Here is a 56,112-nt window from a genome sequence, read left to right on the forward strand (position 1 = left end):
ACAGCCCGGCAGCGAAAAAAGTATCAGAGAATGAAGGCCTACTTCGACTGGAGTGTCGCTAACGATTACGGTGTAAACCGCTGGGCCGCGCAGAAACAGCTTCGGGAGCTGAGTTCGGAAATGGAGCAGCTTCAAACACAGCGATCCGATATAGAGCAGTTGATGGCAGGCGACAGCGAACATGAGGAACTGGCGAGTCGGCTTGCCAATAACGCCGCCGAGGTCCAGTCGCTTACAGTACAAGTAGATGAAGCCTTGGCTCAGGCGCGGAACATTCTCATTAGCCGGTTGGATAATGCGCTGGAACAACAGAGCAATGAACTGCGGCGTTACCGGGTGGCATCTCGCCATGCACAGGCGCGGCTGGCGGACCAGTTGTTCAGGGAAGGCAAGAGCACGGAGGCCGCAAATGATTAAACGGCCCCGCAACACGAACGGTGATGGGTTGGACACTTTCGCGGGTGTGACTCGTGCGCTGGTGCCAGTACTGCTTACCCTGTTGGTTAGTGGCTGCCAATCGCTGGGGTGGGGGCAGGGTGGTGGAGAAATGCCCGCAGCCCGGCCAGGTACTCTTGCGTCTTTGAGCCCTGTTAGCCGGGAACGTGAAGCCGATCTCCCAGAGATTGAAGCTGGTGCTGAGGCCGTTTCTCTCGAATCTGTGATGCACAGCTACCGTGAGTTACTGCCATTGGTGGATGACCCCATCAAACAGGTCACCATTCGGCACCGCCTGGCAGATCTCGAGTTCGCCCGGGCCGAGCGCTTGATGACAGATACCGCAGAGGATGACCTTTCCGGCGCTATCGATGCATATACCGGTTTGCTGGCAGAGTACCCGGAGCGTGCGGGCAATGACCAGATTTACTACCAGTTAGCCCGAGCCTGGGAAATGCGGGGCATGACGGATGAACAGTTAGCAGCCCTGGATACCCTGGTAACACAGTATCCCGGCTCAGCTTACTGGGTAGAAGCCCAATTCCGGCGGGCAGATATTCTGTTTATCAATGGCCGCTACCCGGAAGCGGAACAGGCATTTCATGAGGTTACTCTTGCGGCCATGGAGCGCAACGCCGATCCGTCCTTCTTGATGAACGCTCAATACATGAAGGGGTGGAGCCAATTCAAGCAGGGGGACTACCAACAGGCGCTATTCAGTTACATTGAAGTGCTGGATCTGATCATGCCGGTTGAACAGGCCGCAGAGGTGCCAGAGCAGCGCTATCAAACACATACGGAAGACTTGTTCCGGGTTATGGGGCTTTCACTGTCCTATCTGGATGGCGCTCAAACCCTTCAAGCGCTTTTCAGGGAAACCGGAAGCCGGCCCTATGAAATTCTGGTTTACGATCGCTACAGCACTTTATTGATTGGCCGTGAGCGCTACAGCGACGCTGTTGCTGTGTTTGATGCCTATATCGAAGACCACCCGGATAGCCCCTGGGCGCCCAGTTACCACATGCGAGCCATTGATACCCTGGAACTTGCCGGATTCGACAAGGCTATTCCGGATCGAAAAGCCGCATTCATAGAAAATTATGGCATCTATAGCCGCTACTGGCCGGAGACGAATCTAGAAACCCTGGCCTACATTGAAGTTCAGCTTGAAATCCTCCTGCCCGAATTGGCTGATCGCCATTATCTGTTGGCCGGGGAGGCGCGGAGGGACCCACAAAGCCTGAATGCGGACCAACACTACCGCCAGGCAGCCGCCTATTATTCCGAGTTTGCGGCGACTTTCCCGAATCACCCCCGCACACCTGAGCGCTTGTTCCTGCTGGGGGAAACCTATGTGGAACTTCAGCAATGGCCAGATGCTATCGATGCATTTGAGCGTGTTGCCTATGATTTCCCGGCAGCTGGAACAGTACCGGAGAGGGCGTCTGAAGCAGGATATGCCTCAGTGCTGGCATTCCGCGAGTACGCAGGTACCTGGATGAATGAAACCACTGAAGATCTCTTCGCGCTGCAGGAAATGCAGCAACTGAACCGACTAAGGTTTGCGAACGCATACCCCGAAGACCCGCGTGCGCCAGATGTCTACTACATTGCACTGCAGCGGGAATATGACCAGCAGAATCTTGAAGAAGTGATTCCTATGGCCAGCCGCCTGGTTACCTGGCAGCCAGCGGCAGACCCTGCCCTGGTCACCGAAGCCTTGTTGCTTGCGGGCCACAGTCTGTTTGAGCTTGCACGCTATGGCGAGGCCGAACAGTTCTACCGCGACGCCCTTTCCATGATGCCCCCCGAAGACCAACGGCGGCCCGGCGTACAGGAAAACATGGCGGCCTCGGTATTCCGCCAGGCAGAGCAGTTTGCGCAAGCAGGCGATACAGATACCGCCGTTAGCGAGTACCTGCGGGTAGGTTTTGTCGCGCCTGCCTCCGCACTGAACGCCAATGCCCAATACGATGCGGCATCGCTGCTGGTAAGCTCCGCACGATGGGGCGAGGCGATTAGTGTGTTGACAGGTTTCCGGGCAGATTTCCCCGAGCATGAGCTAGCCGATACGGTGCCCGCAAAACTGGCGTTCGCCTATCGGGAAACAGAACAGTGGGAGAAAGCCGGCGATGAGCTTAATCTCATGGTGGCCATGGCGACCACGCCAGAGGAGCGCCGGCAAAACCTGCAGATTGCGGCAGAATTATATGATCAGGCAGGCAACGACACCAAGGCAATTGATACTTGGCGCCAGTACGCAAACCGCCATCCTGAACCGGCTGACGTCTATATGGAAGCAGCCAACCGCTTGAGCGAGCTATACGCAGCCCAGGGCGACATCGAGCGACGTAATTACTGGCTGAATCGGCAGATGGATAAAGTGGATGACAACCCCGGGGCTGCCGATGACCGCATGCGCTATCTGGCGGCGTCTGCCTCCGCAATCCTGGCGCGGGATGCACTGGCCCGCTACGACAGTATCCGCCTGACCTTGCCCCTGAATAAAAGCATGGTGGCCAAAACCAATGCCCTTGAGACAGCCGTGCGCGCTTATCAGAAAACCGCCAGCTATGGGATTTCATCGTTTGCCACGGAGGCGGGCTATCAGATCGCCCATATATACAGTCGTCTGGGCGCAGACTTGATGGATTCGGAACGCCCGCAAGGGCTCAGCCAGCTGGAACTTTCTCAATACGAATTATTGCTGGAAGAGCAGGCCTACCCATTCGAAGACAATGCCATTGATATCCATGAACAAAATATCCGCAGAGCCCGTGAAGGCATCTTTGATGAGTGGGTGAAACGCAGCTATGAATCCTTACGTCGCCTGCTCCCGGGCCGCTACAACAAACCCGAAGTCACTGCCGGAGTTGTCCATGATCTGGGTTAAAAAGCTGAACCCGGCGCTTATGTTGCTTCTGCTGCTCACGGGCTGTGCGGTAGGGCCGGAGCGCACAACTGCATTGGATGATGCCGCCGTTACAGCTGAATCGGAGGCACGTCTTCAGGAGGCTTTTTCGGAAGCGGTTGTGTTAATGGAAAACGGCGACCTTGAAGAGGCCAGATCCCGCTTTGAGAAAATGACAGCGGAGCATCCGGAACGAAGTGGCCCCATTGCCAACCTGGGGCTGTTGGCGATGCAGTCCGGTGATATGGAGCTTGCCCGCGTGCGGTTTGAGCAGGTTCTCGCTCTGAACCCCAAGCACCCGGTGGCGAACAACCACCTTGGCGTTATCGCCCGTAACGCTGGTGATTTCTCCTTGGCTGAAAAGCGTTACCGCGAGGCTCTGGCTGCCAACCCCGAGTATTTGCCCGCACTCCTTAATCTGGCGTTTTTACTGGACATATACCTGGGCCAGCCAGCCCAGGCGTTGCCGCTGTACGAACAGTACAAAGAGCGTGCAGAAGAGCCGGATCCGAGAGTGAAAGACTGGATATTCGATGCAAAAAACAGAATCTGACGCGAGGCGAAACGCATGAAAACTATTTTCAGAATCCTTCTGCTGGCAGCCTCGCCAATGCTCTGCATGCAGCCTGCTCAGGCGCAGGACTCAGGGATAGTAACCATTGAGGGCACCCGAATTCGGGGTGATCAGGAGGTGCCGACAGTGATGTACCTGGTGCCCTGGCAGCCCCCGGAAGTGGACGAACTCAGAGCGCCCGATGAGCAACTGTTGGTGGAGCAGGCCTTTACCCCTATGGATCGATACGAATTTCAACGGCTTGTCCGTTACCATGATGCCTTCAAGGCTGAGCAGCATGCCTTGGAAAATGCAGTGACAACACCTTGAAGGCACAGTGAAAATCGCCTGGCAGTGAGATGTGCGTCACAGTATTTCTGTGTTCGAGTGCAAACTACAACAAACCGCAACACAGACCCCCGAAAACTTAACCCCTTTGAAGTAGCCTAGCGCTTAGACTGTTCCCAAACTGAACCATGGAGTGCCTAAAAAATGATCGATACCGCCGTTCGCTTTTTTCAGGAAGGTGGCTTTTTTATGTTTCCGATCGCCATTGTGCTGATCATCGGACTCATAGTAGCCATTGAGCGATACGTATACCTGTCTGCGCAAAAGATCACTAATCGCAGGGATTTCAATCGTCTGCACCAGATGATTGCGAAAAAAGATTTCAAGGGCGCGCTTAATTACGCTCAGGAGTCCGGTACGGGCATGTCCACCATGATCGGTTACGGCCTTCAGCGGCTGGCACGTCGACAGGGCCGTGAAGACATCGAGTACGCTATGGAAGAAGGGTTGCTGGATGTAATGCCGCGCCTTGAAAAGCGCACCCAGTACCTTGCAACGCTTGCCAATATCGCAACACTGCTTGGTCTGTTGGGAACCATCATCGGCCTGATCGCAGCCTTTACTGCTGTTGCCGCTGCAGACCCCGCGCAAAAAGCCAGCCTGCTTTCACAGAGTATTTCTGTGGCCATGAACACCACCGCATTTGGTCTTATGTCAGCTATTCCCATGCTGTTGGTTCATTCCGTTCTGCAGACCAAGACCAACGAAATTGTAGACAGCTTTGAAATGGCCGGTATCAAAGTACTTAACCTGCTCAGCGATGGTTCAGGATCTCGCCCTGGTGCTCAGTCCCAGGCGCAATCCGTGTCATCTTCTGCTCCGGCAGCAGCGTCGGCCTGATAATCAGCTAAAGGATCTCGGGCTATGAGACGGAAACATCGTCGATTACAGAGCGAACCGGATCTCGATATCACGCCATTCATGAACCTCATGATTGTGCTGGTGCCGGTGCTGCTTTTGAACATGGTGTTTGCACACACCAGCGTGCTTGAACTCAACTTTCCCACTGGCGAAAGTCTTGCGTCAGAGCAGGTTGAAGAGCTGCAAATACAGGTGGTTATCCACGCGGATAGCCTGGTTGTTGCAGACAATCAGGGCGGCGTTATCAAAAGTATCGACCAGAAAGGAGGCGAGCACGATTTCGCTGTTCTTAAAGATGTCATGAAAGAACTTAAAAACCGTATTCCCGAGAAAAAGGACGTGATTATCATGCCTTCCCGGGAAACGTCGTATCAGGTGTTGGTCAGTGTTATGGATACGGTGCGGTCCTACGATGCGGTTGTTGCAGGCAACCTGGTAGAGGCGGAGCTGTTTCCTGAGATTTCTTTGGGCGATGCCCCTGTAGAGAGCACTGAAGACGCAGAAAGGGCAGGGGGGCAGTCATGAAAGAATCAGCAAAAGCCCGCCGCCAGAAGCGCCATCACAGGCGTAACAATAACCAGAGCAAGATGGATCTGGTGTCGTTGATGGACATCTTCACGATTCTGGTGTTCTTCCTGATGGTTAACTCTTCGTCTGATGTGCAGGTACTAAACCAGAGCAGCACCATCAAACTGCCGGATTCCTCTGCCTCGCAACCACCGGGAGATGTGCTCGCGCTTACCGTAACCGACCAGGATATCCTGGTAAACGGGCGTTTGGTCATCAAGCGGGAGGCATTGCAGGCACTTGAAGGGCAGATTGAGCCGGGTTTGAAGCAGGAACTGGACTATCAGGCCAGCCGATCAGGCCAGCCAGCCCCGGAAGCCGGGCGAGCGATTACTATTCTGGCTGATCGGGAACTGCCCTACGATTTGCTCAAAAAGATCATGTCTACCTGTGTGGATGCGGGATACGCCAGCATATCTCTGGCGGTTAACCAGCAGACAAAAGAGGGAGCCGGAGCATGACCCAGCGTTCGACTCAGAGCATGTCAGAAGATCGGTACGGGTTGCCGTGGAGTGGTGAGCGCGGGGAGCGCAGGCGACTGCTATCCATTGCACTGGTTGTAGCGCCCCTGTTTGTGATCTTTGCAGGTTATGTGAGCTGGATCGAGTTGCCAGAAAAGGATCGGCAGGAGCGTGAAGCCCTGCCGCCCCAGTTGGCCAAGCTGGTTATCGAGAAAAAGGAACCACCCAAGCCGATTGTGCCCGAGCCAAAGCCGGAGCCAGAACCAAAAGCTGAAATAAAGCCGGAAGAAAAGCCGGTTGAAGTGGCCAAGCCGGAACCCAAACCTGAGCCCAAGCCCCAGCTGCTGCCCGAGCCTGAAGTAAAGGAAACTCCAAAGCCTGAAGCCGTCGCCAAGGCCCGCGAAAAAGCAAAGAATACGGGCATTCTGGCTATGGGCAACGAGCTTGCAAAGCTCAACACACTGGCCAGTTCCATCAAGCTTGATGCACCGGTGACCCGGACAGCTGAACCCATTGCGCGGAAAACAGAGGACACCCTGGCCGCGAGAGCCACGGCCAATGCACGCAGTGCTGGTGTGAGCGATGCCGTGCTTGAGCGGGAAAGTCGTCAGGTTGCATTGGTGGAGCGTGAGAGGGCAGAAGTGGCAGACGCGACCCGCGTCGCTGAAGCCAAAGAAGTTGTGCGGCGTGAAAAGCAGGAAACTGCTTCCCGGACACGCAGCAAAGAAGAGCTCAGGCGCACCATGGATGCAAATAAATCCGCCATCTATAGCATCTACAATCGTGAACTTCGCCGTAAGCCTTCGTTGCAGGGCAGTATTACGCCCGAGTTAGTGATTGAGTCCAGTGGCGCTGTGTCTCGCTGTTCAGTGGTTGAATCGACACTGGGTGAGCCAGGTTTGGAGAACAAAATCTGTAATCGCCTGTTGCTGGTAGATTTTGGATCCAGGCCGGGGGTAGACAGAACAACGATTCGCTATCCGATTGAGCTGCTGTCCAGCTGAGGGCTTTTCGTTAAGCCCCCTGCTCTGGAGCAGCAGCTTTTTTCAATATGCGCCTGATGTCCCCGTTACCCAGAGGCTTCTGCCGCTTTCACCCGGACATAACTTCCCGGTGCATCTTCAAGTATGGCGAGCTTGCCATCTCCCGGCACTCGAGCGGCAACCGGCTCGCCAGCATACTGTTGTAGCCAATCCAGCCAATGGGGCCACCAGGATCCCGGGTGTTGTTTGGCACTTTCAAGCCACTCATCGGGACTCTTGCTCATCGTATCGTTGGTCCAGTAGCCATACTTTTCTTTGTATGGCGGGTTGATGACCCCGGCAATGTGGCCTGAACCAGACAATACGAACCGAACATCACCACCATGAACCAGCGCACCTTTATAGGTCGTTTTCCACTTGGCGATGTGATCCTGTCGTGCTGAAAGAAAGAACGACGGCACATCGATTTCGCCCAGGTTGATCGTTTCCCCCGCGAAGGTAAGCGCATCGGGCTCTACAAGCCGATTGTTGAGGTACATTTCCCGCAGATAGAAACTGTGCATTTTCGCGGGCAGGTTGGTGCCATCTGTATTCCAGTACAGCAGGTCAAAGGCAGCAGGTTTTTTTCCTTTGAGATAATTGTTTGTCCAGAACGACCAGAATAGCTCGTTTTCCCGTAGCAGATTGAAAGTAAATGCCATGGCGCGGCCGTCGAGATAACCTTTGCGTTCCAGCATGCGCTCAATACCACGGATCGAATGCTCGTTAATGAACACGCCAATGCCACCCGGGTCAGAGAAATCCAGCAGGCTGGTCAGGTAGGTCGCACTGACTACAGGATCCCTCCCTTTTTTCTTTAGCCAGGCAAGGGTTGATGCCAGAAGCGTTCCACCAATGCAGTAACCTATGAGGTTCATCTTCTCTTCGCCGGTGGCTGCAGTTACGGCATCCATGGCGGCCAGCGGGCCTTCAAGCATATAGTCGTCCCAGCCTTTGTCTCTCATCTCCGGCCCCGGGTTGCGCCATGAGATAACGAAAACTGTCTGGCCCTGGTTAACCAGCCACTGTATAAACGAGTTTCTGGCCGTCAGGTCCAGAATGTAAAACTTGTTAATCCATGGCGGTACAATGAGCAGAGGCCGCTTGCTAACGCTTTCTGTAGTCGCGTTGTATTGAATAAGCTGAATCAGGTCGTTCTGAAATACCACTTTGCCGGGTGTTGTCGCCAGATTGCCGCCCACCTCGAACGCTGAACGATCCGTCATGCCGACATTGAACAGGGACGGGTTTTGGCGAAAATCCTCAACAAGCTGCTTTGCGCCGTCGACCAGGTTCATTCCCTTTCGCTCCCAGGTTATTTTCAGAACCTCCGGGTTTGTTGCCACAAAATTTGAAGGAGAAAGAGCACTGGTGAGCTGGCGGGCATAGAACAGCATCTGATCTCGGGCTGCAGGAGGCAAGCCTTCCATACTTTCTACCCAGCTCAGAAAAGCCCGGGAGTTAATCAGATAGGATTGGTGCAGGACATCAAATGGCAGGTGTTTGTGCCATTCCTCTGCGTTGAAACGCCGGTCGTCCGGATCTGCCTGAGCAACCTGCTCTTTTTCACGCCCGGTCAGCCGGGCCAGTGTGTAGCCTCCGAGGGCTGCATGTTTGCGAGCAAGATCCAGTTCCGCGCCCACAAAACGCAGCGGGTGCAGAAGCAGGTCTTCTGCCATGGCCCTGTAGGCATCTGACATCTCTGCCAGAGTGGAGAGTTTGGCAGCATCCATAACACCAGAATCCCCAAGCAGCTTTTCAAGTTGCTGCTGGCCTTCGCGAACCTTTGTCTCAAAGGTGTTGACAAGCCTAGAGGTTGTTTTTCCAAGCAGATCCAGACCCAGCATGATGCTCTCCTACTTTTGGGTTTCAGGCGTTTCTTCCGGCTCGCCAGATATGGCCTTCTGCATCGCTTCGCGAGCTTCCGTCAGGTAGCTCTGCCAATCCTTCAGGTCTTGGGTTGCCTGTTCGCTGATGGACTTCAGGGTTTCCGCCTGGTCACTTGTTACCGTTTTAAGGTCTTCTATACTGCGAACTTCCGATACCTTTTTCGCCTGTTCCATGGTTACATCGGCGTACCTGCGGAACGCGTTCATCTGCATTTCTGCAGCTTTGCTGAACTGTTCAAAAAGGGCCTGGTTAAGGCGCGTGGCTTTATCAAACATGTCGTTATTCATATACAGCTCCTTTGCATTTGTATTGGGTTCACTCCTATTGTGCTCTGACCAGCATGTCACAATCATGACGGACATCAATCCAGCGTTAGGCTTATAATTCAGAATGGCATTTAAATAATGAACCGCAAGCCTGAATGTCCGGATTGCCTGCCGGACAGTCGCTGTGCGGAATTTCATACCCTTATAAAAACCAATTTTGAGACGGAGTGGCGTCACATGGGGTGTTTGTATGCTTGACCAACAATCGACAACAGAGAACTTGCAGGGCTACCCCATAAGCCAGCTGGTTGGTCTGCTAGTCGGTGCCGGATTTCTCCTGATGACAGTGGCTTTGCCGCCGCCAGAGTCCATGACAGTGGAAGCCTGGTCGGCATTAGGGCTCATGTTGCTTATGGCAACCTGGTGGTCAACGGAAGCTATCCCGATACCGGCCACTGCTCTGCTGCCGATTGTATTGGTGCCAGGATTGGGGTTGGGGAGTATTTCGCAGGCGACATCGCCTTACGCACATCCGATCATTTTTCTGTTCCTTGGTGGCTTTACCCTGGGCCTTGCAATGCAGCGCTGGGAGCTCCATCGCCGCATTGCGCTGATGACGCTGAGAGCGGTTGGCAACGAGCCGAAGCGGCAGGTCGCAGGTTTCATGTTGGCAACAGCGTTTCTGAGTATGTGGGTCAGCAATACAGCAACGGCCATAATGATGCTCCCCATCGGTCTGTCGGTCATTAGCATGATGGGCAACGGTCAGCCGGAGAATGTTCAGCGCTATGCTACGGCGCTACTGCTCGCTATTGCCTATTCCGCCAGTGTCGGTGGTATTGCCACACTTATAGGAACGCCGCCTAATGCGCTGCTGGCGGCCTATTTGAGCGAGACTCAGGGAGTGTCAGTCGGGTTTGCTCAATGGATGCTCCTTGGTGTCCCGGTTGCGACGGTTATGTTAGCTCTGATCTGGTGGTGGCTCACGCGGCACGATTTTGGCCTGGTCGCGCAAGAAGGAGCGGGTGAGGCCATACGCGATGAGCTTGCGGCACTTGGCAAGATGAGCCGTGGTGAAAAGCTGGTGGCTGTAGTGTTTGTTCTCACAGCAAGTGCATGGATATTCAGGCCGCTTCTTTCGGCTAGCATCATGCCCTGGTTGACCGATACGGGCATTGCCATATCAGCCGCCATTGCCATGTTCATTATTCCGGTTTCTGTGCGGCAGCAGACGTTTGTACTCGATTGGGATGCAGCCAAAGGGATACCATGGGGCGTTCTTCTGCTGTTTGGTGGCGGCCTTGCCATGGCTGGCGTTATCAGCAGTTCCGGTCTGGCCAGCTGGATTGCTGAATCTATGGGGGTCGCAAGTGCCTTGCCCTTGATTGTTATGATCACGCTGGTCGTCGCAGTAATCATTTTTCTTACGGAAGTAACAAGCAACACGGCAACGACTGCTGCCTTCCTGCCACTTTTGGGGGCACTGGCGCTTTCCCAGGAGATATCGCCGTTGTTGCTGACCATTCCAGCAGCGATTGCCGCCAGTTGCGCCTTCATGATGCCTGTGGCCACACCGCCCAATGCAATTGTATTCTCAAGTGGGGACATGAAAATAGGGGATATGATCCGTGCCGGGTTTGCACTGAACATCATCGGAATTGTGGTTGTTACCCTGCTGTGTTACCTGCTTATGGATTTTGTTTTCACCATCTGACCAACGTGCGGGTGCAGCTTGTCTTGCGCCCGCACTCCTGCATACCTGGCCCCGTAACGGGAGCAGCTTCTCTGTTTTGCCAATAGCCTTGCGATAGCGCGCCGTTGCAGCGCCAGATTTGAGGCACAGTTATCTTTAAACTCTCCGCTATTTCGGTATCTTGCCGTAACAATATGTAATCCAATAAATATCATGGATAACAAAAACAGGGATTTCGTCTGACATGCTGCTTGTGCTCGCTGGATCCATTCTTACATTCGCCATAGTGCAGGAAGCAACTGTGGTTGAGCCCTATGAAAAGGGTGCGGTTGTTATCGAGCAAAAGGTCGATTCCAGCCCGGTGGAGCTGCTCACGGAGTTTCGGGTTGAGCCGCTGGTCGAGCAGAAATTCCGCAATATTGTGCGTCAGGCATATGACTACAGTTGTGGCAGTGCCGCCTTGACCACCATTTTAAACTTCTATCTTGGGCGCAATCTTTCGGAGCGCCAAGTGATGGAGGGGCTGCTGCACTATGGCGAAAGTGATCGCATCGTTGCACGCCGGGCCTTCTCCATGCTTGACATGAAGCGTTTGGTGACAGCCCTGGGTTATCCATCTGGTGGTTTCCGTGCCACGATCGACGATCTGATTGACCTCGACCACCCGGCTATCGTTCCTATCCATCATGCGGGTTTCAAGCATTTTGTTGTGCTCAGAACCATTCGTGATGGCCGTGTGTATATGGCTGATCCAGCAGTAGGCAACCTGTCATTCACGCTCGCACAATTCGAAGAGAAATGGGACGACAATGTGCTTTTTATCGTTTTCCCGGGTAGTGACAAACCACTGGATAACCTTGAGCTCAAAGAAGAGGATCTGCGTTTTGTAGATGATCAAACCATGACATTGCTGGCACTTGAGCGCATGCCTGAGTTTTATGAGGCTACAGCCAGACGTATTCAGAACATGCTTGAACGGCAGAAAAACAATCCGGACGGCAGTGTAGAAAACACAAGAAAACAGTTGCACTACCGTCGCAATTAACATTTGTCGGGCACGGTGCCCGGCTCAGGACTACTACCAATAAAAATTAAGGGAGTCAGGATGAATCGTTGGTTTGTGCGAGGTCTTATCCTTGTTTCCGCGGCGGGTTTGCTTCCGGGCACAGCCCTGGCGCAGGACGACAATGTAGGCCAGGCGAGGGATGCGCTCGCAAAGCAGGAGGGCGATGAGGATTCGTCGCGGCAGCTTGAAGAAGTGTTTCAGGCCGCTGAGAAAAACTACTCCTTGCAGAAAAAAGGCAGTCATTCCCTTAACTATTCGTTTGACTATTCCTATACGGCTGATCAGCGTCTGGATCTTGCGATTACAAACGGATCGGTACGTAACCTCGATGTGGTCCCTTCGGCAACCCACAACTTCACCAACTCGTTTTCCTATGATTACGGGCTGTTGGACAACTTCACGGTGGGCACACGGATTCCTCTGGTCGTAAAATACGACACCCAGGATGAACTGAACACCTACGATTTTGGTGATATTTCCTTTACTGGTCGCTGGCAGCCTTTTGCCTATGTACCGGGCAAGATGTCGACCACCCTGTTTGGTACCTTCAGTACTAAAACGGGCGTTAGCCCTTATGAAATCGATATAAACGAACAGCTTTCAACCGGCAGCGGCTATTACTCTATTGGTGGTGGCGCAAGCTTGTCGAAAGTACTTGATCCGGTTGTTGTGTTCGGGTCCGTCAGTGTTACCTACAACCTGCCTGAAGATGATCTGCAGCAGGTTCGTGGTGCGCGACTGCTTCAGGAAGTTGAGCCAGGCTTCAGTCTTTCCGGTTCCGCCGGATTTGCTTATTCGCTTTCTTATGACATTTCTCTAAGCATCTCTGCTCAGATGAGCTATAGCGATGAGACCATCCTTACTTTCTCCAATGGTGACCAGGCAATGGCGCAGGACCAGATGAGCGGTTTCCTGAGTATGTCGCTGGGAACCCGTGTCAGCGATACCACAATAGTGAACACCAGCGTTGGTATTGGTCTGACTGAGGATGCCCCGGATTTCTCCCTGGGCGTGTCCCTACCCATTAACTTCTCCGGCCTCAAAGAGTGATTGGTGCCGCTGACGATTTAAAGGGAAGGGAAGGATTTCATGGGACATAACAGCTACAAGCGCCAACTTCTCGCGGCCATGGTAGCCACGACAATCTCGTGTGGTGCTCAGGCGCAGTTGGCACAGAACCTGACGATTCACCCGAAAGCACTGGCTCTGGGTAATGCCGTTACAGCTGATCCCCCGGGAATCATGGCTGTTCACTTTAACCCGGCCGGCCTGACCAAGCTGGAAGGTCGCCAATTTGAAATCAACCTGCTGGGTGTTTACCTGGATGTTGACGCTGATTTTACGGCCCCGGAAGGGTATGAAATATTTGGCATTGATGGCACAGAAATAGACCCGAATACCGGCCAACAACGGGACCCTGTTGCAAACACCCACAGCCACACGAACAACGTCTCATTGTATATTCCCGGCTTTGGAATACTACGCACGCCTCCCGGGCCCGCAGTAGCCCCTTCTGCGGGATTCAGTATCACGCCTCCCGGATCGAAACTGACCTTTGCCAATGCGTTTTATCTACCTATGGCAGCAGGTTTCTACCGTGACAAAGATGATCCTGGCCGCTATCAGCCTCAGGCGGCTGCCTTGCAGCGCACGACTTATCTTGCGCCAAGCGTAGGTTATAAAATTAATGAAGAATGGTCCGTGGGCGCTGGCATTCACTTGTCCCATATGGGTATTGCTGCTGATCAGTACATGCGGGCCCCTAACATGTTGTTGGGTGTTGCAGAAATTCTTCAGGATGCGTTCAATTGCGAAAGTGGCGATGAGCCACTACAGCCTTGGCTCGCTCTTTGTGGTGGTAACGTCGGCCCTTGGGATGACATAGGTGCCATGTCCCTTAATGTTCAGGATTCACTTTCCCCTACCTACACACTTGGGGTTATGTGGGAGCCGGTAGATTGGTTTTCCTGGGGGGCAAGCTATACCTCCGAAGCTGAAATGAACATGAAGGGCACCTTCGAGATCCAGTACACCGATGACTGGTCCGGATTCTGGCAGAGTGTCAACGGGTCGGTTCTCGGCGCCATTACCTCAGCGATTCTCAGTCTGCCATCTGGTGCGCCGCGAGAGGCGGGCAACGTAAGTATGGATCTGGTCTATCCACAGCACTTTCAAACCGGTATTAGCGTGGATGTACACCCGAAGCTCACTTTGAACGCCGACATAGGCTGGACTGACTATGCACAGTGGGATGCATTCCTGTTCCGTTTCGATCGGAATCTGGAATTCCTTAACGCTGCGCGGATTTTGTCTCCGGACAATGCCACACCGAACACCCTCAAATTGCCATTGGGCTTTACCAGCCAGTGGAATTGGGCTTTCGGCGCGGAATTTCATGCGTCCTCACGGCTTGATTTGAGGGCGGGTGTTGAGATTAGGGATTCGGTAATTCCGGATGACCAGCGTTCGGTTATGGCGCCTTTTGGCGGCGCTAACCTGTACAGTGTTGGAATGGGTTACAAATGGGACAAAAATACAGAAATTGATATGAATCTCAGTTATCTGCACTCGATCGAAACGATTCCGGCAAACACCAGTTGCAACATTAACTGCGATAACATTACCAACATTATCTACAACCCGTATGCAGGGCTGGACGTAAAAACATCTCTCCGTGTTGTTATGGCGGGTATCAGTTTCCGGAAAAAATTCTGACAGCACGCTGTATCGAGCTTAAAAGGGCGTATCAGTGAACAGACATAGATTCATGACTGCGGCTGTTTGTCTGATTCTTGGTGCGATGTTGTCTGGCTGTCAGATTGGTGGCTCAACAGTATCAAACAAGGAAGGCTATTTTTCCTGGGTAGATGAGCAGGGACGCGTGCGCTATTCACCCATCGTCGAGAAGCCTGCCGAAGGGCCGCCGGTCAGCGAGCCTGCCAGCGGTGACGAGTTTACAGCTGCCAATTATCCGGATGCGGAAGAGTTGCGGCGCAAGGGCTATGTGCGAGAAGGGGACGAACAGCCATACTATACCTGGCGTGATGCCGATGGCACCGTTCGAAATACCTATTACCAGCCAGACACCCGAACAGATGAGGAAAAAGGGCTTATCGCTCCTCCGCCAGGGGCGACCCCGGCAACAGTGTATCGCGCCGGTGACACCCTTATTGAAACTGATCCTGTGGCCGGGCACGATCCCGAAGCCTTTGCTATTCTAGGCATTGCCGAGGTTGACAACGACTTCCTGAGCCGATTTTCCGAAACCTGCTGTGAGACGCTGGACACCCAGGATCATGAACGCTGGCAGGAAAACCGTGAGTTTGGCGTATACCTGAAGAAAAGTTCTCCCACGCACAGCTTCCTCACAGGTGAGAGTCCCTATCAACTGATTTCACTACCACAAGGTGGACAAGCAGAAGGGCAGATGTTTCGCTTGCGCTCATACGCCAGTGAAGGGGTTGTTGTACCTTCGGTCTTGTTTCTTGATGATACTTTGAGCCCTGTGCGCCTTGTAACAGACCTGGTGTCGGATTTCGTGCCGGAGAATTGGCACCGCCGGGGGTACCTGGAAGCTCGTATCCCGGTAGCCAGCACTGGGGCGGAGCGTTGGATGCTTGTTTTTACCCGAAACGAGGATCTTGAGGGCCAAACGGTTATCGAAACCCGCCGTGGCCCCCGCAAGATACCCCACGTCAGCACCGGTGAAATGGGGCTGAACATGGTAGATGCTCTATAACCGGATCAGTCTTCCGGTTTACTCAAATCCAGCCATTGCTGGGACAGCCAGTAAAAGCCGCCAGCTTTAGCCGGGTGGGTGCAGTTATAGCGGAATCGTCGGCTGTTGAAGGGTTTGGGTGCCTTAATCAGAATGTTATTGCCAGTCACCTTGAAATCAATCCGCCCCATGCCCGAAGCAAAGCAGGTCAGCCTGGCGGGCTGAATATCATCTACCAAAGGCAGAGACAGGGTTGGTGGGTTGGCACTCACGATTCCGTCAGGCAGTTGGTTGGTGTCTAAGGGGAAGGCTTTGCTGTTTAACTTGTCTTTCAGGCCGTTCAGCTGACCGTAGGTGTTGGCCATGGGAAACCGGGGCAAACGGGTTTTGCCTGTAAGGGGCCCAATTGCACCAGATTGCTGCCCGAACCCATACCAGCCTCGTTCTGAGACCTTCGCTTCAAGGGCTTCATCGAACTCGCCATAAGGATAGGCAAATACAGGCAGGTCTGTTCCCAGTTTTCGTTTTAGTTCAGCTTGCGCGGTATCCAGGCTGCGGTTTGTCCGCTTTATCCAGTCGGCTTCCGCTTCGCCCGGCTTTCGCGCCAGATGGCCGTGTCCCGCCGTGTGGTTGGCAATGCTTACACCCTCCCGTCCTGAGAGCTCTTTCAGTTGACCCCAGGTCATGTAGCCGTGTTTTCCGATAGCGGCCGTGTCGACAAAAATGGTGTAAGGCAAACCCCGTTCCTGGAGGATGTCTGCGCCTGTGCTATATACCGACTCATAGGCATCATCAAAGGTAATCGCGATGCGCTGGCCGGTTGACGGGTTGTTGGAAAATAAATCCTTTGTGGCTTCGTACAAATCAACAACCTCAAGGCCCAGTTCGGTGATCATGTCCAACTGTGCATTGAACAGCGATACAGAGGTACTGGTTGATGGCGGTGTAGACTCGCTTATGTGGTGATATTGAAGTACGACGAGATCGGCTTTTGCGCCAAAACTTGCGAGAAAAAGTGACAGCAGGACAGCTGATATCCAGGGTTTTCGTGCGTTCATATGTGCTCCAAAATCTGACTGAAATGTGCCTTCAGAACGGCAAACGCTTCGTTTAGTGACTGTATTGCTTCTGTTTCTCCACCACGGTCGGGGTGGGCTTGCATCACAGCCCTTCGAAATGCCTGTTTTGCCGTTTGAAAATTGTCGGGAACAGAATCGAACCCGAGAACTCGGGCGGCTTGCAGAATCTCCGGGCTGCTGGGTTTGGAGTCGCCGCGGCCCTCCCAGAAATCATCCATCATTTGCTGAACCGATTCTTCCGGTAACTCATATTGCGAAAGGTCCAGATAGAAACTACGAAGGCTGTCTACTGTACCGGGCAGCCCTTTACCGCCGATGATATCCTGATGCTCAATGCCGATGCGCAAAGGGGAGATATACAGGTTCTCGCCGGCTTCTGCGAGGGTATCCCTTAGGCGGTACAGCACATGGAACAGGAGAAAATGCACCGGGTAGAGCGCTTGAATATCGTGAAACGCCAGTGCGCCAATCAGATTCCACGGCGGGCCCTGAAGCTTTTTGATCAGGCTGAGCTCGTCTATGCCTGCTGGCGCGCTGCGAAGCTCATGCTCAACAGCCACCAGCATATGCTGAACCTGTTGCTCCAGCAATGTATCAGAGCCTTTTGCCGATGGCCTTTGTGAGCACTTCATGGATGCGGGTATATTCTTCATGGCCACAATGTTAGGCCAGCAGCCGTATTCAGGGAAGGGTAGTGAGCCCGGGCAGCCCGCCTTTGAACAATGCCGTAGCAAGGTTCGTCGCCCGGTCTACCTCACTGTCTGCTTGTTCCGGGTGCAGGTGCACGCGCCTCGCGACAGTCAGGCTGGTCTCATAGGCCACGCCAAAGAACGCAGCACAAAGATATTCCTGATCGACGCTTGGCAATATGCCCCGCGTAACAGCTGCTCTAACATCATCCTCAAGGGACATCATGATGAGCTCAAGTATGCCTGAGCCAAATAGATCCCTTATAGCGCGATCGTTACGATGAGCCAGCTCGTAAACGAGAGGGTCCTTTGCGGTGGCGCTGTATACTGCATGGTAGGAGCGGCGAATAAATTCTTCGGTACTCTCAGCGGAGCGGCGTGAACGAGTCAGGTTTTCATTCAATCCACTGAGAAAATCGGTGAGAAGGGCCGCAAAGATGTCCTGTTTGCTCCGAAAATAGTTGTAGAAGGTGCCGGAAGCCAGATCCGTTTTTTTGATAAGGTCACGGATGGTTGTGTTTTCATAGCCTTTTTCTTGAAAGCAGATGCGCGCAGAATTCAGTATTGCTGCGTGGTTGCGCATGCGGTTGCGTTCCCGCTTACCTGGTATTTCTTTATCTGAGCTCAACATATCCATGTTAGTAGCCTGTCCCTGTTAGTAGTGGATGCGTATAATCTCACGATCATTTTCCCACTGAACACAGTAGATATGCCCGAAGCCACAAGTGACAGCCCCGAACAAAATTATAGTTCAGTATACGAACGTAACCTGAAACTGGAGCAGAATAAACTGCAGAAACGCCTGCGCCGCGACGTCGGCCAGGCCATTTCAGACTTCTCGATGATCGAAGCAGGCGACAAGGTAATGTGTTGCCTTTCCGGTGGCAAGGATTCTTATGCCATGCTGGACATACTCCTCAATCTGCAAAAAAGTGCGCCAGTGTCGTTTGAACTGATTGCTGTCAATCTTGATCAGAAGCAGCCGGGTTTCCCTGAAGAAGTGCTGCCAGGGTATCTCGCCGAATTGGGGATCGAGTATCACATCATTGAGCGAGACACCTATAGCATCGTCACTGACAAGGTGGCAGAGGGTAAAACTACTTGTGGCCTGTGTTCACGCTTACGGCGGGGCATTCTCTACAACTTTGCAGAGGAGCAGGGCGTTACCAAGATTGCCTTGGGCCATCACCGCGATGATCTTCTGGAAACCCTGTTTTTGAATATGTTTTACGGTGGCAAGCTTAAAACCATGCCGCCCGTGCTGCACAGCGACGACGGTCGGAATACTGTAATTCGTCCCCTGGCATACTGCCGGGAGAAAGACATAGCCAGGTATGCGGAGCTTCGGGAATACCCAATCATTCCCTGCAATCTTTGCGGTTCTCAGGAAAATCTGCAGCGGCAGGTTATCAAGGAAATGTTCCAGCACTGGGACAAGCAACATCCTGGCCGGCTTGAGTCGATGTTCCGGGCCTTATGCAATGTTGAGCCATCACACCTTGCAGACCCCAACCTCTATGATTTTCGCGAGGGCAAGCGCTTGGGGGGCAAGCGCCAAGCCGTTCAGACGGCTGCGCCGGCACAAGAGCCGGAGCAGAGCTTCGGGCGCCTGGACGTTCTGAATATCTAGTTCTGGCCTCAGGACTGCCTGGTGAATCCGGAAGGCTTGTCAGAGAGTGGAATTAATGGCCGGTCATTGCCAGCAGGGGCAGGGTCCAAAGCCCGAAAATGATCAATAGAGCGCCGGTGAACTTCCGGAACATCTGATTGCTTTTCAGGCCATTGATCCAACTAGCTGCATAACCTGCCCCGAGCATTGAGGGCAGGGTGCCCAGCCCGAAAAACACCATTGTCAGAGCGGCCGAACCCACAGTCGGCTGCAAGGCCGCCCAACCCAGTGTGCTATACACTAATCCACATGGTAGCCAGCCCCAGAGAGCTCCGAGAGCAAGGGCCTGGCCCGCATGATTGATCGGGAGAATCCTGCTGGCAAGGGGTGACAAGCGCTTCCATAGTGGGGCACCGATGCGCTCTACATAGCGGATGCCCTGCCACCACTGGCCCATGGACAATCCCATTGCAATCAACAGCAGGCCCGCTGCCGAGCGCAAAATCATGCCTAGCTGTGTCCATTGGTTTGCGGCTGACGTACTTAGCAGCGCAACCAGCGCCGCAATCAGTGCGTAACTTCCGATGCGTCCAATGTTATAGGCAAGCAGTAACATTGACTGCCGTACGCGAAAACCCTTGCCGACCGGCAATGCCATGGAGAGCGAGGCGCTGATTCCGCCGCACATGGCAATGCAATGAGTGCTGCCAAGCAGGCCAATGAAAAACGCACTGGGATAGCTAAGATACAGTTCCGGGCTCATGATCGATCAGGCTTACTCTCAGGATCGCCATTTTCAATATGAGCTTCAGCGCTCGTGGAGCCTGCAGCTTTATTCTGTTTATCGGTGCGGGCTTCCTCCGGGATCATATCTATATCGTCATCGTAGAGGATGCGATGTGCAGGCCCTTCCAGATCATCGTATTGACCATTCTTGACGGCCCAGGAAAACAGAAAGATGCCCATCACCACGAGAATCAGCATGACCGGTATCAGGAACACTACGACTTCCACGGGATAAACCTCATATTAAAAATCAGATGTTCACGGTATCAGGGCGCAACCTGTGCGCCAACTCGTATTGTTCCTGAGTGGCTCGTGGCCCGAGGCTGTTTACCAAGGCGTAATGCGTTGAGTACAACAATTAACGAGCTAAGTGACATGCCGATTGCTGCGGCCCAGGGTGGAACCAGGCCTGCGGCTGCGAGCGGCAATGCGCTGACATTGTAAACAAGCGCCCATGCCATATTTTGGCGGATTATCTTGCGAGTGCGGCGACTGGTATCCAGTGCCTCCACAAGTTGCATCAACTGGCCATTGAGTAAAACAGCATCTGCTTTGAGCTGTGTAAGGTCCGCTGCAGTGCCCATAGCCACAGATATTCCTGCACCGGCCATAGAGGGCAGGTCGTTGAGTCCATCCCCGACCATCATCACCTGACGGCCTTCTGCTTTCAGCTTTTGTAGAACCTCAAGCTTTTGCTCAGGCGAAGCTTGGCCAATAGCTTCGTCAATCCCAAGCATATCCGCTATTTCGCGCACATGGCCTGAGCGGTCTCCACTGAGCAACAAGGTACGGATTCCGGCATCCTGAAGGGCTTTGATAGCTTGGGCCGCATCCTCCCGGGGCTGATCATCAAGCCAGAAGCTTGCCAGCCATTCGGTATCAGATGCCAGCCAGATTTCCATGCCGGTGTGTGGCTCTGATTCCGGCTCGGGCAGGTCGAGATGCCCCGCCACAAAGGCCTTATGCCCAATGAAAAAGGCCTGGTCACCCAAACGCCCTGTAAGACCACCACCCAGGTGGTTAGTTACCTCTTCAATGGCTGCAGATGGCCGGTTATGAAATACCTGGGCAATAGGGTGTTCAGAATGCTGCTCAAGTCCGGAAGCCAGGCGCAGGCATGTATCCCTGTCTTTACTCCCCGTTACGCGAGTATCAATCAGACTCAATTTACCCCGGGTCAGTGTGCCGGTTTTGTCGAAGATTACGGTATCTATGGTATTCATGGATTCAAGCGCGTGGCCTCGGGTGGGCAGAAAACCCAGCCGCCGCAGCTTGACTGTGGCTGAGGTAATCGCGGTGGGCGTTGCCAGCGACAGCGCGCAAGGGCAGGTCACTACAAGCACGGAGAGGGTGATGTCGAAAGCGTTGTCTGCTCCGGCCCACCACCATCCGATCCAGACGACCGGCGCAAGAATGAGTACGCGCCCTACAAACTTACCTGCAATGCGATCTGCCATCCGGGCGACAGGAGGCTTTTCTGACTGAACCCGATCCAGTATTCGCAGAATTCCTGACAGCCTTGTTTGAGCTCCGGATTTCTCAACCTGAATATCCAGCGGGTTTTCGCCATTAACGCTACCCGCATGCACTGTATCTCCAGGAATCCGGGTTTCCGGCAAATACTCACCAGTGAGGGCGGACTCATTGAGAGTGGACTGGCCTCGCAGAATGACCCCGTCTACCGGTAGTGTTTCTCCTGGCCGAATGCGAACCACATCGCCGGGCTTTACCTGGTGGGCGGGTACAACTTCCGTCTCCTCGCCCGTCACTTTGGTTGCTACCGTGGGGTTGAAACCTGCCAGGGCATTGCCGGTGAGGCCTGCGCGGTATCGTGCCTGGACTTCAATGTATCGCCCGAGCAGCAGGAAAAAAGTAAACATACAGACAGATTCAAAATAGACCTCTTCACCGCCCATTACTGTCACCCACGCACTCGCCATGTATGCGAGCCCGATAGCTATGGCTACGGGGACATCCATGGTCAGATGGCGGGTTTTAATGTCTCTTAGTGCGTTGCGGAAAAACGAATCTGCACTGTAAAAAACAACGGGCGTTGCCACCAGTAAGCCGAACCAGCGGAAAAAGGACACAAGTTCTGGTGACAGATCGCTGACCAACTCAAAGTAGAGCGGGAAAGCGAGCATCATACTCTGAAAAGTGCCCATGCCCGCGACAGCAAGGCGAATCAACATTGAGCGATTTTCTGCTTTGAGTTGATCCTCTACTTCATCTGACTGATAGGGGCGGGCGGTATAGCCAAGTTCGTGTATGGCGATCAACAAATCGCTCAAACCGGCTTTATCCTGGGCCCAGACAAGGCGTGCTCGCTGGGTAGTGTGGTTCACTGAGAAAGAAAGCACACCGGGCTGCTTTTTCATATGGTTTTCAAGCAACCATATGCACGCCGCACAGGTAATACCACCAATTAAAAGCTGGGCCTCATGACCTCCTTTAACGGGAGACACGAAGGCTTGCTGAACCAGTGGGTGGTCAAGCTCTCTGAGTCTGTCCAGTTCGGTGGCAGTTAGCTGGCGAGGGGTAATCGCGGCTTGTGTGCGGAGCTGATAGAAGCCTGTGAGGCCTTCGGTGTGAATGGTTTCGCACACCGCCTTGCAGCCCTGGCAACAGAAAAACCGTGTTTCGCCATCAAGCTCAAGAGCAATGCGCGGCTCGCCTTCAGCCGGCTCGCCGCAATGGAAGCAATCCACAGGGGTCACCCTTTGGCGGATCCTTTCGGAACCATATGAACCTTGCTTTCGGTTGGCAGCCAGGCCTCGCCTTTCAGGCGCCAGTGGTTGTCCGGGCCTCGAAGCTCGTAGTACCAACGGCCATCTATGTCACCAAGCATGTTCCCTGTGTAGTGACCATTACCATCACTGCGGAACTGGATAGTACGGTCATTTTGAGAAAGCGTTGGGTGAAACAGGTTAAGGATCAGGTAAGGAAAGTCTGCTGGTCCTTCCTGGGTGTTCACATTCAGCAGAATGCTGCGATCTTCAAATGCCATGTCAGCGTTGAGGCCCATGTCTGCGGCAGCCTGGTCGCGGGCTATCTCAAGGTTAATGCCACGGCCTTCTTTTGAGTAATCGTCTGTGACCATTGTGTCGCGCATATTTGATGCGACAACCAGCATAAACATGCTAAACGTGATCGCAGATAGCGGCGCAATGGTCAAGAACCAGAACCAGGGCTGCCGATACCAAGGTGCGATTGTTGCTGCGGGTGCTTGTTGATTCATAACACTCAGTCTCGTCTGTTTACAGATTGCCAACGGTGATCTTGAAGATCATTGCGTTGGACCGACAAATCGGCTTTCAGTTTCCAGCTTCAGTGACGCATCCGTTTCAGACTGTGCATGGAATATTATTTCGTTGTTTGACTGCGGGATCGATTCTGGAGGAACGTCCACGACCGTCGGCAGAGAGCGGTTTTCACCACTAGCGACTGACACCTGTGTTTGGGTCAGAATGCGAACACCTTCAAGGCCTTTTACTGACAGTTTAAATGTCTGGGGTACTTCTGACATGTTTACTATTTTCAAGGTGTAGGAGTTTTCAATACGTCCCTCACCGTTAAAGCTGAACAGTGCGCCGCGATCCCTCAGAACGTCAAGCTGGGCCGGAACGCGAGTTGCTATTACGAAGATGATTGCCCCGATCATGGCCGTCAGAACGGCGCCATAACCAAACGTACGGGGACGAAGAAGCTTTGAGGGCTTTCCTTCGAGTTCGTTCTCGGTGGTGTATCGGATCAACCCGCGAGGGTAGTCCATCTTGTCCATGATTTCATCACACGCATCAATACAGAGAGCACAACCAATGCACTCATATTGAAGGCCATCGCGAATATCAATGCCAGTGGGACACACGTGGACACATTGTCCGCAGTCAATACAGTCACCCAGACCTACCTCTTCAGGCTTTACGTCCTTTTTGCGGCCGCCGCGTGGCTCGCCACGGTTGGGGTCGTAGGAAACAATGCGCGTGTTCGGGTCGAACATAACGGACTGGAAACGCGCGTATGGGCACATGTAAAGGCAAACTTGCTCACGCATCCAGCCGGCGTTGATATAGGTGGCAGCAGTAAAAAAGGCAACCCAGAAGTACGCCCAACCGTTCGCCTGAAAGGTGAAAATATCTGCAATGAGTTCGCGAATCGGGTAAAAATAACCGACAAATGTCAGGCCAGTCAGCAGTGCAATAAGTAGCCAGATTGTGTGCTTGGCTGATTTTTTAAAGATCTTTTCCCGTGAATTGGGTGCCTTGTCCAGCTTCATACGCTTGTTGCGGCTGCCCTCAATACGCTCTTCAACCCACATGAAGATAAATGTCCACACTGTTTGCGGGCAGGTGTAGCCACACCAGACACGACCGAAAAGCGTGGTAATGAAGAACAGGCCAAAAGCACAAATAATTAACATGCCCGACAGTAGAAAGAAGTCTCTTGGGAAGAAGGTTGCACCGTAGAGGTGGAATTCCCGGGCGGGCAGATCGAAATGAATCAGCGGGCTGCCATCGAGGGTAATCCATACGAACAGGAAATACATGCTCATGAGCGCCATCAAACTAACTGTACGAATGCGCTGGAAAAGCCCCGTTACTTCTTTGACGTAGATTTTCTTCCGGCTGGCATAGAGCTCAACCGTCTCCGGCTGTTTTTTACCGCCCGAGGGCTCTGAGGAGGGGTCGACCTGTTTGACCGGAATTTCATTACTCATGGGTACCTCCAGAAGGAGCTTTAAAGCGCTGATGCGGAGCCTGAAAAAAGGCTGATGCTGATCTTTTCAAGCCTGTGCCCGCGGAAGCAGACACAGGGTTGAACAGACCAAGCCGGGCCAGAGGCCCGGCGGGAAAGTCAGTTCGACAAGCTGTAAACGTAAGCAGCCAGAATCTGAATCTGATCGTTGGACAAGCGACCGCTTTGAGCAGGCATCTCGTTCACACGACCGTGCAGAACTGTTTCTCTGATCCACTCGTAGTTGGAGCCATAGAGCCAGATGTTGTCTGTCAGGTTGGGTGCACCCAGCGCCTGCATGCCCTTTCCTTCAGGACCGTGACAAGCAACGCAGCCCTGTGCAAACACGGCTTTACCGGCTTCTGCCGCAGCAGCGTCTTTTTCCCGACCGCTAAAGCTCAGAACGTAATTAACCACCTGATCCACCTGCTCATTGGTCATGTTAGGCATGACACCTTTGGCTGGCATGTTACCCATACGGCCATTGCGCAGGGTCTCCAGGATAGCTTCGGGCGAGCCGCCCCACATCCAGTCGCCGTCGGTCAGGTTAGGAAAGCCAACCTGGCCACGAGCAGCTGTGCCGTGGCAAACAGCGCAGTTATTTGCGAACAGACGTTGGCCGATCTTCAGCGCGTCTTCATTTTTGGAAAGCTCCACCACCGGAGTTTGGCCAAACTGCGCATAGATTGGGCCGTACTTCTCGTCAGCTGCAGCAACTTCGGCTTCCCACTGGTTGGTAGAGGTCCAGCCCAGCAGTCCCTTGAAGTTGCCAAGGCCCGGGTACAGAGCCAAGTAACCAAGAGAGAAGATTACAGTCGCAACAAATAGATAGAACCACCACTTGGGTAGGGGGTTGTCATACTCTTCGATGCCATCGAAGGAGTGGCCCATGGTACGGTCGGTTTCTACATCAGTTGTCTGGCTCTTGCGTGTTGCAAAGAGTAACCAGGCACAACCAAAGACCACCACGAGCACGATCACGCTGATCCAGATGCTCCAAAAGGTACTCATTGTTTATTCTCCGTTTTTTCCTGTTCAAGAGTACGCTTTTCCACCTCGTCATCATCGAACGGCAGATGGGCTGCTTCTTCGTTAGCCTTTTTCCGGTGAGCGCTGAAGGCCCACCAGATGATGCCGATAAATACCGCCATCACTAAAAGGGTATGCATGCCGCGTAACTCGTTAATATCCATCAAATCACCGTTTGTCTGAAAGTACGGTACCCAGCTGTTGCAGGTATGCAACCAGGGCCTCGATCTCAAACTTGCCTTCTAGCTCACCGGCTGCACTGGCGATTTGCTCGTCAGTGTAGGGCACACCCAAAGTCTGCAGGGCAGTCATCTTGGCTGCGGTGCCTTTATGGTTTACCAAATCTTCGAACAGCCATGGGAAGGCGGGCATGTTGGACTCGGGAACTACGCTACGCGGGTCAAACAGGTGCTGGCGCTGCCAGGCATCCGAATAACGACCGCCAACACGGGCCAGATCTGGCCCCGTGCGCTTGGAGCCCCACAGGAACGGACGCTCGTAAACGAACTCGCCCGCAACGGAGTAGTGGCCGTAGCGCTCAGTTTCAGCACGAAACGGACGGATCTGCTGGGTGTGACAGACGTGACAACCTTCACGGATGTAGATGTCACGGCCTTCAAGTTCCAGCGCCGATATGGGCTCAAGGCCTTCAATCGGTTCGTTCACTTCTTTCAGGAAAAATAGCGGGAGCACTTCCGCCAGAAAACCACCACTGATGACCAGGATGATAAAAACAATCATCAGGCCAAGATTCTTTTCTACAATTTCGTGTTTCATCGGGTCTCTCTCCGTTACGCCGCCTGAACTGCTGCATTGTCCTGGGCAACCGCATCTTTCTGGCGCACGGTCATGTAGACGTTATAAGCCATGAACAGCATGCCGCTCAGGAAGATGACGCCACCGAGGAAGCGCACAAAGTAGCCAGGGTAGGATGCTTCAAGGCTCTCTACAAAGCTGTAGGTGAGAGTGCCGTCGTCGTTGACTGCGCGCCACATGAGGCCCTGCATGATGCCGTTAACCCACATGGCAACGATGTACAGAACGGTACCGACAGTCGCCAGCCAGAAGTGCACGTTAATCATGCTGGTGCTGTACATTTCCTTGAGGCCCCAAAGCTTGGGAATCAGGTGGTAGATCGCACCGATACTGATCATTGCAACCCAACCCAGAGCACCGGAGTGAACGTGACCAACAGTCCAGTCAGTGTTGTGGGAAAGGGCGTTAACGGTCTTGATAGACATCATCGGGCCTTCAAAGGTGGACATGCCGTAGAACGACAGGGAAACCACCAGGAAGCGCAGGATGGGGTCGGTACGCAGTTTGTGCCATGCGCCGGACAGGGTCATCATACCGTTGATCATGCCGCCCCAGGATGGTGCAAGCAGAATCAGGGACATAATCATACTGGCTGTTTGAGCCCAGTCTGGAAGTGCAGAGTAGTGCAAGTGGTGACCACCAGCCCAAACGTAGGTCGCGATCAGCGCCCAGAAGTGAACGATGGACAAACGGTAGGAGTAAACCGGGCGGCCGGCCTGCTTGGGAACGAAGTAGTACATCATGCCCAGGAAGCCAGCAGTCAGGAAGAAGCCTACGGCGTTATGGCCGTACCACCACTGCATCATCGCGTCGGTCACACCGGCGTATGCAGAGTAGGATTTGAAAGCACTGACAGGTAGCGCCATGTTGTTACCAATGTGGAGCGCGGCGATGGTGATGATAAACGCACCGTAGAACCAGTTGGCAACATAAATGTGAGGCGTGCTGCGCTTGGTGATAGTACCGAAGAACACCAAAGCGTAAGTTACCCAGACGACCGCGATCGCGATGTCGATTGGCCATTCCAGCTCTGCGTATTCTTTAGTGCTGGTGTAGCCAAGGGGCAGGGTAATGGCTGCGGCAACAATGATTGCAGTCCAGCCCCAGAAGGTGAAAGCGGCCAGTTTGTCCGAAATCAGGCGGGCCTGACAGGTGCGCTGTACAACGTAATACGACGTTGCAAACAGGGCGCTACCACCAAATCCGAATATAACGGCGTTGGTGTGCAGCGGTCGCAAGCGACCGAAGTGAGTCCATGGCAGATCGAGGTTGAGGGATGGCCATACCAGTTGTGCTGCAATCAACACGCCTAGTGCCATTCCTACAATGCCCCATACCACTGTCATGATGGCGAACTGTCTCACCACCTTATAGTTATATGTCAGGTTCGGATTTTGTGTGCTCATAGCCTTACCAATGGGTTCAAAGAGGGAAATTATGCGGGCGCAAGTATGGAGAAACCATTAGCTGTTTGCAATGACGCCAGTCAACTCCTGATATCCGTCAAATGCACCCGAAACAGCAGCATGGCACCTTTCCCGTGCGTATACTCGCTGAATCACTATGATAGCCCCGCCGTCGGTCAAGTTGAACTTGCCAAAATTGATTAAGAACAAAAAATTCAGCGTGAGACGAAATTAAATACACTGAATGTCGGCTAAAACGACTTGGTCTCGCCCGCGGGATTTTGCTTTGTATAGAGCGCGGTCGGCCCTTGCAAACAATGTCTGCTGACTTTCGTTTGGTAACAGGGTCGCTATGCCTGCACTCAGGGTCAACTTTGCAATTTTACCGTCCGGGGCTTCTATTTCAGTGGCGCGCAGCTCTTCAAGTATGGCTTCGCATACTTTTTGAGCGCCTTCTGTACCTGTACCTGGCAGCAATAAAGCGAATTCTTCACCGCCAAATCGAATGGCGATATCCCGTGGGCGCTTTACGTGACGGCACAGAATGCTCGATATCTGCTGTAGCCACAGGTCCCCGAAGCCGTGTCCCCAAGTGTCATTGACGGATTTGAAATGATCCGCGTCCAACAGAGTGACTGTTAGCGGTTGTCCGGTTCTGCGGGATTCGGCACACAGCTCGGTCAGAATGTTGTCCATGTGACGGCGGTTATAAAGCCCGGTCAGAGGATCGTTGAGACTGAGAGCGGCGAGCTTGCGGTTGGCGTTCTCCAGTTCTCGCATGGTTGATCGCAACTGGGCTGTGCGCTCATGAACCTTGTCTTCCAGGTCTGTTCTGGCCTGCTGCTCTACTTCCAGCAACTTGTTGTTCAGAAGGCGCCAGCGCTGCACCATGGCATAGTTGAGGAGAATGACCTGGCCGCCAATAGCAATCTGCATCAGGGATTCCCTTGCCAAAAAGTCAGTAAGATAGCCGAATGCCGCGGCTGCATAGATTAAAGCTCCGCCTGCCATAATGACCCAGGCAAGAACATACCACTTCGCCGGCTGGTAACCTTGGCGCCATCGGTTTAGTGCAATAAAGGACAGGACAAAAATGATAATCAGACTGAGCGCAGTATTGTAAAGAATGGTTTGGCTGTACGGGAGTATCAGCGTCAGCCCGGTAAACCCGGCGCACGTCCAGATGATAACCTTCAGGGTTGTGTAGGCACGGGTGCCTTGCTCTACTTCAAGAAATGACCGGCCGAAGAGACTCATTGCCAAAGCGCAGAGTACGAGCATCAGGGGAATGGAGAGATTTGCAAACTGAGGGCTTTCGGGCCAAAAGTATTGATTTGCGTAGCCACCCATGGCAAGCAGGAAAAGCCCCATGGCCCCCATGTAAAGCGCGTTGTGGAAATAATAGGCTGTACCTGAACTTATAAAAAGGAGGAGGTTAAAAACAGCGAGCACCAGAATGGCGCCGTAAAACAGCCCGTGGGTCATCGCCAGGTGATTGCTTGCAGTAATAAGTTCTTCCGGCGACTCCAGCTTCAAGGGGATGTTCAGTGCACCACTGCTATGTACTCGTAATGTAATTGAGCGTGATTCTCCGCTGTCGAGCGTGATCGGGAGCAGGAAGTACCGGTAATTTATCGCTCTTGAGCCGAATCGATGCAGGTCTCCAGTAACCAGAACATCAGTCGGATCACGGCTCCACCAAAAGGTGACCTCGTCGAGCAGGGGGTAGTGAAGATTGAGATACCAGGTCCTGCGTTCGTTGCCGCTATTTCGCACGTTCAGGCGTATCCAGTACACCGAGCGGGTTTGCGTGAATGTCAGATCGTGCCCTCGGGCTGAGGACCATTCGAGGCTTTCAGGCAGTTCTCCGGGGCGCCGTGCGGAATGGGCCGGTTCCCCGGGAGATGCCTGGTAGTAGCACACATAGTGCATCAACGAATTGCGCGCATAAGCATCGTTGGCATCTATCGCTGGGCATTCAGGGGCTGCTGCAATAGCATTGGCTATAGCCAGCGCCGGAGTTGCGGCACAGAACAGGAATAACAATAATCGCGCTACGAATGACATCAACAGTTCCCGAGTGCCTTTGCTTAGGCGGAGCTTTGCGGCTCGGAAGTGTAGCGAATATGCACAATCAGTGCTGTTAAACAGTTTAAAATTCTGTAAGCCGTCACAAGCTTGATCTGTTCAGGTCACACGCCGCTCTGCGCGAGTACTGTGATGGCTTCATCTTTGTCCATCATCGGGACTAGTTCGGCCATCAAATTGCGGCGATCATCGGAGTGGTACCAGCGGTTCCAGTCCGCTTCAGAGCGCCAGTTGGCAAGAGTTATCCGGTGGTTGGGGTCGTTTTTGTCGACCAGTGTTTCCCCGGAAATAAAACCCGGTGCTGCCACTGCACGCTGCAGAACCTTGCGGGAACGTTCCTCATAGGCAGTTTCAAGTGATTCAGCGATATGGCGTTCAATCAGAACCCGGATCATGCAAACCTCCAGATGTTTTAATGGTATAAACAGTAATTTAGCACGTATTTATGAAAAATCAGATCATCCAAAGGGAGACATTTTGTGAGTGTTACCGATTATGATGCCGAACTGGATGCCAGTGGCCTGTTTTGTCCGGAGCCAGTTATGATGCTTCACACTGGCATCAATACGGTGGAGCCTGGGCAGGTTTTGCGAGTGGTGGCAACAGACCCTTCAACCACGCGCGATATACCGAGGTTTTGTCAGTTTTTAGGTCACGAGCTGATCAGCCATGCAGAGCAGGGCGAGCAGTTTGTTTACCTTATCCGTCGGGGCGAATAGTGCCCGCTTTTTCGCTCTGTCTGCTGTGATGTTTGGACTGTTCAAATAGACGGCGTCAGCCCATTGACGTGATCGAGGAACTGGCTGCGGTTCATTTCGCCAAGCACTCTTTTCGGTGCCATTTCGCTGCCGCTGCGATCGTAAAACAATATGGCCGGTGGCCCGAATAATCCCAGTTCGTCCAGCATGGCCTGCTGAGCCGGGGTGTTGTCAGTCATGTCAATTTGCAGCAGCGTGAAAGGTTTTAGCGAGTTAATGACAGCTCCGTCGCTAAACACGTTGCGCTCCATCACTTTGCACGAAATGCACCAGTCCGCATAGAAATCCAGCATTACCGGGCGGCCTTCTTGTTGGGCTTGCACAAGCATGGCTTTTATATCAGCAGGAGTTTCTACCCGGGTAAATCCGGCGTGGCTATTGTCATTGCTGGCAGAGTCGCCTGGCTGCCCACTGTACGTGGTTTTGGCGATGAAAGGGTCAAGTGGGGCGAGAGGGTTGTTGGCGCCTGCAATAGCACCAGCGAGCAGTGCCAGGCCATAAGCGAAAAAGATCAAGCCCAGGCCTTTACGGGTGCGCTCCCAGCCCGCCTTTGCTGCGTCGAAAGCCCCCAGTTGCACACCAGTGATGGCAATGAGTACTCCCCAGAGGGTCAGCCCAACCCAGCCCGGAACCAGGCGTTCAATCAACCATATAGCGACTGCAATCAGCATAACGCCATAGAAATGTTTAACGGTGGTCATCCAGTGCCCGGTACTTGGCAGAAGCTTGCGCCCACCAACAGCTACCAGAATAAGCGGAATTCCCATGCCCAGCCCAAGGGAAAAAAGAGCAATGCCGCCGATTACCGCATCCTGTGTTGTGGATATGTAAAGCAGGCTGCCTGCAAGGGGGGCAGACACACAGGGCGATACAATAAGGGCAGATAGCGCGCCTATGCCAAAAATGCTGATAACCCGGCCACCCGTCAGACGCTGGCTGGCATCGTTGAGCGAATCGCGGATAGCTCGCGGGAGCTGAATTTCAAACAGGTCAAACATCGACAACGCAAAGACCACGAACATCACGGCAAAAACACCTAGCACCCAAGGTGACTGAAGTTGTGCCTGCAGATTAAAGCTGGCACCAAGCAGCCCGGTAAGCACTCCGGCACCAGCATAGGTTAGTGCCATGCCCAGCACGTAGCTGCTGGAAAGCAAAATCGCCTGGCCGGTTGTGCGTGTGTTTTGCCCTGAAACGAGTGATGAAATGATCGGAACCATTGGCAGCACACAAGGCGTAAAGGTCAGTCCAAGGCCCAGCAGCAGAAAAACGCCCGCTATGACCAGCGTAGACTGCTCTGAGAGAAAGCCGGCAAGCCCGGTTGCTGAGCTGGTATCTGCCTTGGCTTTTGTGGGAGCAGCTGAGCCCGTAGCCCCTTGCGCCCCGTCAGCGTCCTGGCTTTGATAAAAGAGTACTTCGCGGGTCTGGGGTGGGTAACACAAACCGGCTTCCGCGCAGCCCTGATAGGTTACTTCGAAACGGGCCTCACGAGTATTATCCGGCAAAGTGACCTGAATCCGGGCTTCAACCGGATCAAAGAAAACGGTGGTTTTTCCGAAAAACTCGTCTTCTGTTTCTGTACCGGGACTGGAATATTTCGGTGCGCCGGCACTGACGCCCCCATCCAGCGCTTTGATGCTGATGCGATCCTTATAGAGGTAGTGGCCGGGGGTAATGTCCCAGAATAGAACCACTGCGCTATCTTCAGTTAAGTGGCTGAAGGGAAGGGCCTCATCTACCGGAAGAAACTGGCTGCTTTGGCCGCCAAACAGGGAGTTGCTGCCACCGAATGCCCAGGACACATTGGCGGCTGTTAACAGCAGAGCAAAAATGAAGAGTAGGCTGGCTGGAGAACTGGAGCGGCGAGCGTTGCCGGAAGCGGTAGATAATGCTGTCATGGAGTAAGCAGTTTCCCGGTAAGTGTCATGGCATACAGGAGAGCTGGCGATGCAATAACGTGCCTGCGCCCCGGTAGTGGTTTGCGAGTGAGTGGACATAGGGCCCGCGAGAAAGTTCCCTCTGGCATTGGGCGCGTTAAAGTCGCACAATAGCTCCCCAATGAATCACAGCCCAAACGATCTTATCATGTTGTTTAATGACCTGTTCCGGGATGCGTTCCGGACTGTTCTGGTCAGAGGCGACGAAGAACCTGAATACTTGCCTGCTGGCAGCACCAGTGAGCTTGCGCAGATTGTTTTTGCTCATGGCTATTATGCCAGTGCTCTGCACGAAATAAGTCACTGGTGTGTTGCGGGTGAGTACAGGCGCACACTTCACGATTATGGTTACTGGTACTGCCCGGACGGCCGGACACCCGCTCAACAGCAAGCATTCGAGCAAGTTGAGGTAAAACCGCAGGCTATTGAGTGGTTGTTTTCAGTGGCCGCCGGCTCGAAATTTCATATCAGTGTGGATAACCTGTCTGGTGGGGGCGCGTCTGACGAGTGCGGCTTCCGATCCAGGGTGCTAGGCCAGGCAGAAAGTTACCTGGCGACAGGCTTGCCGCAACGGGCACAGTCCTTTTTTGATGCGTTGAAATCGTTTTATGGAACCGGCGATAACTTCAGTACAGCCTGGCGTGATGATGTCCGGCGTGTGGTTCCGCTATATTCTGCAAAAGAACTTTATGAGGCAAACTGAGACTCCATGACATCTGACTCAAAGCACACCGGCGATCTGAGATTCAGCGATCTGAATCTGGACAAACGCCTGCTGGACGCCATTGCCGCCATTGGTTTCGAATACTGCACGCCGATTCAGGCGGAAACACTGCCCTGGACACTGGCGTGTCAGGACCTGATAGGCCAAGCGCAAACCGGAACCGGAAAAACAGCTGCATTTCTGATTACCGCCATCCAGAGCCTGCTCGAAACGCCAATACCCGAGGGTGATCGATTTGCATCTGAGCCTCGGGTTCTGGCGCTGGCACCAACTCGCGAGCTCGCCATGCAGATTGCCAAGGATGCGGAAGCGCTGTGCAAGCTTACTGGCCACAACGTCGTTACCGTGGTGGGTGGCATGCACTATGACAAACAGCGCGAACAATTACATAACGGCATTGTTGATATTCTGGTGGCTACCCCGGGTCGCCTGATTGACTTCCTTGGCTCCCAGGACGTTTTCCTGGACCAGCTCGACATCCTCATTCTGGATGAGGCAGACCGTATGTTGGATATGGGCTTCATTCCTGATGTGAAGCGCATTATCCGCAAGTGCACCCCTAAAGATGAACGCCAGACGCTGCTATTCAGCGCCACCTTTAATCAGGACGTTTTGAACCTGGCGTCCATGTGGACCAACAATGCCGAGTTTGTGGAAATCGAACCAGAGCAGAAAACCGCAGAGCGGGTCGAACAAACGGTTTACATGGTTGGTGATGACGAAAAGCTGCCGGTGTTGGTGAACTATCTCAAGCGCCCTGAAGTTGAAAAGGCCCTGGTGTTTGCCAATCGCCGTGACCAGTGCCGGGACCTTGAAGAGGATTTGCGCAATCAGGGCGTTAAAGTTGCTCTTATGTCTGGAGAAATTGCCCAGGCCAAGCGCTTGAAAACTCTGGATCAGTTCAAGGCGGGCAGCATTCAGGTGCTGGTAGCTACGGATGTTGCGGGGCGCGGAATCCATGTGGATGGCGTTACTCACGTATTCAATTACAACCTGCCAGACAGTGCTGAAGATTACGTGCATCGCATAGGTCGTACGGGTCGGGCAGGGAAGACTGGTGTGTCGGTCAGTTTTGCAGGTGAGGACGATTCGTTTGGTCTGCCGGCCATTGAGAAGTACATCGGTCAAAAGCTCAAAACAACCGTTCCGGAAGAAGAGTTGATGGCTGAAATGGATAATCCGCCCATTACCCGCAAGCGTGGTCGCAGGCCGTCGCAAGGGCAGGGTGGACGCGGGCCAGGTGGTCGTGGTGGCCCCCGCCCCCGCAGAAACTGAGGCGGTGTGACCTTATTATGCTAATCGTCGCAGATGAGAACATTCCGCTGCTGAATGCGTTTTTTGGTGATATCGGTGAAATCCGGCGTGTCTCCGGCCGAACGATGAGTGCCATCGATGTTCGTGACGCAGATGTGTTACTGGTTCGCTCAGTCACTCGTGTGAATCGCGAGCTGCTTGAAGACAGTTCTGTTCGCTTCGTGGGAACAACCACGATAGGGACAGATCACATTGATCTGGGCTGGCTGGAGGAGAACGGCATCCGTTTTTCCGCAGCACCCGGCTGTAATGCCAACAGTGTTGTTGAGTATGTGTTGAGTGTTTTGTCTCTGTATGCAGAGCGCAAGGTGCTGAATGATTGGTCGCAACTCACAGTTGGGATTGTTGGTGCCGGCAATGTTGGCAGTGAGCTTGCCGAAAAGCTGGATCGCCTGGGCTTCAGCGTGAAGCTTTGCGATCCACCCAGAGCAGAGCGGGAACGAAACCTTACCTTCGTGAGCCTGGACGAAGTGCTTGCGTGTGATGTGGTCACCCTCCATACACCTTTAACCCGAGACTCTGCTCACCCCACACTACAGATGATCGGCAGGCGCGAGTTGGATTTGCTGACCTCCAGGCAGTTACTGATCAATACCGGGCGCGGTGAAGTGATTGATGGCGCCGCACTGAGTGAGCGCCTGAGCCAGGCCGACGCGCCGCTGGTGGCGCTCGATGTCTGGGAACAGGAGCCTCGTATTAATCCGGAGCTTGTGGGCAAAACCTGGTTGGCGACCCCCCACATTGCGGGCTATAGCCTTGAGGGTAAAGTTCAGGGAACCGAGATGATTTACCAGGCGGTTAGCCGTTTTCTGGGACTGCCCGCACGCAAGAAAGCTGGGCAATTTCTGCCTGAGCCCGCACTCAGCAAGGTGTCGTTTACAAGTGCGGCTGATGAGCAAGCCGCTATCCGCATTGCACTGCGTGCCTGCTACGATCCCAGGCAGGACGATGCACGCCTGCGTCATATCATGGGTGTGCCGGCAAGCCAGGAGCGAGGAGTTGCTTTTGACCGACTACGGAAGGACTACCCCGTCCGGCGTGAGTGTTCCAGCCTGAAAGTGCAACTCAAGGGCACCAGCAAATCCCTTCATGACAGCTTCCGTGCAATTGGATTCAAGCTGAAGATCTGAGAATGGCTCACTGTCACAGGCCCAGTCGCCTTACTTGTCCGTAAAGAGCGTTGCTCGAACAACGTGGCCAATACGCAAGGAGTGACGGCTTTTAAGCACGGTGCGCACCAGATGAATATGGCTGGAGAGATCTTCTTTCAAAGAGGGCGGTAGAGGAGAAGTTGCGTGGTTTTCCGGCTCGCCGAACTGCTGAACAAGAGTATCTGGCGCGGGCGCACTCAACCGAATAAAAGCCTCCTGGGTTAGAACTGCCTGATCAAGAGCATCCTGCCGGATAGTATCCACATAGCGAAGAAACCCTTCTTCTGCCAGCCATAACAAGGTGCCAAAGCATGCCATATGGCGCTTGCTATGCAGCCCGAACTCGTCCGGTTGATCTGCGCCTGCAATATCTTCCACAAACAGGTTCACCCGCCTGGGGAAGGCGTTGTATAGCTGCACCAAGGCAACGGCTGCGTCTTTGTAGAATTCTTCGATATGGATGTCAGCCATAATTCACTTCTTATTTGCCTGCTGCTTTACTGTCTGTATTTACTGAGGAAGTTGCCCAGCCTGGTCATGGCATCCTCCAGCGTGTCTTTTCGGGGCAGGAATACGACCCGCAGATGTTGCTTGTCATCAATATTGAACGCTGAGCCCTGCACCAGAAGGATTTTCTCTTGCAGGAGAAGATCCAGAACCAGCTTTTCATCATTTATTACCGGGTGTATTTTTGGATCCAGTCGCGGGAACAGGTAGAGAGCGCCTTGGGGCTTTACGCAGCTTACACCAGGGATGTCATTGAGCATCCGCCAGGCAGTTTCCCGTTGCTCGTATAATCTGCCCCCGGGAGCAACCAGATCGTTGATTGACTGATAGCCGCCCAGAGCTGTCTGTATGGCCAATTGCGCTGGCACGTTAGCACACAGACGCATATTGGAAAGCATGTCGATGCCCTCAATCAGGTCTTTGGCCAGGTGCTTGGCGCCGCTGATAATCATCCAGCCTGATCGGTAACCGGCAGCCCGATAATTTTTGGAAAGCCCGTTATAGGTAAAGAAGAGCACATCATCTGCCAGTGAAGCAGTAGAAACGTGTTGCGTACCGTCATAGAGAATCTTGTCGTAGATCTCATCTGAAAGCACGATCAGGTTGTGTTTGCGGGCAAGCTCAATAACCTGCTCCAGCAATTCCTGGCTATAAACTGCACCCGTAGGATTGTTCGGGTTGATCAGCACGATTGCACGGGTGCGGTTTGTTATCTTTTTACGGATATCGTCGATATCCGGGAACCAGTTCTGTTCTTCGTCGCAACGGTAGTGCACGGGCTTGCCACTGGAAAGTGTCACGGCGGCTGTCCACAAAGGGTAGTCCGGTGCAGGGATCAGAACTTCATCGCCGGTGTTGAGCATGGCTTGCATGGTCATCACAATCAGTTCGCTGACACCGTTACCCAGAAATATGTCGTCAATATCGACCTTGTCGATGCCTCTTTGCTGGCAGTAGTGCATGACTGCCTTACGCGCAGAAAATAGGCCTTTTGACTCCACATAACCCTGAGCCTGTTGCATGTTGTAGATCACGTCTTGCTGGATCTCTTCGGGAACATCCAGTTCAAAAGATGCAGGGTTACCAATATTGAGCTTGAGTACCCGGTGACCTTCTTCCTCGAGTCTGCGCGCTTCCCGCATAACTACGCCACGTATTTCATAGCACACGTTATCCAGCTTGGCGGATTTGTAGTAGTTCTGCATAAGACCCGGGCTTCCTCAGTCAATAAACGTAAAACAGGCACCTGCCGTAAAGGCAAACCCCTATTCTAGCGGAGGCGAGGCCAACGGCAACAGGGGAATTGTGATGAATTATGGCGGGTTAGCACTATATTGGGTTTATTTCCGCTTCGAGAATCGTTGCATGGGTTGGTTTTTCAATGTAGTGTCCAATTAAATTGTGTGCAATATAAATATTTGATCGTAAAAAATGTCTGGGTTTGCAGGCATTCATGATTTTGTCAGGGAGAAATTTGTGTCTACCAGCTCTATATATGATTTCACTGTTCGAGATATCAAAGGTAATGAAAAGTCCATGGCTGACTACCAGGGCCAGGTTCTGCTGATCGTGAATACAGCCAGTAAATGCGGATTAACGCCGCAGTTTGAAGGCTTGCAGGCTTTGCACAAGGAGCTTGGGGGGAAAGGGCTTGAGGTGCTTGGGTTTCCGTGCAACCAGTTCTTGAACCAGGATCCTGCTGATGACAAAGCTATCAGTGAGTTCTGCAGCCTGAATTACGGCGTGGATTTTCCAATGTTTTCAAAGATTGATGTGAATGGTGAGCACGCAGATCCTTTGTTCCGGTTTCTGAAATCCGAGGCTAAAGGGCTTCTCGGTTCCGAAAAAGTAAAATGGAACTTCACGAAATTCCTGGTGGGGCGTGATGGCAAGGTGTTACGCCGTTATCCGCCCACTACCAAGCCTGAAGACATTAAGGCAGATATTGTAAAACTGTTGTAGGGCCTGGTTTTGAGTGATTTGCTGGCACTGGATAATCAGATCTGCTTTAGCCTGTATGCGGCCAACCGGGCAATTACCTCAAGGTATCGCCCATTGCTTGCCGAGCTTGGGCTTACCTACCCCCAATACCTCGTAATGTTGGTGCTCTGGGAGCGGGCAAGTGCCAATCAGCCAACCCGCGTTTCAGATCTTGGTACACGATTGCGGCTGGATTCGGGCACGCTTACGCCCCTGTTGAAACGCTTGGCTCTGCGGGGGCTGATTCACAGGGAGCGACGTCAGGATGACGAGCGAGTGGTCACTATATCGCTGACAGACGAGGGCGCAGGCTTGAGGGTACAGGCGGCGCAAGTTCCGCAAAAACTGCTGTGCGGTCTGGATGTTACTCCGGAACGCTTGCATGCCCTGAAGCAAGAGCTGAATGCGGTGCTGAAGGCTATTGAGACTCAGGGGGCCGGGGAGGAGCCCAGCGCGTAACGGCTTCGGTTAACTGCTTACGATTATAGGGCTTGGTGATGTAGTCGTTCATGCCACTGGCAAAGCAGTCTGCCCTGTCTCCCTGCATCACATTGGCCGTAACAGCAATCACGGGCAAGTTCTGCCAGTCCGGGTTTTTTCGGATTCGGCGAGTTGTTTCGTAGCCATCCATAACCGGCATCTGGCAATCCATAAGTACAAGGTCGTAATGCCGTTGTTCCAGTGCCTCTAGAGCCAGTTGCCCGTTTTCCGCGATATCGGCATGGTGTCCCATTTTTCTCAGCAGAGTAGATGCGACCATCTGGTTTACCTCGTTGTCTTCCACCAGGAGTATCTGGAGAGCGTCCTGTGGCGTTGTGGTAGGTTTGGGCAAACCGGCCGGTTCGGAACTTTTTTCGAGGTTATCCCTGTTAGGGTTGCTGTATATCGGTAGTGGAAGGGTCACAGTAAAGCGGGTTCCCTGCCGCTCTTTCGACTCAACGGTTATTTCGCCGTGCATGCGCTCAATTAACTGACGACAGAGTGTCAGGCCCAAGCCGGTGCCACCATACAGACGTGTGGTTTGCGTATCGGCCTGGGAGAAGGGTGAAAAGATCCTGCGCAGGCCTTCCTTGCTCATGCCTATGCCGGTATCGGATACCTCGATGGTCATAACGCCAGCCGAGTATCCCGCGTCTATACGCACGCTGCCCGTTTCTGTGAACTTGATAGCGTTGCTAAGCAGGTTGTTCAGGATCTGTCTTACACGGGTTGGGTCACCCAGGAACTGTTCTGGAAAATCAGGGTCTGTTTCTGCAATTAGCTCAATACCCTTCTTGCCAGCCTGCTGGGTGTGCAGCGTTGCACACTCTTCAATGAGGCCGCGCATGCTAAACGGAATGGTTTCGAGGTTGAGTTTTCCGGCCTCAACTTTCGAAATATCCAGAATATCGTTGAGTATGCCAAGCAGGCTTTCGCCTGCGGACAAGGCGATTTCAAGGCTATGGTGTTTTGAAGGGTCTTGCTCGGCTTCCAGGGCAAGCCCAAGCATCCCCAGTACACCGTTGAGTGGTGTGCGTATTTCATGGCTCATGCTGGCGAGAAAGTTTGCCCTGGCCTTGGCCCGACGCATGGCATCTTCTTTGGCTTTTACCAGAGCCCGATTGCCCCGCTGTAACGCCTGATTCTTGTCGGATATTTCCCGTGTGCGGCTTTCAACTTCGTGTTCCAGTTCGCTCGAATAGTTTTTCATGGCACTTTCCGCCTGGCGTAGCTGCGCCAAGGTGGTATCCATGGTTTCCAGGTGTTGGTTGATAATTCCGACCATTGTGCCAATTTCATCTTGCCGGTGGCCTGGCGGCACGGGTAGACGAATTTTTTCCGGCGAATCCGCTTTTACCTCGCTGAGTGCATTGATCACGCTGAGCATGGGGCGCGTCAGTATCAGGTAGAAAATCAGAAGAAGTGATGCTGAAAGAATGAGGCTTTTCAGAAAACCGCTAACCAGCGTGTAACTGGCTCGCTCCAGAAACTGCAAGCCGTAGTGGTATGTGTCAATTGTTACAACAAGCTGGCCAAGTGGCAGGCTGTTGAGTTGGGTGACTCGCAGTTGGCGGCTGAATACCTTGCTTGGACCGAACAGGTGGTCACTGATCCATCGGTAGGGTGAGTCCGGGCTCTTTTTGCTGGCAGAGGCCATGGTGCTGTCGTCGCTGTCCACGATTCGCGCATCGATGGTGGCCGGGTGCCGAAGGAGGCCGTCGAGCAGCTCTTCGGCCAGGCGCACGTCGATATTGTAAGCAATCTGGGAGGCCGGGTTGTGGCTGATCTCAATCAGCGCCTGGATGTCCTCTTCCATAGACTTGTGTGCGGAAAAGTAATCCAGGGTGATTTGTACAATATTAAGAATAACGCCTAGCACCATCGCAATCAGGACTGTGTCACGGGTGAGGCGATAGGAAAGGCGGTGTTTAAAGCCTTTAGTCATCGTAGTCGGCTTTCTTCTTCCACTCTTCATCGTGAAGAAAGTCGTCCCATTGTTTGTCTAACTTGGAACCGGACTCCGCAGGGCTCGCGTTGCCACCCTCTGCCATCATGGCTTCCAGTTCCTTTATGCGAATCCGGAAGCTCTTGACCGCTTTCATGGCAAGCGGGTTATCCTGTGATTTGCCCATTTCTGTGCTAGCCAAATGGTAAGCATGAATGGCTTTACGTATCTCGTTCTGTCGAATAAGGTCGCGCGCTTGAAACACGTGCAGGTCTGCGTGGGTTTTGTGCACCAGAAAAAGAACATACTTCAGGTTCTTTTTCGCTGTTGCTGCATCAATGCGGCCACTTTTGTGCATGGATTCAATCAGCTTAAACAGATTTTGAAGCAGATCTTTGGCTGCATTCGATTTTTCCACCGAATCAATTTTGATCTGTTTTATCTCGTCGCGGTTTTCCCGAACCAGTATTTTCCGTTGCTCTGCAGATTCGCGCCACTGGCTGACGGGCAGACTGGATTTAAGTCCTGCTAAATCGTTACAGATGTCCAGCATGCGCTTGAGCAATAAAAGCTTCAGTTCAGGTGTCAGATATTGACCGGGAATTTCTGAGAGAAGGCGCTCACAGCGCTTATAGTTGTCCCCGAGGGCCGTGATTTTACGTGCGCGCTCAATGCGGGCTTTTTCACGCATTTGAGTGACGACAATAACGATGATCGATACGACAACGATGGCCGCCAAGGCAAGGACAATTGTGATGGTATTCATTTGTTATCTAATGACTCCGGCTTTTGGGCAAGTCATGCCTGCGACAGAATTCTGACTCGATGTACCGAAACTTCCGGCAAGTATCAGAAAGATTAGCAGAAATATTGCATTGAAACCGGAATCAAATGTGAAAGTTCGTTTTGTATATTGATTCTGTGAATTTTGCAATTGTTGTATATTAGATTGCTGAATGGTGTTTAAAGGTCCCGCCTGGTCCATGGTAATTTATGCGTTCTGGAGTTGTTCATGAATCTTTCCCGTATTGATCTCAATCTTCTTGTGTATCTGGATGTCTTGCTGAGAGAGCGCAATGTAACCAAGGCAGCAAATCACCTGAGCATTACCCAGCCGGCCATGAGTAACAGCTTGCGCCGATTGCGTGACCTGTTCGGTGACCCTTTGCTGGTTCGAACCAGTGAGGGAATGACCGCTACCGAGCGCGCACAAGAATTACAGCCTTTGGTAAGGAGTATCCTTTCAGACATTGAGCAGGCGGTGCAGGAAAAAACGCCGTTTGCGGCGCTGGAAAGCCAGCGGGTGTTCCGCATCATGGCCAGTGACTATGCTGAATCCTGCCTGATGCCAAGGGTGTTGCGTCGAATTCGGCAAGAAGCACCTTATGTGACGCTTGATGTTCTTACTCCAAGTGATGTGAGTTTTCTGGATGTTGAGCAGGGCCGCCTGGATATGGCGATTAACCGGTTCGACAAAATCCCGCAGTCGTTTCACCAGAAAACTCTTTGGATAGAATACTTTGCCTGCCTGATGAATGCCCGGAACCCGATCCTGAAAGAGCCCTTCACCCTGGATTCATACTTGGGGGCCAGTCATATATGGGTCAGTAAAACCGGGTTTGGTGTGGGCGTCGGGGTAAACCCCAAGGACGTCCAGAGGCTTGGTTGGGTTGATGAGGCATTGTCCCGTATGGGTAGCAAGCGGCAAATTTCAGTGTTTACCCGGCATTATCAGTCGGCCATGCTTTTGGCAGAACAGCACGATCTTATTGCCACACTGCCATCCCGAGCGGCCTGGCTGCAAAAAGACAATGCCAATCTGGTGGTGAAAATCCCACCCTTTGAGATCCCGCCTTTTGAACTTAAAATGGCCTGGAGCCCGCTGCTGCAGCACAACTCCGATCATCAGTGGTTACGAAGATTGATTTCAGACGTTGCTGAGGAGGTAGATGAGGAGTTTGCACCCTTCGGTGCCCGCTTTGAGTCGGCAGACGCGCTCCCGACACCCCCTTAGATCGGTAACTCCCGCAGTTCAAGAGAGCTGCGGCCGGCATTCCACATGCGCTGGAAGTTTTCAGACAACAACCTGACACGCCCGCTGTCTGCGAAGCTGGCGAACCCGGAAGGTCGGATAAAGTCATGTCGGTAAACCACGCCTTCACGATCTGCGAGAAGAAATGGCTGGTCTTCATAAGGGTAGTCGCTGTTGATCAACCTGAGGTCAATTCGGCTGGGTAATCGCCGCATTAGTTCGACCAATTGATGACGGCGCTTTATCAGCGGTTGATCATCATGAATCAACAGGCGGATTTCGCTCAGCCGGTGGCGGCGAGCGAGGTCAGAGACCAGTTCCCGGAACCTGCCGCGATCATAAAGTTCGTGATCCAGTATGCGGTCGTACAGCCACAGTCGCTGGCTCGTCTGTCCTACCACCGAATCCATCAGTTCCAGCAGACCGCTTTCGCTTTCATAAAGCCAGGATTGTGGGTCTTTGCCCAGTTGCAGAGGTGTAAGCCTTCCGGAGCCTGCCTGCGCTGCAAGCAGGGTCGGGGCCAGGCAGCGCATATCCAGATGAGGGATGCCGGCATCGTCGTATGGTTCGGAGCATACATGGAAGCCGGCCCGCTCATAAAATGCAATGGCGTGCTGCTGGGCTGAGAGCTTTAGCTCCTGGTATTGCCCGGCAGATTCAGCGATCAGGTGCCGAAGCAGAGCTTCACCGATTCCCTGGCCACGGAACGCGGGTAGTATGGCCATACGTCCTATATGACCGGTTTCGTCCATGGTCGAAAACAGTCGGGCCACGCCAACCGGTGTATTGTCAGGAAGTACCGCGAGAAAATGATCGGCAATTTCGTCGGTGTCGTCCCACTCCAGTTCAGGTGGCACCTTTTGTTCTTCAACAAAGACTTTCTGGCGAATGTCCCGTATATGCCCCGGGGCAAGTTGCCAGCTGTATTTTCGAATCCGAACGGTCATGGCATCACTCGAAATACACAGAGCCCTGATTATAGAGGTTTGTCAGTAACCCGAGCAGGGCAGGGTCGCCAGCGAACTGCTTCAGCGCACTCATATCAATGCGTGCTCCTGCACACAGCAGGGGCGCCAGAGGGCGCGCATCACCCTTGAGGAGAAACTGTTCGCCGTCTGCAAACAGGGCCGTTTCGTCGCTTTCTTCATGGTACGCAAAACGGGAACCTTCGTTCCAGCGCAATTGCTCACCCGCACGGATAGCTTCGGCGATGTCTTCGTCTGCAACGGGCTCCTCCGCAGGCACCACCACATCCATGTTTTTGGGCGCGGTGGCGTACTGGCCAAACCATAAAGCCAACTGGCGCTTGTCGTCCAGTTTCTCTCTGAGCAGGGCCTGCAAGCGGTCGATAACACCAGGCTCGATGGTGCCGGGGTTCTCCTGAACTTGCAGATCCGGGTCATTCATGTGGGCATCAGCCCCCGGCTGGTTGCACAGAAAGTCAGTGAATCCGGTAAGCAGGTCGTCAACAGTGGGTGCGCGAAAGCCCACTGACAAAGTGATGCAATCATCTTCGGCTACGCCGTGATGACCTATGCCTGGCGGCAGGTACAGCATGTCGCCAGGCTCAAGGGTTACGGTTTCTTCGCCTTCCCAGCTGCTGAGTATGCGCAGGGGAGTGCCTTCTACCCGGGGTGAGGTCTGATCGCAGCGGCCACCGAAGGTCCAGCGGCGGTGCCCCTGTGCCTGCAGCAGGAATACATCATACTGATCGTAGTGAGGCCCTACGCTGCCGCCTTTGGGCGCGTAGCTGGCCATAATGTCGTCCAGGCGCCAGTTAGGCACAAAACGAAAATGCTCGAGCAGATCTGCGATCTCGGGAACCCAGTGGTCCAGGCCCTGCACCAGCAGTGTCCAGTCCTGCGCAGGCAGTTTACTGAAGTGGTCTTCCGGGAAGGGACCGTTTTGCAGTTGCCAGGGCTTGCCGTTATCGTTTTCGATAATGATGCGGGATTCTACGCCTTCCTCGCAGGCAAGGCCGGCGAGTTCGTTGGCGTCAACGGGGCATTGGAAGCCGGGAAATGCCTGGCGGATGACCAGAGGCTTTTTCTGCCAGTAGTCCCTCAGAAATTCCGAAGGCGAAAGTCCGCCAAGCATATCCATGGTGTGTTTCCTCAAGTTAGATGTTGCGGGCCTGATCAACCGCATTGCCGATGTAGTTACCTGGTGTTAGTGCCATCAGTTCTGCTTTGGCGCTGTCTGGCATCTCAAGGGTTTCCACAAAGCTCTGGATCACCTCTGGTGTCATGGCTTTGCCACGGGTCAGTGCTTTCAGCTTTTCGTAGGGCTTCTCGATGTTGTACCGGCGCATCACTGTCTGGATCGGCTCTGCAAGCACTTCCCATGCGTTGTCGAGGTCTTCATCAAGGCGCGCGGGGTTGATCTCCAGCTTGCCTAACCCTTTCAGGGTGGCTTCGTAGGCGATCAGGCTGTGGGCAAAACCGACACCCAGGTTGCGCAGTACGGTAGAGTCGGTCAGGTCGCGCTGCCAGCGTGAAATCGGCAACTTGGCAGACAAGTGGCCAAGTACCGCGTTAGCAATGCCGAGGTTGCCTTCGGAGTTTTCGAAATCAATGGGATTAACCTTGTGGGGCATGGTAGATGAGCCCACTTCGCCCTCAATGGTTTTCTGCTTGAAGTAGCCCAGTGAAATATAGCCCCAGATATCCCGGTCGAGATCAATCACTATGGTATTGAAACGGGCAACAGCATCGTACAGTTCGGCGATGTAGTCGTGGGGTTCAATCTGTGTAGTGTACGGGTTGAAGTCCAGGCCCAGGTTTTCAATAAAGGTTTTGGCATTGGCTGCCCAGTCCACCGCTGGGTAAGCAGAGATGTGAGCGTTGTAGTTGCCTACGGCGCCGTTAATCTTGCCCAGAATCTCGATGTCGCCAATCTGTTTGATTTGCCGGCGCAGGCGGTACACCACGTTGGCGAACTCTTTGCCAACGGTGGTTGGTGATGCTGTCTGGCCGTGGGTGCGGGATAACATTGGCTGCTCAGCATGCTCTTTAGCCAGCTCGCTCAGCTTGTCGGCAACCCGGTTCATGGCAGGTAGCAAGCCACTGGCCAAGCCTTCACGGAGCATCAGGGCGTGGGACAGGTTATTGATGTCTTCCGAGGTGCAGGCAAAGTGAACAAATTCGGTGACTGCGTGCAGTTCTGGTACGCCTGCAATTAGTTCTTTAATAAAATATTCAACGGCTTTCACGTCGTGGTTCGTGGTGCGCTCAATCTCTTTGATGCGCTCGGCATTTTGCAGGTTGAAGTTGCTGACCATGCCGTCAAGAAAGGCGTTTGCCTCTGGGCTGAATGCTGGAACTTCGGTGATCTCCGGGTGCGCCGCCAATTGCTGAAGCCAGCGGATTTCTACTGTCACACGGTTTTTGATCAGGCCGTACTCGCTGAAAATATCACGAAAAACGCTGACTCGGCTGCCATAGCGTCCATCGACCGGGGAAATGGCGGTCAGGGCGTTGAGTTCCATTGAAAACCTCTCAAATAATCAAAGAATCGGTTCAGAAAAAAGGGATAGGCCATAATACACCAGCATGGCGGGTGAATCAGTGGCAACAGATCAGTTATCGAACGAGCGGTTCGCTTTCTCGGTGAGTTCTCGCGCATGTTGAATCACCTTGCGGCGTGACAAAACCAGTTGCCATCGACGTCCGCCGGATTGCCTCCACAGTACCGCTGATCGGATACCTGCCAGCAGAAGTGCCCGTACTTTGGCGGCATTCTCATCTCTCTGCAGGATTGAGGGGTTGCCGCTTACCTGAATACGCAGGCTGAAGGTGCTGATGGTGTCTGTGTAAATGGAGGCCAGGTTGCTGATCAGATTCGAATGCACATAGCCAAAGTGGCTGGCGGTGTGCCTGGCTTGATTAATCCGGCTGCCAATCACTTCCAGCATATCTTTGTCGCGGTTGAGCTTGGATTCCAGGTGAATAAGGTTCAGTACGTAGCGCAGCACCTCAATGTCTTGCTGCTTCTTCTGTTCGCCCATAACGGTAGATAGCGTCACCAACCCCTCACGTACATCGGCCAGTTCGCCGCCGTAAACATCGAGGGTGCTGGCGGGGTCGGTCGCAAACAGCGACCGCAGGCAGGTTTCCAGACTGTCTGTGTTGCAGGTGCCGTTATTAGCAATTTGCTGAACCAGGTTGGCAGCTTGGAATACGCCCGCCAATGCAAGGGTTTGGTCGTGGAGCGACCGGCTCATGGGTGTGAACCCTGTAAAAGCTGTGTGGGCACAATGCGGTCTGGCAGAGCTTCACCGTCACGCCAGGTTTCGGTTATTACACCGCCTCCAAGACAAATGTCACCGTCATAGAAAACCACGGATTGCCCGGGTGTCACCGCTCTTTGGGCGTCATCAAAAACAACTTGAACACCACCATCAATAACCGTGACTTCACAGGCCTGATCCGGTTGGCGATAGCGAGTTTTCGCCATGCAGCGGAAAGTGCTTGCCGGGGGAGCACCTGCAACCCAGTCAATTGGGTCTGATAACAGGCCACGGGAGAAAAGAAGCGGGTGGTGCTTGCCTTGCACCGCAAGCAGTACATTGCGATTCAAATCTTTGCCGGCCACATACCAAGGCTCATCATTAAAATCGCTCAGGCCGCCAATACCAAGACCCTGGCGCTGGCCAATAGTGTGGTACATCAGGCCTTGGTGTCGGCCGATTGTTATACCATCCGGAGTTTCGATATCTCCCGGTTGTGCTGGCAAATACTGCTTTAGAAAGTCGGTAAATTTGCGCTCGCCAATGAAGCAGATACCGGTGGAATCTTTTTTGTCGTGGGTGATGAACCCTTGTTCCTCAGCTATGCGCCGCACCTCAGGTTTTTCCAGTTCACCCACAGGGAACAGGGTGCGGGCGATTCGGTCACCAGAAACGGCATGCAGGAAGTAGCTTTGGTCCTTGTTGCCGTCCAGGCCCTTCAGCAAATGGGCTTTGCCTGAGCCGTCTGAAAGCGGGCGCTGGCGGGTGTAGTGCCCGGTGGCAATATAGTCAGCACCCAGGGTGATGGCGTAGTCGAGAAATGCCCGAAACTTAACCTCTTTGTTGCAAAGGATATCCGGGTTAGGGGTGCGGCCTGCTTTGTATTCAGACAGGAAATGTTCGAAAACACGATCCCAGTATTCAGCGGCAAAACTCGCAGTATGGAGTTTGATTCCGATCGCATCGGCCACCGCTTGAGCATCGGCCAGATCGGTCATGGCGGTACAGTATTCCGTCCCGTCGTCTTCGTCCCAGTTCTTCATGAACAGGCCTTCGACCTGATAGCCCTGATCCTTGAGCAACCAGGCGGCAACCGATGAGTCGACACCGCCGGACATGCCAACGATGACGTGGGTTTTCTCGAGGGGCTTGGCTTCGAATGATGGATTTGTCATGACAACTCTGCGCACCGGTGCAAAACGCGGTAGTTTATCATTTTGTGCCGGTTACGTCTGCGAGTCTGCAATGACATCCAGTGGAAAACAGCGACCTTTTCGGTAATCCTCTATGCTTTTGATTACCAGCGGGCTGCGAAGTTTGTCTCCCAGTTGCCGGATGTCCTCCAGCGATAGCCAGTGGGCCGCAATAATACCGGTGTCGAGCTCATCGGTTACCTGTTTGCGAGCCTTGCCAATAAAGCAGAAACGGTAGTAGGTCACTCCGTTAGCAGGTGCCTTATAGGTGTACAGCCCCAGGAAGTGCTCTGGCTCAATGTCCCAGCCGGTTTCTTCCAGTGCTTCCCGGCGCACCGCATCAAGAATTGCTTCATCTTCTTCAACATGGCCAGCCGGCTGATTGAATACCACCTTGCCGCTGCTGCGCTCTTCAACCATCAGGAAACGGCCGTGAGCGTCTTCAACAACCACTGCGACGGTGGCGTGTGGAGTCCAGGTCATGAGCTTCGTCCTCTCCTTGGCGACGTGGCGGAACGTTTGTGTGTCGAGCGCTTCCCGGGGCGTGAGGGCGTAGGCAGATTGATGGGTATTTTCCGGTATTTTCCCGGCTCGAGCCCATCCAGCGTCCAATCACCAATACGATAGCGGATCAGTCGCAATGTTGGAAACCCGACAGCAGCGGTCATGCGCCGCACCTGTCTGTTACGCCCTTCGGTTATGGTCAGCTCAAGCCAACTGGTAGGTATCGTATCGCGGCGGCGCACTGGTGGGGTTCTGGGCCAAATCTCAGGCTCCGATATTATTCGTGCTTTTGCTGGCCTGGTGGGGCCATCTTTGAGCATCATCCCTGCTGTTAGCTTGTCTAATGCGCTTGTAGAAAGGTTGCCCTCAACCTGAACCCAGTAGGTTTTAGGCATATTTTGCCCAGGTGATGCAATTCGATGCTGGAGGGCACCATCACTGGTGAGAAGTAAAAGCCCCTCAGAATCGTAGTCCAGTCGGCCGGCAGGGTAGATGTCCGGGATGCGAATCCAGTCGGCCAAGGTGGCCCGTGAGGTTTGCTCGTTACCCGCAGGCTCATCCGTAAACTGACAGAGAACCTGAAAGGGCTTGTTAAAGAGAATGAGGTCGGCCACAGAGGACTCTCCCGGGCAAGAAAATGAGATCAGGGGGAAAGGTTACGGAGAAAAAACAGAGTTTGAAAGCGCAAGACATGCAGAATGCCTTACGCACGGCCAGTCAGGAGCCCGCCGGAGTGCTCCGGCAGGAGAGGGCTCACTGGGTGTGCAGCTTGCCAGGTAGGTATTTCAGCCGTTCACAGCGCGTGAAGGGTAGTCCCCACTGTTATCCGCTGTGGTGTCCGTGGTGAGCCCCGTTGTGTCTGTGGCATTGGGCTGGTCGTCAGGCACTATATTGATGGCATGCACGCCCTTGTCGCTGGGCTTCTTCTCGAAACTGACAGCCTGGCCTGCTTTGAGTGTTTTATATCCGTCTATCTGGACGGATGAAAAGTGGGCAAACAGGTCGTCACTGCAACCATCCTCAATGATGAAACCGTACCCTTTGGCATTGTTGAACCACTTTACCTTGCCTCTTGGCATGATGAACTCCCCTGTTCTTTTACTGTCACTTGTTGTTGTTGGCTTTTAAAACCGGCTCTGAGTCTTTTTTGCCAGTTTCATCTATATGATGCTGTTACATGAACCGCTCATTTATTTACATTATTTAACACTGTAGGTTAACTGTCGACCAAACCCGGGGTCGAGTCAATAGCTTGTATTGCGGTATTGTGTGGTTGAACGCAGTCCGGAAGCGGTATCATGTTCGTATTGTTAATTATCTCACGCTCGAGTTTGGATCTGACTTGAAAACCCGAGGCCAGGCAACCACATTGATGAAGGATACCGATAACCGGTAAAGAATGATGCGGACTATCGAAAATTCTCTACTAGTATTAAACCAGCGGGAGGAAGAACTGCCAGGGCGTCATGATGAGCTCAGCGTTGCTCCCGAAAAGCCTGCACTGAAGCGTCCGGCACAATATAAGGTGATGCTTCTGAACGACGATTACACACCCATGGATTTTGTTGTGGATGTGTTGATGACCTTCTTCGGTATGAATGAAGAAAAGGCGACACAGGTGATGCTGCTCGTCCATACGCAGGGAAAGGCAGTATGCGGGGTTTATACCCGAGACATCGCGGAAACAAAGGCGGCACAGGTGAACCAGTATTCCTCTGAATGCGAACATCCGCTCCTTTGCGAGATTGAATGTGCAGACTGATAGACTTTGGGGTGGCCCATGCTGAGCAAAGATCTTGAAATTACGCTGAATTCGGCCTTTAAAAGTGCCCGCGACAAGCGCCACGAGTTCATGACCGTAGAGCATTTATTGTTGGCTCTGCTGGAGAATGAATCTGCAGTGGGTGTTCTCAAAGCCTGTGGTGCAGACCTCAAGCAGCTTCATGATGAGCTGGTTGAATTTGTGGATTCCACAACACCATTGATTCCAGGTAGCGATGACGAGCGCGAGACCCAGCCAACACTAGGGTTTCAGCGAGTATTGCAACGCGCCGTATTTCATGTGCAATCCTCTGGTAAAAAAGAGGTTACCGGTGCGAATGTTCTGGTCGCCATTTTCAGTGAGCAGGAAAGCCAGGCTGTGTATGTGCTCAAGAAACAGAGCGTTGCACGCATCGATGTCGTCAATTTTGTATCCCACGGAATATCCCGTGTTCAGGGGGCTGAAGATCAGGATGGCACTGAGCAGGCCTCACTTGAGGATTCCGGCGAAGAGGGTGGGCAATCCAAGCCTCTGGAAACATACGCTACCAACCTGAATGAACAAGCTCGCCAAGGGCGGATTGATCCGTTGATCGGCCGCGAGCACGAGGTTGAGCGCGTGGTGCAGATTCTGGTGCGCCGTCGCAAGAATAACCCGTTGCTGGTGGGTGAGGCCGGTGTAGGCAAGACCGCCATCGCAGAAGGACTTGCCAAGCGCATCGTCGATGGCCAAGTACCGGATATCATTTCTGATGGTGTCGTGTATTCGCTGGATCTTGGTGCACTCTTGGCAGGAACCAAGTATCGCGGCGATTTCGAGAAACGTTTGAAAGCACTGCTGGCGGAGCTGAAGAAACAAAAGCACGCGATTTTGTTTATCGACGAAATCCACACGATCATCGGCGCTGGATCGGCGTCTGGTGGGGTGATGGACGCATCGAATCTGCTCAAGCCCATGCTGAGTTCGGGTGAAATTCGTTGTATTGGTTCCACCACGTATCAGGAATTCCGTGGCATTTTCGAGAAAGACAGTGCACTGGCCCGTCGCTTCCAGAAAATCGATGTGAATGAGCCAAGCGTTGAGGATACTTACCAGATTCTCAAAGGGCTCAAGTCGAATTTTGAAAAGCACCATGATCTTAAATATACAGATCAGGCACTGCGCGTTGCTGCAGAGTTGGCAGATCGTTACATCACGGATCGTCACCTGCCGGACAAGGCTATTGATGTGATTGATGAAGCGGGTGCGCGTCAGCGATTGATGTCAGAAGACAAACGCCAGAAGACCATCGATGTTGCAGAGATCGAAGAGGTGGTTGCCAAGATCGCCCGCATTCCGCCCAAAAACGTGTCCACCAGTGACAAGGATCTGCTGCGCAATCTGGAGCGTGATCTCAAGATGGTGGTGTTCGGGCAGGATCCAGCTATTGAATCACTGACCATGGCAATCAAGCTGGCTCGTGCCGGTTTGAAAGCACCAGAGAAACCACAGGGTTCCTTCCTGTTTGCCGGCCCGACAGGTGTTGGTAAAACAGAGGTAACCAAGCAGCTTGCAAAAGCCCTTGGAGTTGAGCTGGTTCGGTTTGATATGTCCGAGTATATGGAGCGTCATACGGTCTCTCGTCTGATTGGTGCTCCACCAGGCTATGTAGGCTATGACCAGGGTGGGCTGTTAACAGAAGCTGTTAATAAACATCCACACTGTGTTCTGTTGCTGGACGAAATCGAAAAGGCGCACCCTGAAGTCTTCAATCTGCTGCTGCAGGTTATGGACCACGGTACCTTGACCGATAACAACGGACGCAAGGCTGACTTCCGCCACGTAATTCTCGTGATGACCACCAACGCCGGAGCTGAAAGCATGGCTCGCCGCTCCATGGGCTTTAGTGAGCAAGACCACAGCAGTGATGGCATGGAAATTATCGGCAAGACCTTCACGCCGGAATTCCGCAACCGTCTGGATAGCATTATCCAGTTTGGCGACTTGCAGAGGGATACCATTACCCACGTTGTGGACAAGTTCCTCACCGAGTTGCAGGCGCAGCTGGATGAAAAGCATGTGGTTCTGCATGTGGATGATGCGGCCAAGTTGTGGCTTGCAGATAAGGGTTATGACGTCACTATGGGTGCACGCCCCATGGCGCGGTTGATTCAGGACAAGATCAAGCGCCCACTTGCTGAGCAGATACTGTTCGGCAGGCTGTCCGAGAAGGGCGGGGATGTGTTTATCCACCTCAAGGATGATGAGCTGGTGTTCGACTATGAGGATGAGCCTGCAGAAGCCGTCTGAGACGGCTGGCAGGCCAGCCACGCAAAGGCACTAACAAAAAACCGCTGCAGTGATGCAGCGGTTTTTTTGTGCTTCTTCGATGTCGCCGTTCTTTTAACGGGCGCGATACACAATCCGGCCTTTGCTCAGGTCGTAAGGTGTAAGTTCAACCTTGACCTTGTCGCCTGTCAGGATGCGGATGTAGTTTTTACGCATCTTGCCAGAGATGTGAGCGGTGACAACATGGCCGTTGCTCAATTCGACCCGGAACATAGTGTTTGGAAGGGTGTCAAGAATAACACCTTCCATTTCAACGACATCTGACTTCGCCATTCAGTAGAAACCTCTATTGGGAAAACTTTCCGTAATTTTAAATTGCGCAATTCTGCCTGATTTGTAGCCGTTTGGCAAAGTGCGTTCATGAATGCCGGCAAATAAAGGTGCTTATTACCGGTTTATATCGGTAATTACGTGCCATACGCTGCTATTCGGTTGTCAGGACACGCCACTGGCCATCATGGAGCGCCTCCATGGGCTTGAACCGCGTTTTATAACTCATCTTGTTGCACTGTTTTATCCAGTATCCAAGATAAAGGTGAGGCTGTTTACGCCTTTTAGTCTCTTCAATTTGCCAGAGAACAGCAAAGGTGCCCAGACTGCGGCTCTCCTGAGTTGGATCGAATACGGTGTAGATTGCCGAGAGCCCATCATCAAGAACATCGATTGCTGCCAGAGCCACCAGTTCTCCGTCTTTACGCATTTCAAGGAACCAGGAATCAGAGGTGCCTTCTACCAGAAAGGAAATAAACTGTTCCCTGGAGGGTGGGTACATGTCACCGTCTTTGTGGCGAAGTTCGACATAGTTGGCATAGAGCCGATAGTAGCTTTCAGTGAAGGCGGCAGGCACCAGAGTGCATTCCAGGTCACTGTTTTTTTTCATGACCCGGCGCTGGTTGCGATCCGGCTGAAAGTGATTTACGTTCACTCGCACCGGGATGCATGCGTTGCATGCTTCACAGTGGGGGCGATAATAATGTGTGCCGCTCCGCCGAAAGCCCAGCGCGGTCAGTTGGCTGTAGAGCTTTTTGTCGATGTGGGCGCGCGGGTCAACAAACATGGTTGTCGCTTCGCGATCAGGAAGATAGCTGCAGTCGTGGGCTGGTGTTGCATAGAACACCAGAGTTCTCAGACTACTCATTTATGCCTCCGGCCGGTGCCACTGCCAGTCGAATGTCCAGTTGCTCTGGTTCGGTTTTTTTTCCGTATGCTCACTGATTATAGATAAGAACTCACTTCTGGGTAGGGTGCATGCGCCCATGCTGAGAAGGTGGGAGCTTTCTACCTGGCAGTCCATGATTCGATAGCCCCAATCTTGCAGTTGGTGAGCAAGGTGGACCATGAGTACTTTGGATGCATTGGTTTCCAGAGAGAACATGGATTCACCAAAAAAGCACTGCCCAATGGCTAACCCGTACATACCGCCGGCCAGTTCGCCTTTCTGGTTCCATACTTCGATGGAGTGGGCGACACCCTGGCGGTGCAGGGCTGAGTAACTTGCGATCATGTCATCGGTTATCCAGGTGCCTTCGCTGCGGGTGGATGCGCACAAGCGGATGATTCGGCTGAAGGCCTGGTCTGCGGTGACGCTGAAGCGACGCTGATTGAGTGTTCTGCGTAGGCTTCGGGAGATGTGTATGTCTTCAGGGAAGAGCACGCAGCGGGGGTCTGGGGACCACCAGAGTATGGGTTGGTCGTCGCTGTACCAGGGGAAGATGCCGCTGCGGTAGGCGAGGATTAGCCGTTCTGTGGAGAGGTCACCACCCAGCGCGAGGAGGCCATCGGGGTCGTCGAGGGCTTCATCGGCTGAGGGGAACCACAGCTGGTCGGGGTCTAGCCAGGGCAGTGAAGTCATCCTGTCTTTTGCCGATATCTCTTAAGCTTGCTGATCCAGAAACTTTTCGGCATCTAATGCAGCCATGCAGCCGAAACCGGCGGAGGTTACAGCCTGGCGGTAAACGTGGTCGGCTACGTCGCCGGCGGCAAATACGCCCGGGATGCTGGCTTGCGTGGCCATGCCTTCAAGGCCGGACTGGATTTTGATGTAGCCGTTTTCCATGTTCAGTTGACCTTCGAACAAGCCGGTATTGGGCTTGTGGCCGATGGCGATGAACACGCCAGACAGGTCGAGTTCCTGGGTCGAGCCGTCTTTCATGCTTTTGATGCGCATGCCGGTTACACCGGTGCCGTCACCCAGAACTTCATCGAGGGTGTGGTCCCAAACAATGTTGACGTTGCCGTTTTCAGCCTTGTCGAATAGCTTGTCCTGCAGAATTTTCTCTGCGCGCAGGCTATCACGGCGGTGCACCAGGGTGACTTCCGCGGCTATATTGGAGAGGTACAGAGCTTCTTCAACAGCAGTGTTGCCGCCACCGATAACGGCGACTTTCTGTTTTTTGTAGAAGAATCCGTCGCAGGTGGCGCAGGCGGATACGCCCTGGCCTTTGAATTTTTCTTCGGATTCCAGGCCCAGGTACATGGCGGATGCACCGGTAGCGATGATCAGGGCATCGCAGGTGTATTCGCCGCTGTCGCCTTTGAGGCGGAAGGGGCGGGTCTGCAGGTCAGCTTCGTTGATTGTGTCGTAAACGATGTTTGTTTCGAAGCGCTCGGCGTGTTTGAGCATGCGCTGCATGAGTTCCGGGCCTTGCACGCCGTCGTTGTCGCCGGGCCAGTTGTCTACGTCGGTAGTGGTGGTGAGCTGGCCGCCGACTTCAATGCCGGTGATGAGGGTCGGGTTGAGGTTGGCCCTGGCTGCGTAAACAGCGGCGGTGTATCCGGCGGGGCCGGAGCCGAGGATGATTAGCCGGGAATGTTTGGTTTCGCTCATGGGTGTCTCTCGTTTATTCGGTACGTGTCGGGCTCGTTCGGAGCCTGTATTGCGAGGAAGAACAAAAGGCTATCACGAAAGCAGCAAGCTTCCATTTGTTTTGGTCAATTCCCCTGATAAAGCAATGCTATCTAACCGCTTACTCCAGCACGGATACGCTGGCCAGTAGCTGGCGTACGCGTTCTGCGCTTTTTCCGGATTCGCCTTGTTCAAGGCGGTGTTCGGCGATCGACGGGAAGACTGCTTGTATATCGTCAGGTAGTGCGTGGCGGCGGCCTTCCATCAAAGCCCAGGCTTTGGTGGCTCTGAGCAACCCTAGCCCGGCTCTGGGTGACAAACCATAGAGCAGCCCGGGCATGCGGCGGCTCTGTTCCAGCAGGCGCTGGATGTAGTCCAGCAGTGCAGGGCTCGCGGT

At 53.3% G+C, this 56,112-nt stretch carries 57 protein-coding genes (2 of these 57 cut by a window edge); 23 read left to right on the forward strand and 34 right to left on the reverse strand.

What is annotated here, in order from left to right; all coding sequences use genetic code 11:
* The 8 genes from FFI61_RS04220 to FFI61_RS04255 all read left to right on the forward strand — a co-directional run.
* On the forward strand, positions 1–417 hold the end of the coding sequence (locus FFI61_RS04220) for a tetratricopeptide repeat protein (RefSeq protein WP_227714584.1). It extends 1,548 nt beyond the left edge of the window; the window shows 417 of its 1,965 coding nt (coding positions 1,549–1,965); its start codon lies off the left edge, out of view; its stop codon occupies positions 415–417.
* On the forward strand, positions 410–3,328 hold the full coding sequence (locus FFI61_RS04225) for a tetratricopeptide repeat protein (protein WP_200369379.1): 2,919 nt from the start codon (positions 410–412) through the stop codon (positions 3,326–3,328). Before FFI61_RS04220 ends, FFI61_RS04225 begins: the two co-directional genes overlap by 8 nt.
* A complete protein-coding gene (locus tag FFI61_RS04230; protein WP_227714585.1) occupies positions 3,315–3,899 on the forward strand; it encodes a tetratricopeptide repeat protein in 585 nt (194 codons plus the stop codon). Before FFI61_RS04225 ends, FFI61_RS04230 begins: the two co-directional genes overlap by 14 nt.
* A 15-nt stretch (positions 3,900–3,914) precedes the next feature.
* The gene (locus tag FFI61_RS04235; RefSeq protein WP_200369380.1) at positions 3,915–4,229 is read left to right on the forward strand and encodes a hypothetical protein; all 315 of its coding nucleotides are present in this window, start codon (positions 3,915–3,917) and stop codon (positions 4,227–4,229) included.
* Between the two features lie 162 nt (positions 4,230–4,391).
* Positions 4,392–5,087, forward strand: coding sequence for a MotA/TolQ/ExbB proton channel family protein (locus FFI61_RS04240; protein WP_200369381.1), 696 nt, complete (start codon positions 4,392–4,394; stop codon positions 5,085–5,087).
* Positions 5,088–5,111: 24 nt separating this feature from the next.
* Positions 5,112–5,633 (forward strand): ExbD/TolR family protein, encoded by a 522-nt coding sequence (locus FFI61_RS04245; RefSeq protein WP_200369382.1) that lies wholly within the window; start codon positions 5,112–5,114, stop codon positions 5,631–5,633.
* Positions 5,630–6,136: an ExbD/TolR family protein gene (locus FFI61_RS04250; RefSeq protein ID WP_200369383.1), complete on the forward strand. Its 507-nt coding sequence runs from the start codon at positions 5,630–5,632 to the stop codon at positions 6,134–6,136. Before FFI61_RS04245 ends, FFI61_RS04250 begins: the two co-directional genes overlap by 4 nt.
* Positions 6,133–7,140: an AgmX/PglI C-terminal domain-containing protein gene (locus FFI61_RS04255; protein WP_227714586.1), complete on the forward strand. Its 1,008-nt coding sequence runs from the start codon at positions 6,133–6,135 to the stop codon at positions 7,138–7,140. Before FFI61_RS04250 ends, FFI61_RS04255 begins: the two co-directional genes overlap by 4 nt.
* 65 nt (positions 7,141–7,205) lie before the next feature.
* On the opposite strand, the gene FFI61_RS04260 is transcribed toward FFI61_RS04255, so the two are convergent.
* Together FFI61_RS04260 and FFI61_RS04265 are read right to left on the reverse strand one after the other, a co-directional pair.
* The gene (locus FFI61_RS04260; RefSeq protein ID WP_200369384.1) at positions 7,206–9,005 is read right to left on the reverse strand and encodes a PHA/PHB synthase family protein; all 1,800 of its coding nucleotides are present in this window, start codon (positions 9,003–9,005) and stop codon (positions 7,206–7,208) included.
* A gap of 9 nt (positions 9,006–9,014) precedes the next feature.
* Positions 9,015–9,335 (reverse strand): phasin family protein, encoded by a 321-nt coding sequence (locus FFI61_RS04265; RefSeq protein WP_200200979.1) that lies wholly within the window; start codon positions 9,333–9,335, stop codon positions 9,015–9,017.
* A 229-nt stretch (positions 9,336–9,564) separates the two neighbouring features.
* Between FFI61_RS04265 and FFI61_RS04270 the strand changes: the two genes are divergently transcribed.
* From FFI61_RS04270 to FFI61_RS04290, 5 genes are all read left to right on the forward strand, one after another.
* A complete protein-coding gene (locus FFI61_RS04270; protein ID WP_200200978.1) occupies positions 9,565–11,028 on the forward strand; it encodes an SLC13 family permease in 1,464 nt (487 codons plus the stop codon).
* A gap of 223 nt (positions 11,029–11,251) precedes the next feature.
* Positions 11,252–12,052, forward strand: a complete 801-nt coding sequence (locus FFI61_RS04275) for a C39 family peptidase (protein ID WP_200200977.1) — start codon at positions 11,252–11,254, stop codon at positions 12,050–12,052.
* 60 nt (positions 12,053–12,112) lie between these two features.
* Positions 12,113–13,123 (forward strand): transporter, encoded by a 1,011-nt coding sequence (locus FFI61_RS04280; protein ID WP_200200976.1) that lies wholly within the window; start codon positions 12,113–12,115, stop codon positions 13,121–13,123.
* A gap of 39 nt (positions 13,124–13,162) precedes the next feature.
* Positions 13,163–14,788 (forward strand): OmpP1/FadL family transporter, encoded by a 1,626-nt coding sequence (locus FFI61_RS04285; protein ID WP_200200975.1) that lies wholly within the window; start codon positions 13,163–13,165, stop codon positions 14,786–14,788.
* Positions 14,789–14,840: 52 nt separating this feature from the next.
* Positions 14,841–15,812, forward strand: a complete 972-nt coding sequence (locus FFI61_RS04290) for a MalM family protein (RefSeq protein WP_200369385.1) — start codon at positions 14,841–14,843, stop codon at positions 15,810–15,812.
* A 5-nt stretch (positions 15,813–15,817) separates the two neighbouring features.
* Here the strand turns inward: FFI61_RS04290 and FFI61_RS04295 are convergent, their stop codons facing one another.
* The 3 genes from FFI61_RS04295 to FFI61_RS04305 are packed head-to-tail and all read right to left on the reverse strand — an operon-like array spanning position 15,818 to position 18,196.
* Positions 15,818–16,849, reverse strand: a complete 1,032-nt coding sequence (locus FFI61_RS04295) for a polysaccharide deacetylase family protein (protein ID WP_200369386.1) — start codon at positions 16,847–16,849, stop codon at positions 15,818–15,820.
* Positions 16,846–17,523, reverse strand: a complete 678-nt coding sequence (locus FFI61_RS04300) for a DNA-J related domain-containing protein (RefSeq protein ID WP_200369612.1) — start codon at positions 17,521–17,523, stop codon at positions 16,846–16,848. The genes FFI61_RS04295 and FFI61_RS04300 overlap by 4 nt, the downstream gene beginning before the upstream one ends.
* 28 nt (positions 17,524–17,551) lie before the next feature.
* The gene (locus FFI61_RS04305) at positions 17,552–18,196 is read right to left on the reverse strand and encodes a TetR/AcrR family transcriptional regulator (protein ID WP_200200972.1); all 645 of its coding nucleotides are present in this window, start codon (positions 18,194–18,196) and stop codon (positions 17,552–17,554) included.
* 72 nt (positions 18,197–18,268) lie between these two features.
* Between FFI61_RS04305 and ttcA the strand changes: the two genes are divergently transcribed.
* Positions 18,269–19,189, forward strand: coding sequence for a tRNA 2-thiocytidine(32) synthetase TtcA (gene ttcA, locus FFI61_RS04310; protein ID WP_200369387.1), 921 nt, complete (start codon positions 18,269–18,271; stop codon positions 19,187–19,189).
* A 52-nt stretch (positions 19,190–19,241) separates the two neighbouring features.
* On the opposite strand, the gene FFI61_RS04315 is transcribed toward ttcA, so the two are convergent.
* The 11 genes from FFI61_RS04315 to FFI61_RS04365 form a co-directional block, all read right to left on the reverse strand.
* A complete protein-coding gene (locus tag FFI61_RS04315; protein WP_200200970.1) occupies positions 19,242–19,931 on the reverse strand; it encodes a sulfite exporter TauE/SafE family protein in 690 nt (229 codons plus the stop codon).
* A complete protein-coding gene (ccoS, locus tag FFI61_RS04320; protein ID WP_200200969.1) occupies positions 19,928–20,182 on the reverse strand; it encodes a cbb3-type cytochrome oxidase assembly protein CcoS in 255 nt (84 codons plus the stop codon). Before ccoS ends, FFI61_RS04315 begins: the two co-directional genes overlap by 4 nt.
* Before the next feature lie 38 nt (positions 20,183–20,220).
* Positions 20,221–22,671, reverse strand: coding sequence for a heavy metal translocating P-type ATPase (locus FFI61_RS04325; RefSeq protein ID WP_200369388.1), 2,451 nt, complete (start codon positions 22,669–22,671; stop codon positions 20,221–20,223).
* A complete protein-coding gene (locus tag FFI61_RS04330; protein ID WP_200200967.1) occupies positions 22,668–23,192 on the reverse strand; it encodes a FixH family protein in 525 nt (174 codons plus the stop codon). The genes FFI61_RS04325 and FFI61_RS04330 overlap by 4 nt, the downstream gene beginning before the upstream one ends.
* 48 nt (positions 23,193–23,240) lie before the next feature.
* A complete protein-coding gene (gene ccoG / locus FFI61_RS04335) occupies positions 23,241–24,671 on the reverse strand; it encodes a cytochrome c oxidase accessory protein CcoG (protein WP_200200966.1) in 1,431 nt (476 codons plus the stop codon).
* A 137-nt stretch (positions 24,672–24,808) separates the two neighbouring features.
* The gene (gene ccoP, locus FFI61_RS04340) at positions 24,809–25,699 is read right to left on the reverse strand and encodes a cytochrome-c oxidase, cbb3-type subunit III (protein ID WP_200369389.1); all 891 of its coding nucleotides are present in this window, start codon (positions 25,697–25,699) and stop codon (positions 24,809–24,811) included.
* Positions 25,696–25,881: a cbb3-type cytochrome oxidase subunit 3 gene (locus FFI61_RS04345; RefSeq protein WP_200200964.1), complete on the reverse strand. Its 186-nt coding sequence runs from the start codon at positions 25,879–25,881 to the stop codon at positions 25,696–25,698. The genes ccoP and FFI61_RS04345 overlap by 4 nt, the downstream gene beginning before the upstream one ends.
* Before the next feature lie 4 nt (positions 25,882–25,885).
* Positions 25,886–26,494, reverse strand: coding sequence for a cytochrome-c oxidase, cbb3-type subunit II (gene ccoO / locus FFI61_RS04350; protein WP_200200963.1), 609 nt, complete (start codon positions 26,492–26,494; stop codon positions 25,886–25,888).
* 14 nt (positions 26,495–26,508) lie between these two features.
* Entirely contained in the window at positions 26,509–27,939 is a 1,431-nt protein-coding gene (gene ccoN / locus FFI61_RS04355) for a cytochrome-c oxidase, cbb3-type subunit I (protein ID WP_200200962.1), read from the reverse strand.
* A gap of 231 nt (positions 27,940–28,170) precedes the next feature.
* Positions 28,171–30,006, reverse strand: coding sequence for a diguanylate cyclase (locus FFI61_RS04360; protein WP_200369390.1), 1,836 nt, complete (start codon positions 30,004–30,006; stop codon positions 28,171–28,173).
* A gap of 125 nt (positions 30,007–30,131) precedes the next feature.
* A complete protein-coding gene (locus tag FFI61_RS04365) occupies positions 30,132–30,422 on the reverse strand; it encodes an antibiotic biosynthesis monooxygenase family protein (RefSeq protein WP_200200960.1) in 291 nt (96 codons plus the stop codon).
* Positions 30,423–30,506: 84 nt separating this feature from the next.
* Here FFI61_RS04365 and tusA point away from each other — a divergent pair, with 84 nt between their 5' ends.
* A complete protein-coding gene (tusA, locus tag FFI61_RS04370) occupies positions 30,507–30,746 on the forward strand; it encodes a sulfurtransferase TusA (RefSeq protein WP_200369391.1) in 240 nt (79 codons plus the stop codon).
* 41 nt (positions 30,747–30,787) lie between these two features.
* Here tusA and dsbD read toward each other — a convergent pair whose 3' ends face one another.
* The gene (gene dsbD / locus FFI61_RS04375; RefSeq protein ID WP_200369392.1) at positions 30,788–32,683 is read right to left on the reverse strand and encodes a protein-disulfide reductase DsbD; all 1,896 of its coding nucleotides are present in this window, start codon (positions 32,681–32,683) and stop codon (positions 30,788–30,790) included.
* 160 nt (positions 32,684–32,843) lie between these two features.
* On the opposite strand from dsbD, the gene FFI61_RS04380 reads away from it, so the two are divergent.
* Genes FFI61_RS04380 through pdxB form a run of 3 tightly spaced genes read left to right on the forward strand, consistent with a single transcriptional unit; the run spans position 32,844 to position 35,890 of the window.
* Positions 32,844–33,425: an elongation factor P hydroxylase gene (locus FFI61_RS04380; protein ID WP_200369393.1), complete on the forward strand. Its 582-nt coding sequence runs from the start codon at positions 32,844–32,846 to the stop codon at positions 33,423–33,425.
* Positions 33,426–33,431: 6 nt separating this feature from the next.
* Positions 33,432–34,721 (forward strand): DEAD/DEAH box helicase, encoded by a 1,290-nt coding sequence (locus tag FFI61_RS04385; RefSeq protein WP_200200956.1) that lies wholly within the window; start codon positions 33,432–33,434, stop codon positions 34,719–34,721.
* A 17-nt stretch (positions 34,722–34,738) separates the two neighbouring features.
* On the forward strand, positions 34,739–35,890 hold the full coding sequence (gene pdxB, locus FFI61_RS04390; protein WP_200200955.1) for a 4-phosphoerythronate dehydrogenase PdxB: 1,152 nt from the start codon (positions 34,739–34,741) through the stop codon (positions 35,888–35,890).
* Between the two features lie 30 nt (positions 35,891–35,920).
* On the opposite strand, the gene FFI61_RS04395 is transcribed toward pdxB, so the two are convergent.
* Positions 35,921–36,382: a hypothetical protein gene (locus tag FFI61_RS04395; RefSeq protein WP_200200954.1), complete on the reverse strand. Its 462-nt coding sequence runs from the start codon at positions 36,380–36,382 to the stop codon at positions 35,921–35,923.
* Between the two features lie 26 nt (positions 36,383–36,408).
* Positions 36,409–37,623: a pyridoxal phosphate-dependent aminotransferase gene (locus FFI61_RS04400; RefSeq protein ID WP_200369394.1), complete on the reverse strand. Its 1,215-nt coding sequence runs from the start codon at positions 37,621–37,623 to the stop codon at positions 36,409–36,411.
* A 226-nt stretch (positions 37,624–37,849) separates the two neighbouring features.
* Between FFI61_RS04400 and FFI61_RS04405 the strand changes: the two genes are divergently transcribed.
* Together FFI61_RS04405 and FFI61_RS04410 are read left to right on the forward strand one after the other, a co-directional pair.
* Complete coding sequence (locus tag FFI61_RS04405; RefSeq protein ID WP_200369395.1) at positions 37,850–38,380, forward strand: glutathione peroxidase; 531 nt, start codon at positions 37,850–37,852, stop codon at positions 38,378–38,380.
* 9 nt (positions 38,381–38,389) lie between these two features.
* On the forward strand, positions 38,390–38,857 hold the full coding sequence (locus tag FFI61_RS04410) for a MarR family winged helix-turn-helix transcriptional regulator (RefSeq protein ID WP_200369396.1): 468 nt from the start codon (positions 38,390–38,392) through the stop codon (positions 38,855–38,857).
* Here the strand turns inward: FFI61_RS04410 and FFI61_RS04415 are convergent.
* Both FFI61_RS04415 and FFI61_RS04420 read right to left on the reverse strand, forming a co-directional pair.
* Complete coding sequence (locus tag FFI61_RS04415) at positions 38,817–40,823, reverse strand: ATP-binding protein (protein WP_200369397.1); 2,007 nt, start codon at positions 40,821–40,823, stop codon at positions 38,817–38,819. The genes FFI61_RS04410 and FFI61_RS04415 overlap by 41 nt on opposite strands.
* Positions 40,816–41,589 (reverse strand): hypothetical protein, encoded by a 774-nt coding sequence (locus FFI61_RS04420; RefSeq protein ID WP_200369398.1) that lies wholly within the window; start codon positions 41,587–41,589, stop codon positions 40,816–40,818. Before FFI61_RS04420 ends, FFI61_RS04415 begins: the two co-directional genes overlap by 8 nt.
* Positions 41,590–41,835: 246 nt before the next feature.
* On the opposite strand from FFI61_RS04420, the gene FFI61_RS04425 reads away from it, so the two are divergent.
* On the forward strand, positions 41,836–42,837 hold the full coding sequence (locus tag FFI61_RS04425; RefSeq protein ID WP_200369399.1) for a LysR family transcriptional regulator: 1,002 nt from the start codon (positions 41,836–41,838) through the stop codon (positions 42,835–42,837).
* On the opposite strand, the gene FFI61_RS17925 is transcribed toward FFI61_RS04425, so the two are convergent.
* The 8 genes from FFI61_RS17925 to FFI61_RS04465 all read right to left on the reverse strand — a co-directional run bounded on the left by FFI61_RS17925 (position 42,834) and on the right by FFI61_RS04465 (position 49,859).
* Positions 42,834–43,802 carry a GNAT family N-acetyltransferase gene (locus FFI61_RS17925; RefSeq protein ID WP_200369400.1) on the reverse strand — a complete coding sequence of 323 codons (969 nt, stop codon included), beginning with the start codon at positions 43,800–43,802 and terminating at the stop codon, positions 42,834–42,836. The two genes, FFI61_RS04425 and FFI61_RS17925, sit on opposite strands and share 4 nt — an antisense overlap.
* A 4-nt stretch (positions 43,803–43,806) precedes the next feature.
* Positions 43,807–44,958, reverse strand: a complete 1,152-nt coding sequence (locus tag FFI61_RS04435; protein WP_200369401.1) for a cupin domain-containing protein — start codon at positions 44,956–44,958, stop codon at positions 43,807–43,809.
* 16 nt (positions 44,959–44,974) lie between these two features.
* Positions 44,975–46,342, reverse strand: coding sequence for an adenylosuccinate lyase (purB, locus tag FFI61_RS04440; protein WP_200369402.1), 1,368 nt, complete (start codon positions 46,340–46,342; stop codon positions 44,975–44,977).
* Positions 46,343–46,432: 90 nt separating this feature from the next.
* The gene (gene hflD / locus FFI61_RS04445) at positions 46,433–47,077 is read right to left on the reverse strand and encodes a high frequency lysogenization protein HflD (protein ID WP_200369403.1); all 645 of its coding nucleotides are present in this window, start codon (positions 47,075–47,077) and stop codon (positions 46,433–46,435) included.
* Positions 47,074–48,258 (reverse strand): tRNA 2-thiouridine(34) synthase MnmA, encoded by a 1,185-nt coding sequence (gene mnmA / locus FFI61_RS04450; RefSeq protein WP_200369404.1) that lies wholly within the window; start codon positions 48,256–48,258, stop codon positions 47,074–47,076. The genes hflD and mnmA overlap by 4 nt, the downstream gene beginning before the upstream one ends.
* Positions 48,259–48,309: 51 nt before the next feature.
* Positions 48,310–48,759 carry an NUDIX hydrolase gene (locus FFI61_RS04455; RefSeq protein WP_200200943.1) on the reverse strand — a complete coding sequence of 150 codons (450 nt, stop codon included), beginning with the start codon at positions 48,757–48,759 and terminating at the stop codon, positions 48,310–48,312.
* Positions 48,756–49,394 carry a pseudouridine synthase gene (locus FFI61_RS04460; RefSeq protein ID WP_200369405.1) on the reverse strand — a complete coding sequence of 213 codons (639 nt, stop codon included), beginning with the start codon at positions 49,392–49,394 and terminating at the stop codon, positions 48,756–48,758. Before FFI61_RS04460 ends, FFI61_RS04455 begins: the two co-directional genes overlap by 4 nt.
* 171 nt (positions 49,395–49,565) lie before the next feature.
* A complete protein-coding gene (locus FFI61_RS04465; RefSeq protein WP_310965931.1) occupies positions 49,566–49,859 on the reverse strand; it encodes a cold shock domain-containing protein in 294 nt (97 codons plus the stop codon).
* 323 nt (positions 49,860–50,182) lie between these two features.
* Here FFI61_RS04465 and clpS point away from each other — a divergent pair, with 323 nt between their 5' ends.
* Positions 50,183–50,542 (forward strand): ATP-dependent Clp protease adapter ClpS, encoded by a 360-nt coding sequence (clpS, locus tag FFI61_RS04470; protein WP_200201294.1) that lies wholly within the window; start codon positions 50,183–50,185, stop codon positions 50,540–50,542.
* Between the two features lie 18 nt (positions 50,543–50,560).
* Complete coding sequence (gene clpA, locus FFI61_RS04475) at positions 50,561–52,831, forward strand: ATP-dependent Clp protease ATP-binding subunit ClpA (protein ID WP_200200941.1); 2,271 nt, start codon at positions 50,561–50,563, stop codon at positions 52,829–52,831.
* A gap of 93 nt (positions 52,832–52,924) precedes the next feature.
* Here clpA and infA read toward each other — a convergent pair whose 3' ends face one another.
* The 5 genes from infA to FFI61_RS04500 all read right to left on the reverse strand — a co-directional run.
* Positions 52,925–53,143, reverse strand: a complete 219-nt coding sequence (gene infA / locus FFI61_RS04480; RefSeq protein ID WP_096781506.1) for a translation initiation factor IF-1 — start codon at positions 53,141–53,143, stop codon at positions 52,925–52,927.
* Between the two features lie 151 nt (positions 53,144–53,294).
* Positions 53,295–54,008 (reverse strand): arginyltransferase, encoded by a 714-nt coding sequence (locus tag FFI61_RS04485; RefSeq protein ID WP_200369406.1) that lies wholly within the window; start codon positions 54,006–54,008, stop codon positions 53,295–53,297.
* Complete coding sequence (gene aat, locus FFI61_RS04490; RefSeq protein WP_200369407.1) at positions 54,009–54,722, reverse strand: leucyl/phenylalanyl-tRNA--protein transferase; 714 nt, start codon at positions 54,720–54,722, stop codon at positions 54,009–54,011. It lies immediately after the preceding gene.
* A 21-nt stretch (positions 54,723–54,743) separates the two neighbouring features.
* Positions 54,744–55,697, reverse strand: a complete 954-nt coding sequence (gene trxB / locus FFI61_RS04495; protein ID WP_200200938.1) for a thioredoxin-disulfide reductase — start codon at positions 55,695–55,697, stop codon at positions 54,744–54,746.
* Positions 55,698–55,836: 139 nt separating this feature from the next.
* Positions 55,837–56,112: the 3' portion of an AAA family ATPase gene (locus FFI61_RS04500; protein ID WP_200200937.1), read on the reverse strand. It continues 636 nt past the right edge of the window; the window shows 276 of its 912 coding nt (coding positions 637–912); its start codon lies off the right edge, out of view — the gene reads right to left on this strand; it ends in the stop codon at positions 55,837–55,839.

It is taken from the genome of Marinobacter sp. DY40_1A1, from assembly GCF_016597815.1.
In the GTDB taxonomy this organism is placed as follows: domain Bacteria; phylum Pseudomonadota; class Gammaproteobacteria; order Pseudomonadales; family Oleiphilaceae; genus Marinobacter; species Marinobacter xiaoshiensis.

What these genes read in the sequence shown, in the direction of transcription:
- FFI61_RS04225 (WP_200369379.1), top strand. Translation starts at nt 410, where the DNA reads ATGATTAAACGGCCCCGCAACACGAACGGTGATGGGTTGGACACTTTC.
- FFI61_RS04230 (WP_227714585.1), top strand. Translation starts at nt 3,315, where the DNA reads ATGATCTGGGTTAAAAAGCTGAACCCGGCGCTTATGTTGCTTCTGCTG.
- FFI61_RS04235 (WP_200369380.1), top strand. Translation starts at nt 3,915, where the DNA reads ATGAAAACTATTTTCAGAATCCTTCTGCTGGCAGCCTCGCCAATGCTC.
- FFI61_RS04240 (WP_200369381.1), top strand. Translation starts at nt 4,392, where the DNA reads ATGATCGATACCGCCGTTCGCTTTTTTCAGGAAGGTGGCTTTTTTATG.
- FFI61_RS04245 (WP_200369382.1), top strand. Translation starts at nt 5,112, where the DNA reads ATGAGACGGAAACATCGTCGATTACAGAGCGAACCGGATCTCGATATC.
- FFI61_RS04250 (WP_200369383.1), top strand. Translation starts at nt 5,630, where the DNA reads ATGAAAGAATCAGCAAAAGCCCGCCGCCAGAAGCGCCATCACAGGCGT.
- FFI61_RS04255 (WP_227714586.1), top strand. Translation starts at nt 6,133, where the DNA reads ATGACCCAGCGTTCGACTCAGAGCATGTCAGAAGATCGGTACGGGTTG.
- FFI61_RS04260 (WP_200369384.1), bottom strand. Translation starts at nt 9,005, where the DNA reads ATGCTGGGTCTGGATCTGCTTGGAAAAACAACCTCTAGGCTTGTCAAC.
- FFI61_RS04265 (WP_200200979.1), bottom strand. Translation starts at nt 9,335, where the DNA reads ATGAATAACGACATGTTTGATAAAGCCACGCGCCTTAACCAGGCCCTT.
- FFI61_RS04270 (WP_200200978.1), top strand. Translation starts at nt 9,565, where the DNA reads ATGCTTGACCAACAATCGACAACAGAGAACTTGCAGGGCTACCCCATA.
- FFI61_RS04275 (WP_200200977.1), top strand. Translation starts at nt 11,252, where the DNA reads ATGCTGCTTGTGCTCGCTGGATCCATTCTTACATTCGCCATAGTGCAG.
- FFI61_RS04280 (WP_200200976.1), top strand. Translation starts at nt 12,113, where the DNA reads ATGAATCGTTGGTTTGTGCGAGGTCTTATCCTTGTTTCCGCGGCGGGT.
- FFI61_RS04285 (WP_200200975.1), top strand. Translation starts at nt 13,163, where the DNA reads ATGGGACATAACAGCTACAAGCGCCAACTTCTCGCGGCCATGGTAGCC.
- FFI61_RS04290 (WP_200369385.1), top strand. Translation starts at nt 14,841, where the DNA reads ATGACTGCGGCTGTTTGTCTGATTCTTGGTGCGATGTTGTCTGGCTGT.
- FFI61_RS04295 (WP_200369386.1), bottom strand. Translation starts at nt 16,849, where the DNA reads ATGAACGCACGAAAACCCTGGATATCAGCTGTCCTGCTGTCACTTTTT.
- FFI61_RS04300 (WP_200369612.1), bottom strand. Translation starts at nt 17,523, where the DNA reads ATGAAGAATATACCCGCATCCATGAAGTGCTCACAAAGGCCATCGGCA.
- FFI61_RS04305 (WP_200200972.1), bottom strand. Translation starts at nt 18,196, where the DNA reads ATGGATATGTTGAGCTCAGATAAAGAAATACCAGGTAAGCGGGAACGC.
- ttcA (WP_200369387.1), top strand. Translation starts at nt 18,269, where the DNA reads ATGCCCGAAGCCACAAGTGACAGCCCCGAACAAAATTATAGTTCAGTA.
- FFI61_RS04315 (WP_200200970.1), bottom strand. Translation starts at nt 19,931, where the DNA reads ATGAGCCCGGAACTGTATCTTAGCTATCCCAGTGCGTTTTTCATTGGC.
- FFI61_RS04330 (WP_200200967.1), bottom strand. Translation starts at nt 23,192, where the DNA reads ATGAATCAACAAGCACCCGCAGCAACAATCGCACCTTGGTATCGGCAG.
- ccoG (WP_200200966.1), bottom strand. Translation starts at nt 24,671, where the DNA reads ATGAGTAATGAAATTCCGGTCAAACAGGTCGACCCCTCCTCAGAGCCC.
- ccoP (WP_200369389.1), bottom strand. Translation starts at nt 25,699, where the DNA reads ATGAGTACCTTTTGGAGCATCTGGATCAGCGTGATCGTGCTCGTGGTG.
- FFI61_RS04345 (WP_200200964.1), bottom strand. Translation starts at nt 25,881, where the DNA reads ATGGATATTAACGAGTTACGCGGCATGCATACCCTTTTAGTGATGGCG.
- ccoO (WP_200200963.1), bottom strand. Translation starts at nt 26,494, where the DNA reads ATGAAACACGAAATTGTAGAAAAGAATCTTGGCCTGATGATTGTTTTT.
- ccoN (WP_200200962.1), bottom strand. Translation starts at nt 27,939, where the DNA reads ATGAGCACACAAAATCCGAACCTGACATATAACTATAAGGTGGTGAGA.
- FFI61_RS04360 (WP_200369390.1), bottom strand. Translation starts at nt 30,006, where the DNA reads ATGTCATTCGTAGCGCGATTATTGTTATTCCTGTTCTGTGCCGCAACT.
- FFI61_RS04365 (WP_200200960.1), bottom strand. Translation starts at nt 30,422, where the DNA reads ATGATCCGGGTTCTGATTGAACGCCATATCGCTGAATCACTTGAAACT.
- dsbD (WP_200369392.1), bottom strand. Translation starts at nt 32,683, where the DNA reads ATGACAGCATTATCTACCGCTTCCGGCAACGCTCGCCGCTCCAGTTCT.
- FFI61_RS04380 (WP_200369393.1), top strand. Translation starts at nt 32,844, where the DNA reads ATGAATCACAGCCCAAACGATCTTATCATGTTGTTTAATGACCTGTTC.
- FFI61_RS04385 (WP_200200956.1), top strand. Translation starts at nt 33,432, where the DNA reads ATGACATCTGACTCAAAGCACACCGGCGATCTGAGATTCAGCGATCTG.
- pdxB (WP_200200955.1), top strand. Translation starts at nt 34,739, where the DNA reads ATGCTAATCGTCGCAGATGAGAACATTCCGCTGCTGAATGCGTTTTTT.
- FFI61_RS04395 (WP_200200954.1), bottom strand. Translation starts at nt 36,382, where the DNA reads ATGGCTGACATCCATATCGAAGAATTCTACAAAGACGCAGCCGTTGCC.
- FFI61_RS04400 (WP_200369394.1), bottom strand. Translation starts at nt 37,623, where the DNA reads ATGCAGAACTACTACAAATCCGCCAAGCTGGATAACGTGTGCTATGAA.
- FFI61_RS04405 (WP_200369395.1), top strand. Translation starts at nt 37,850, where the DNA reads ATGTCTGGGTTTGCAGGCATTCATGATTTTGTCAGGGAGAAATTTGTG.
- FFI61_RS04415 (WP_200369397.1), bottom strand. Translation starts at nt 40,823, where the DNA reads ATGACTAAAGGCTTTAAACACCGCCTTTCCTATCGCCTCACCCGTGAC.
- FFI61_RS04420 (WP_200369398.1), bottom strand. Translation starts at nt 41,589, where the DNA reads ATGAATACCATCACAATTGTCCTTGCCTTGGCGGCCATCGTTGTCGTA.
- FFI61_RS04425 (WP_200369399.1), top strand. Translation starts at nt 41,836, where the DNA reads ATGAATCTTTCCCGTATTGATCTCAATCTTCTTGTGTATCTGGATGTC.
- FFI61_RS17925 (WP_200369400.1), bottom strand. Translation starts at nt 43,802, where the DNA reads ATGACCGTTCGGATTCGAAAATACAGCTGGCAACTTGCCCCGGGGCAT.
- FFI61_RS04435 (WP_200369401.1), bottom strand. Translation starts at nt 44,958, where the DNA reads ATGGATATGCTTGGCGGACTTTCGCCTTCGGAATTTCTGAGGGACTAC.
- purB (WP_200369402.1), bottom strand. Translation starts at nt 46,342, where the DNA reads ATGGAACTCAACGCCCTGACCGCCATTTCCCCGGTCGATGGACGCTAT.
- hflD (WP_200369403.1), bottom strand. Translation starts at nt 47,077, where the DNA reads ATGAGCCGGTCGCTCCACGACCAAACCCTTGCATTGGCGGGCGTATTC.
- mnmA (WP_200369404.1), bottom strand. Translation starts at nt 48,258, where the DNA reads ATGACAAATCCATCATTCGAAGCCAAGCCCCTCGAGAAAACCCACGTC.
- FFI61_RS04455 (WP_200200943.1), bottom strand. Translation starts at nt 48,759, where the DNA reads ATGACCTGGACTCCACACGCCACCGTCGCAGTGGTTGTTGAAGACGCT.
- FFI61_RS04465 (WP_310965931.1), bottom strand. Translation starts at nt 49,859, where the DNA reads ATGCCAAGAGGCAAGGTAAAGTGGTTCAACAATGCCAAAGGGTACGGT.
- clpS (WP_200201294.1), top strand. Translation starts at nt 50,183, where the DNA reads ATGCGGACTATCGAAAATTCTCTACTAGTATTAAACCAGCGGGAGGAA.
- clpA (WP_200200941.1), top strand. Translation starts at nt 50,561, where the DNA reads ATGCTGAGCAAAGATCTTGAAATTACGCTGAATTCGGCCTTTAAAAGT.
- infA (WP_096781506.1), bottom strand. Translation starts at nt 53,143, where the DNA reads ATGGCGAAGTCAGATGTCGTTGAAATGGAAGGTGTTATTCTTGACACC.
- FFI61_RS04485 (WP_200369406.1), bottom strand. Translation starts at nt 54,008, where the DNA reads ATGAGTAGTCTGAGAACTCTGGTGTTCTATGCAACACCAGCCCACGAC.
- aat (WP_200369407.1), bottom strand. Translation starts at nt 54,722, where the DNA reads ATGACTTCACTGCCCTGGCTAGACCCCGACCAGCTGTGGTTCCCCTCA.
- trxB (WP_200200938.1), bottom strand. Translation starts at nt 55,697, where the DNA reads ATGAGCGAAACCAAACATTCCCGGCTAATCATCCTCGGCTCCGGCCCC.